Genomic DNA, 55520 nt, shown 5'->3' on the forward strand with positions numbered 1-55520 from the left:
GAATGACTATGCGGGCATCGAAAACGATGCCCGCATAGTCATTAAAATGAAGACGTGCCGCGTGTCACGAGAAGTCGTTCTCGTGACACGCGGCACTGTCATTGGGAAGTTCGGTAGAAGCCCGAAAAGATGTACCGCCTGTTGAGCTTGCAGTGTTCGTCGCGCGAGAGCTGCAGGCAGAGACCACAACGGCCGGCGATAAAGCAAGCCATGTGGTCTTCGGCGATAGTATTGCCACTGACCCTCAACACATGTGCACAGCGCATGTAGCCGCCATGAGCGGCGGTATCTGCGAAGCAGCGCCGGCACGGACCGTGAACCACCCATGCAGCCGGACTCGAGGTTCTCTCCGGAGAAAGCCCGTTCGGATTTCGACACAGACAGTCGGGATCGACGCGGCCGCCCGGCGCGCTCCGCGTCGACTACAGCAGGTCACATACCGCCAAACGGCTTCTCCACGGTCAACTTGTTGGTGACCGAAGTAACTCCGGGAACCCCCCTCGCGATCTCCACGACCCTGCCCACCTGGGAAGCGTCCTCGACCGTACCACTCAGCGTCACCGCGCCGTCCTTGGCGACCACGCTGATGTTGCCGGCGCTGATGTCCTTCTGCTTCGCGATCGCGTTATAAACCTGCCGGCGCAGCGCGCGATTCGCCTTCCGTCCTACGGGCGCGGTTGCCGAACCCGATGCCGCCGTCACAGACGCGCTGGCCGGTGCGCTGCTTTGGGACCATGCGCTCATGCACGTCGCCATGACGGCGAGTCCAACAGCCAGCTTGAAAGTCTGAATGCTCTTCATTGAATACTCCGGTTGTGGATGGCGGAATCAGAAGGTATGGCGAATGCCGATCATGGCCGCCGTGGTCGAGACGCCTGGCGCAACCGGAACCCCATAGATGATCGTCTGGTTCATGGTCCCCTTGTTGTCGACGTAGCCGACTTGCGCGTACGCCCGGGTCCGCTGGGACAGGTTGTATTCCGCACCCACCGCGATTTCGCTCGAGTGATTGTCCGAATGGTTCCGGTCCTTCAGGTAGTAGAAGCCGGAAGTGATCTTGAAGCGCGTATTGAACTGATAGCCGAGACCGGCCGAAATCATTTCGAAGTCCGCAGTATCGCTGTGCGCCGGGTTCTTGCCCACGCCGTACGAGCCGGATAGCGAGAATCCGGCGATCGTGTACATCGCGCCGAAATAGTAGAAGCGGTTATTGGCCTGGCCCGTCGCGGGCACGGCAGGCGCTGCCGGATAGTTCAGCGGATAAGGATTGGTGTCGTGTCCGTTGTAATACACGGCCGCAAGATTCAAACCATAGTTCGAGTACTTGAGCACCGCCGACTCGCGTGTACCGCCCTGAAAGTGGCCGGCCACACCACCCGGCGCGTATTCGAGCGCGAGCGACGCGCCATAGAATTTCGGCGAGTTGTACACCAGCGCATTGCTGTCGTACAGCGCGCCGATCGGGGCATTCGTGCTGGTGCCGGGCCAACCGGCCGCCTGATTGACCCCAAGCCACGCAGTCAGAATACTGCCGAAGTATTGAGCGCCACGGACATCGGTTTCCGACATCGCGTAGATCATCGGAATGATCTGCCGCCCGGCGTCGAACGTGCCGAACGGACCCGATGCGCCGATCGTCGCGAACTGGTTGAAGATCGCGACCGCGCCCGGCGTGTCGGACAGACCGGCCTTGCCGGTCGTCGTGTTGAACGAGCTCTGCAGCTTGAAATTGATCTTGTAGCCGCCGCCGATATCCTCGCTTCCCTTCATGCCCCAGAAGCTGGAATAGATGCCGCCGTCCTTGAGCTGATAGACGTGCCCCAGGTTGCGGGCGGTGGGCTGGAACGTCGCCGCCGAGGTGCTCTGATACAGAAATCCGGTATCAAGCACGCCATAGAGGGTGACTGTCGACTGGGCCTGGGCGGCGCTGACGAACATCAGCAGCGCCGCAGCGCTGCTCAACTTCAACTTCGATTTCATTCTGTCTCCTTTGGTTTTTAGGTTTATCGTTTGAATTCATCCGCGATGTATTCAGGTGGGCGCGAGAGCCGACAGGTAGTAGTTCCCGTACTGCTCGCGCAACTGGTGCTTAAGCACCTTGCCGGTCGCACCGAGCGGGACCGTTTCGAGGAAAATCACGGCGTCCGGCTTCCACCACTTCGCAATCTTGCCGTCGAGGAAGGCGAGCAAGTCGCCTCCGGTGAGCATGCTTCCAGGCTGTCTCACGACCAGCAGCAACGGCCGTTCATCCCACTTCGGATGACGCGCGGCGATACAGGACGCCATCGCCACTTGCGGATGCAGGCACGCGACGTTTTCGATGTCGGCCGAGCTGATCCATTCGCCGCCGGACTTGATGACGTCCTTGCTGCGATCCGTGATCTGCATGAAGCCGTCGGCATCGATCTTCGCCACGTCGCCGGTCGGAAACCAGCCGTCTCGCAGCGGTGACACGTCGTCGCTGCGAAAGTATTGCCGCGCCACCCACTGACCGCGCACCAGCAGGTCGCCGGTCGCCTTGCCGTCCCACGGCAGCTCGTCGCCCTGCGGATCGACGATCTTCATGTCGATGCCGAACACGGAGCGGCCCTGCTTGGCCTGAAGCGCGTAGCGATCATTGCCGGACAGCGCGCACTGATGCGCCTTGAAGCTGCATACCGTGCCGACCGGGCTCAATTCCGTCATGCCCCACGCGTGCAGCACGTCGACGTGATAGCGCTCCTGAAACTGCACGGTCATCGCCGTCGGACACGGCGCACCGCCGATGATCGTACGGCGCATCGACGAGAAAGCGCCGTCGCGTTCGGCGACATGGGAAAGCAGTCCCTGCCAGACCGTCGGCACGCCGGCCGACAGCGTGACCTGTTCCGTCTCGATCAGTTCGTAGAGCGACTGACCGTCGAGCGCCGGCCCCGGAAACACCAGCTTCGCGCCGACCATGCAGGCGATGTAAGGCAGCCCCCACGCATTCACATGGAACATCGGGACCACGGGAAGAATCACATCGCGTGCGGAACAGTTCAGCGAGTCGGGCAGCGCCGCCGCGTACGTGTGCAGCAATGTCGAGCGATGGCTGTAGAGCACGCCCTTCGGATTGCCGGTCGTGCCCGAGGTGTAGCAGAGCGACGACGCACTGTTCTCGTCGAGCAGCGGCCAGTCGAACTCATCGCTCTGAAGATCGATCAGGTCCTCGTAGCACATCAGCATGCTGGACTGGCTACACGTCTGCTGCATGTGCTCGCGATCGGTCATCGCCACGAAAACCTTCGGGCTTTTGACGCGAGACGCAATGCTCTCGATCAAGGGCAGAAAAGTCAGATCGAAAAACACCACGCGGTCTTCCGCGTGCTCGATGATGTAGGCCAGCTGGTCGACGTGCAGCCGGGGATTGAGCGTATGCAACACGGCGCCGGACCCCGACACCGCGAAGTACAACTCCATATGCCGGTAGCCATTCCACGCCAGCGTCCCGACGCGCTCGCCCGGCTCGATGCCGAGCGCCGCGAGGGCATTGGCCATGCGGCGGGCGCGTTGCGCAAGATCCCGATAGCGGTAACGGTGAATGTCTCCTTCGACACGCCGCGAAACGATTTCCTGATCGCCGTGATGGCGATCGGCGTGTACGAGCAGCGAAGCCACCAATAGCGGTTGCTGCATCATCAAACCTTGCATCCTTGTTCTCCTGAATATTCGTGTGGCCCCGCGCTGGGTCCGTCGCTACGGCCCCGCGCCCGTCATTGCGGCGCGTGCCGATCGGCGATGACCACGTGCGCAATCCGTCGCAGCAAGCCTGCCGCGGTTCTACCGGATCGGCGTGTGTAGCGGGTTCATTGACCGCCGGTGCGAAGCCCCGCCGATCAGACCCAAATCGTTGAAAAGCAGTGCGGAACCGTTGTTTAGCGGGCGGCCCGGTCGCGCAGTGCGTCCAAGCGGTCCAGATCGGCGGAGTAGTTGCGCTTGCCGATAAAAAACGCGACCGCGGCAATGAGCGACGCAAACGGAACCAGTTGCAACGCGCCGAGCAGCCCGATCCGGTCGGCGACGACGCCCGTCAGAATCGCGGCGGGCGCGAGGCCGAGCAGATTGTTCGCCAGCGTCAGCGTGGCGAACGCGGACGAATGAATCGACGGCGGCGTGAGATTCGCCACCATGGCGCCCGAGGGACCGCTCGCGCCCGCGCTGCAGAACATGCCGGCGCCGATCAGCACGAGTTGCAGCGGACCCGCCGGCAGGTGAATACCGATCGCGAGCAGCGTGAAGCTCGCGAGGCAGATCGCGATCGCGGTGCCCCACTTTCTTTCCCGTGACTGCTTGCCGAGCCGGTCGGCCAGATTGCCGCACACCACCATGCCGAGGCCCGTCACCAGCACGAACACTGCGGCGCCCATGGCAGCCTTGCCGGTCTGCATCCCGTAGTAGCGGTTCAGGAAGCTCGGCATCCACGCCCACAGCGCAGCAGGCACGAGCAGATGAACACCGCTGCCGAGGTAGGCGCATACGACCGACTTCGTCGAAAAGAGCCCCTTCATCAGCGCGCGAAAACTCATGCGCACACCGAGACCCTGATTACCCATGCTCGCAACCTGGAGCGGCGCAAGACGCTTTTCGGTGACGACGAGCCAGTAAATGATGACCAGCACGATTCCCACGGCCGCCATCGCGCCGAATGCGGGACGCCAGCCCATCTGAGCGGCGACCGCGCCGCCGAGCGCCATGCCCAGCACCGAACCGAACGCGCCGCCCGCCATGAAGGTGCCGGTGAGCGTGGCGCGCAGCCGCACCGGAAAGATGCTCAGGACAACCGCGATGCCGACGCTGCCGTAAGCCGCTTCGCCGATGCCGACGAAGGCGCGCGCAAGCAGCATTTCGCCGTAGTTCGTCGCGATCGCGCAGCCCAGCGTCGCGAGACTCCACATGGCCGCCATCAGGACGATGCTTTTCACGCGGCCCCAGCGGTCAGCCAGTACCGACAGCGGGAACGTGAGCACGCCGACCATCAGCGCGACCACACTGCTGAGCGAACCCAGCCGCGTGTCGGAAAGACCCCAGGCGGCCTTGAGCAGCGGGAACACCGCATTCAACACTTGCCGCGACATGTAGTCGGAAAGCAGCAAGCCGACCGTCAAGGCGAATACCACCCAGGCATAGGGGCGTACATCGGCTTGTGTTGCTGAAACTTCTCCCGTGGTGGGCTCAACGTGCTGCATGAGCATCATTCGTCTCCTTCGCGTCTATCTCGTGTTTATCTGGTTGGCTGCCGTGCTGCCACGCAGCAGACGATGGCCGATTCTGAATATCCAGTCGCCCTCGCGGCGCACCGGCAGGCATCCACTTCGTCGTCATGCGGCTTCGTTGAAACGGTCTTGCCGGTGACAGTCCCGCGCCGGGGTTCACGCGCGAAACGCCTGAAAACTTTCCGGAGCGAAACTCACATCCTGCTCGCACAATACGACCATCGCGCATTACACTTTTATGATCAGGCGCCATCCTTTTAGCGGGCGATGCCACTGCGCGTAAACACCGGTATTCGTTGCCGCGGGCATCTCACGTCGGAAGGCAAAGCGCTCCCATTGGGATCTACGGAGGCAATGCGATGGAAACGATGTTGCGCTCGGTAGCGATGAGCGGCTATTTCGATGTGACGCGGCGGCTCGGACTGAATCCGATCGAACTCATCCAGCAGGTGGGGATCGATCCCGCGGCGCTCGCGAATCCGGATGATCGTGTCCCGGCCGCCGCGTGCTGCTGGCTACTCGAAATCACGGCCGACAAGGCCTCGTGCCCGACGTTCGCGCTGCAGATGGCGGAAACCCGGCAAAAGTTCGGCACCGGCGTAGTCAATGTGTTGCTCGCGCACAAACGCACGCTGCGCGAGGTGCTGCGGGCGGCCGCAGAATTCCGGCACCTGCTCAACGAAGCGCTGGCCGTCTACATCGAAGACTCGGGGGAAACGGTCACCATCCGGGAGGAACTGGCCGTCACCCCGGGTACGCCGACGAAGCAGGCGATCGAACTGGCGATTGGGGTCCTCGCGCGCCACTCCAGCGCGCTGCTCGGCAATTACTGGAAACCGCGCGCCGTGCATTTCACTCATCGGGGGCCGGCTGATCTGACGTTTCATCGACGCTTTTTCGGCTGTCCGCTCGAATTCGGCAGCGACTTCAACGGGCTCGTGTGCGCGGCCGCCGAGCTCGACTACCCGAATCCGGCCGCCGACCTCGAACTGGTTCGGTATGCCGAAAGCCTCGCTACACCGCTGAACGCAGCAGCCGCGGATTCGATCGAGCAGGAAGTGCGCAAGGCGATCTATCTGCTGCTGCCCGTCGAGCAGGCTACGGTCGAGCTGGTGGCTCGGCATTTGCATCTGAGCGTGCGCACCATGCAGCGGCAACTTGGATCGGCCGACACATGCTTCTCGACGCTTGTCGAGGAAGTTCGGCGGGAACTGGCGATACGCTATATGAGCAACGCCCGCTACCCGATCGGGCGGGTCGCAGCGCTGCTCGGCTACACCCAGCAGGGTTCTTTTACGAACTGGTTCACCGCGCAATTCGGTATGACGCCGCGTGATTGGCGTAGTGGCCAGGCGAAATGAACGGACGTTCCGTGGCGTGCTCGAGTGTGCGTGCGCGATGCCTGTCAGGCTGCGGCGCAGGCCGGCGAATGCGCTGACTTTTGCCCTTCCGCGTTGCGCGAACGGGGTACTCTACTCGTCCGATCCGGCTGGGGATGGGAAAAGCGCCTGGCGATTGCACGTCGGCCTTATCGGCCATCAGAGGCTTGCGCGGACCGAGGAGACTACCCCGCTCGATCCGCGCCTTTCGCGGGCGTGCAACACGCCCGCCGGGCTCACGTGTTCAAACGACCTTGCGCAGGAAGCCCTGCGTGCCACCGTTGCGGTTGGGCGCGAAACCGTTGGCAAGCAGAGTCTCTTCCACCGTGTCGTAGAACACGCCGATCTTGCTGATCTCGCGCGCCTCCTGGGCGGTGGCCACCTTGCGGCCAAACTCGCGTGAGATGCGCACCAGCTGCTCGATCTGCTCGACCGTGCTCATCTTTCTCGTACGCGACTGGTTCCAGAGGTTGTCCTCGATGCCGCAGCGCACGTGCAGGCCCATGGCAATGCCCATCATGTTGACCGGCAGCACGTTGCGCATCGAGCTCTCCACCGTCAGCACCGCGCCATCCGGCGTGGCGCGCACGAAGTTGGCCAGGTTGTAGATATTCGGTGCATCCATGCCGCCGCCGATCGCCACCCAGTTCATCACCAGCGGACCCTTGTAGATGCCGCGCCGGATCAGACGCTCGACCGACTCGAAGCTATTGATGTTGTAGCACTGGAACGCGCTCTGAATGCCCGCCGCGTTCAGGCGACGGATGTGTTCCTCCGCCCAGCCCGGCTGCGCCGGCACCGTCATCTCCTTGTACGCGTTGTAGACTTCGGGGTCCGCCATGGAGGTGCCCTTGACGTCGGCATCTTCCCAGTGCTCAACGACGTTCATCTGCGAGGTATTGATCGTCACCGTCACCTGGTCGGGCTTGGGGTCGAGTTCGGCCAGCATGTGGCGCGTGTCGTCGCTCAACCATTTGGCCGCGGCGCCTTCGCTCTCGGGTGCGAAGCTGATCGAGCCACCTACCTGGATGATCATCTCGGGCACGGCATTGCGCACGCCGGCGATCAACTCGTTGAACTTCGACAGACGCTTGCTGCCCTTGCCGTCGAGTTCGCGCACGTGCAGGTGCAGCACCGTGGCGCCGGCGTTGTAGCAATCCACCGCCTTCTGGATCTGCTGGTCCATCGTGACGGGGATGTCCTCGGGAAAGTCGGAGGGCACCCACGACGGCGCGTAAGGCGCGGCGGTGATGATCAAAGGTTGCTGGTTTTCGGTGTAGAGGGAACCGTCGAGAAAGTTCATGGCATGGTCTCCAGGCGCGGGTTGAGGGGAAGGAAACAATCAGGGGGTGCTAATAAAGTCCTGTCGTCAACGGAGCGTCGAGCAACAGAAAACTTCGCACCCTTCCCCCGTAAATGACGGATGTATCAGCTCCGCATCGGGCACGTTCAGGCGCGACGGGAGATTGATCAGTTCGGCGAAGATACGGCAATCCGCCGAAGCGATTTACGTTTTGGCTGCCATATTTTTATGATTTAACGCCACTACGTGTTAACACCCAGTCCAACGTCGAGAGATCTCGAGGCCATACGGCTCTGAAGGCCGAATGCCGGGCTGTGCTGCCCGGTTTTCTGAAGCGTCGCTCGGGCAGGCGTGCGAATTCCGTAGGCAGGAATGCGAGCGGCCCGGGTCTATCCGCAGATAGACCCGCAGAGGACCGCTCCTCTCGCAGGCACTGGTCGATGAGTTGGTTCAGCACTCGTATTCGACCGCCCTCAGGGCCTCCTGCCCGGCGCGGGCAACGTTGATCTCACCCCTGTCGTTCGACTCTTTCATAGCTTAGCTATTCTTAATACTGGAGCGATACTGCCCTATCACTGCAAGTTTTCAACAGCGTGCGAGACGTCGATCGAATGAGCTTATCTGTCGAAACTCAGCGTTCCCTTTGTGCAAGCCAGCGTCGGTACTCTTTTGACCGCGTCTTCGTTCGGATTTGTTCAGCGACTAATGTAAACAGCAGCGAGGCAGTCGACTTTGGTGAAAGACCATCCCCCATTCTTCGCAATTGCAGCTTTGCAAGCGCCATGCTGGCGACATTGTTGAGAGCCTTTTTCTTGAAACTTACCGATGGCAACTCAACAGCTAGTTCTCCATGCAGCCATTTCGCAGGAAGGTCTGGGTCATAGGCGAGTGCCCGGCCAATCCCGACAATAGCGACGCCTGGACGACCGTCTTCAGCTGTAAGGGCGGCCTCCGTCACTGCCCGTCTGCGTATCCCGCCCGTGACCATCACCGGCATTCGAGCAGCCGCGACAATGTCTCGGGCGAAGTCAATGAAATAAGCCTCACGCTCGCGAGTTCTCGCGCTTTCCGGACTGCCCTGCATGGCGGGGCTTTCGTAACTACCGCCCGATATCTCAGCGAGATCAACAGCGTATTCATTAAGCCAGCGCACGACTTTTATTGCGTCGTCCGGCCCAAAGCCAACAAACCAGTGCAAACAACCGCCGAATGGGAAAGGCCCGTGGATAAGCGAATGTGTCTTCGCGCGGCTCTGTCAAGTTAGCGCGCGTGGAGTACCTGTGTGGCCTACGGCTAGTTATCCTTATTAAATAACCTTATCGCCTGCTGCAGTGATAGTCCGATCATGCCATGTGGCGAAACGTTCCTGAAGTACGGCACGATGACATGCCGCGTTCAATCCGATGTCTGGGTAACCCGAAGTGCTGCCGGATCGGGCCCAGGCAAGAGAGAAACGCCTGCGTACGACGCGCCTTGCGAAAGCCGCGCGTCTGGCGTTCGCGTCTGCGGGTTGGCGGGTGGCCGAGGCGCCGTCGGCAGCCACGTGTCCTCGAATGGCTGCGATCTTGAAGCTGCCATTGAACTCATGGCGCAGCGAAGGGCCGCTGTGGGTCCGCCCGACACCCTCGGCGCAATACCGGTCGGATGCTCATTTAGAGGCACTCCGCCCGGCCTGAACATCAAAGAACGCGCGTGCGCACCAGCCCGGCATCCTGGCCGCCCGTCACCGTCAGCACGGGCGGATCGGTCACGATCGACTTGAGTTCGCTTACCGTAGACGAAAGCGCGCGAAGATCGGGGAGCGGACGGTTCAGTGCCGCGTTATTGCGCAGCGCGGTTTCAAGCGACTCGGCCATGTCGAGCAGCCGCGCGTCGCCGCGAAACGGACCGACGAGTTGCAGGCCGAAAGGCATGCCCGCGTGATCGGTACCACAAGGTAGCGACAGGGCCGGGTTCGTGAGCAGCGTGACGACGTAGGTGAGCGCGACCCAGCGGTAATAATTGTCGAGCGGGCGGCCATTGACCTCGGCGAGATGCCAGTGGGACCAGGGAAACGGTGAGATCGACGAGGTAGGCGAGACGATCAGGTCGTAGTCGTCGAACTTCGCCTGGAAGCGGCGGAAAATCTTCGTCTGTTCCGCATGCGCCCACACTGCGTCGCGAAGCGACATCGCCTGCGCCATTTCGTAATTGGCGCGCGTGTTCGGGCCGAGCAGAGATGGGTCGCGCTCGTAGGTCTCCCTGAAACTGGCGAGGAAGTTCTGCGCGCGAATCACGTCGAATGTACGGTCGGCCTCGCCCATGTCGAGATCCACCGGCTCGCACAGCTTGACGTAGCCCGCGATCGCCGCCATCTTCGCGCGGAAGGTCGCGCGCGTCGCGTCGTCGACAGCGCACATGCCGAAGTCTTCGGTATAGCCGATACGCAGCTTGCTGACGTCGAGTGGCGCGCCATGCCCGAATGCTGACCCGGCGATGGGATACCCGAGCGGATCGGCGTGATGCAAGCCGGCCTGGGCGGCCAGTTGCAGCCGGGTGTCCGCGACGTTGCGCCCCATGGGCCCACTCACGTCGATCGGCGTCCAGCCGAGCACCTTGCGGTCGATCGGCACGAGGCCCGGCGAGGGCCGGAATCCCACCACGCCGCAAAGCGCCGCGGGAATACGCAGCGAGCCACCCGTATCCGTGCCCGTGCAGAGCGGCAGCATACCGGTGGCGAGCGCGACGGCCGAGCCGCCCGAAGAGCCGCCAGCGTTCAACAACGGATTGAACGGATTGCCGGTAGCGCCCCAGACCACGTTGCGCGTGTTGGCCCCCGCGCCCATCTCGGGTGTGTTGGTCTTGGCGGTCACGATCGCGCCCGCGGCGCGCAGGCGAGCCACGAACGCGTTATCGCGCGCCGGCACGTGGGCGCGAAAAAGCGGCGAACCGTAGGTGGTCAAAAGGCCTGCCGTTTCCTCCAGATCCTTGACACCGAGCGGCAGCCCGTGCAGCGGGCCGAGCGGCTCGCCGCGCGCAACGGCCGACTCCGCGCGCCGCGCTTCCTCGCGCGCTCGCTCGAAGCAGGTCGCCGCCACGGCGTTGACGGCCGGGTTGATCGCCTCGATCTGAGCGATGCAGGCGTCGAGCAGTTCAACCGGAGAAAGCTCGCGCCGCCCGATGAGTTCACGGGCTGTCACCGCCGACAGGGAAACCAGCGAATTGTCCATATCTTGTGTGTTCCTGGAATAAGCGTTGGCTTAGCTGGGCGTCCCGTTCACGGCGACAGCAACGGCCTACGCGCCGCGGCCAACCGGTTAGTCCCACCTGCGCCCCCAAGCGAGCGCACGCCAGGCGCACCGCCTGGGTCGCTTTAGCCGTGGGCGACCTCCGTCGGCGCCCACTGCGTGACACAGGCGACGATCGCGTTGCGCGTGTTTTCGAGGTGTATCCGACTCTGCTCGCGTACGGACAGCGCATCGCCCGCCCGGAAGGCGTCCAACAGCTGCGCGTGCTCGCGGTTGTTACTCTCCATGAGGTCTTCCTTGACGTGCATCGCCAGCGACACATAGGGACGCGCGACACCCGAGAGGCTCTCGACGATCTCGAACAGGCGTGTTTTCTCCTGACTCCCTATCAGGTGCCGGTGGAATTCCACGTTGAGCAACGCCCATTTTTCGGACGACGGGGTCGCGCGCATGGTTGCGTGACACACCGTGGCCGCCGCGAGATCGGCAGGCGCGAGTTGCCGGCAGGCCCGCTCCGCGAGCATGGGCTCGAGCAGCATGCGCAGTTCGTAAATCTCGCTCACGTCTTCCGCAGTGAGACCGCGTATGACGACGCCCCGGTTCGGGTCGATCGACACCAGCCCCTCGGCACGCAGATCGCGAAACGCCTCGCGCACAGGCGTCGTGCTGACGTCCAGGCGCTTGGCCACCTCTTCCTGTCTGAGACGAGTATTCGGCGGATACACTCCCTTCAGAATCTCCGCCCTCAATGTTCCGAGCACGTATTCCTGGATGGTTCGATAGGGCCTGCTCAACGTCTCCTCCTTTGTGCCGCGTCGCCGTGTTAGTGCATGCCGAGCACTATAACCGACAGTGGCGCACTCGCGACCCGTCAGGCGGATGCCGCTTCGGGATGCCCAGCCGATACGGACGAGTCCGGCCATTGCGCCTGCAGCTGGCTTTCGACCCAGGCCGCGATCTGCAGCGTGCGTAGATCGGCCCCGAACTCGCCGACCACCTGGAACGCAAGCGGCAAGCCATTTGCGGTGCGGCCTGACGGCACGGTCACGGCTGGGCTGCCTGTCAGGCTCCATGGTGCGCAGAAGATCCCGTCGCCTGTGTCCGAGAGCCCTGCGGGTGCCTCACCGGGCGCCGACAGGGTCACGAGCGCGTCGCATCCGGCAAGCAGCGGCTTCGATTCGCGACGCAACCGCGCCTGCAGCGCAATGGCAGCCTCGTACTCAGCGGCAGGCGTTGCCGCGCCAGCCGCAATCAGCGTATGCATGTGCCCACTGACGAGCTCAGGATGCCTGACGGCGGTAGGGCCGATCGAGCGCTGCGCCTCGACGCACGCAATGACCTGCACCGAGTCGACCATAGCCTGCATATCCGCGCCATATTCAAGTTCGACGAGGGTGGCGCCGGCGGTGCGCAGACGCTCGAGCGAGGCCTCGAAGTTCTCCTTCTGTGCCGGCTGCACCCGGTCCCAGAAGGGCGTGCGCAACACGCCCAGTTTGGCTGGAGGATTGGCTGGAAACCATGCAGCCCATGCATCGAGGCTCGCCAACACCTCCGGCCGGTGCTCGACGAAGAGTGCATGCGCGAGCGCCGCACCCTCCACCGTCTGCGCGAAAAAGCCGACATGATCGAGCGAGCCGGACAGCGGATGCACACCGTCGCGGGACACCTTGCCGAAACTGGGCTTGTAGCCGACGACTCCGCAGTAAGCGGCCGGCCGGATGACCGAGCCGACGGTCTGCGTACCGAGCGCAAGCGGCACGATGCCGGCGGCCACGGCGGCCGCTGAGCCGCTCGACGACCCGCCCGGCGTGTGCAGTCGGTTCCACGGATTGACCGTGGGTCCTGGCTCACGCCAGGCGAACTCGGTCGTCACCGTCTTCCCGAAGATCACCCCGCCCGCCTGTCGGATGGACCCGACGATACGCGCGTCCGCCGAAGGCTGGTGTCCGCGATAGACCGGCGACCCGTAGGCGGTCGGCATGTCGCGTGTATCGATCAGATCCTTGATACCGACCGGCAGGCCGGCGAGCGGTCCGTTGACTGCGGCAGCCACGTCATAGGTGTCGGCTCGCGATGTGAACGCGCGGAGCCAGGGCTCGAGCTCGTCAGCACGCGCCTTTGCGGCAGAGAGCCGCGCGCGGGCAGCCTGGACGTCGCCGCGGCTGGCAAGGAGGGTATTCAGCAACGATTGTTTTTGCATTCTGGTGATAGCTTTACCGTTGATTGCGCGAATTGCGCGAGGAATCCGGATCGATTCGAGCGGGCGCCGGCTTTGCGCGAGCGCCCTCTCCCGTCCCCGTGCCTATTTGCGCGCTGCTGCCGCCGCAAACGAATTGTCCACCGCGCCCGCATATGTCACGCTGCCCGGCTTGATGTTGCCGAGGGACTCCTGCAGGGCCAGCGCGTTACGGAACGCCGGCTCGGAAATCTCGGGCGTCGCTGCGTAGATCTCCTGATCGATCAGGCGCTGTACGGCGCTGTCGACCACCTTCGGGTCAAGCGTCGGAAACTCGGTCCGCGCAACAGCCTTCGCCGTGTCGGGCGAGTGCTGGATCAGCGCCTCGGCCTCGCCGATCGATTTCACGAACGCAGCGACCATCTGCGGCTTGGCTTTGATCGTGGACGCGAGCGTGTCCATGCTGGAGAACACATAGCCGCCCGGATAGGCCCTGGGGAACCCGTAGACGATCCGGTAACCCTGTGACAGCCCGGTATCGACCTGCGGCTCGTAAAGCGCCGCCGCTTCGTCGCGCCCCGCGCTGACCGGTGCGAGCTCCGTGCCGATCTGCACGGTGTCGAGCTTCACGTTAGCGAGCTTTCGCTCGCTGACGAGGCGCTGCAGAAGATAGGTACTCGTCGTCGGCGGCAGCGCAGTGGCCACGCTCTTGCCGGCGAGATCGGACACTTCCTTAACCGACGAGTCCGGCGGCGCGATGATCCAGACGGGCACGCCTGCAACCACGTTCGCCACATTGACGAGCGACGCGCCCTTGAGGTTGGCAAGCATCGCCGTCATCGGGTCCTGCAGCGAAAAGTCCGCGTGACCGCCGATCACCGCAGCCACTCCGGCTGCGCCGCCGCCGGCCGTCACTTTCTGCACCGTGAGACCGTTCTTTGCAAACAAACCTTTGTCGAGTGCTACGTAAAGCGGCAGATACTGAATCGACTGAAAGGCCTGATAGACGACTACCGGCTCGGCAGCAACCGCCATGCGGGCCCCGGAAGCGGCGAGCGCCGCCACAAGGCAAGTGCCCAGAAACTTCACCGTTTTCTTTTCCATGTAATCACCTTTGCTTCCGTGAATTGAACAATCCAGCTCAGAATCGATGCCATCAACGTGAGAACGATAATGCCCAGCCAAACCGTATTGAGGTCAAACAAAGAGCCCGCGACGAACACTTCATGACCCACTCCCGCCTGCGAAGCGATGTATTCGCCCACCACCGCGCCGATCAGTGCGAAGCCGATGTTCACGCGCAGCGTCGAGAAGATCCACGGCAGTGCGCCAGGCACGATCAGTTTGCTGAAGATCATGCCCGGCTTCGCCTTGAACGAGCGGAACAGATTCAGCAGGTCCTGATCCACCTCGCGCGCCGCGGCGCACGCGGAAATCATCGCGACCGCGAACGTGGAGATGCCGGCCAGCCAGACCTTCGAGGCCATATCCGAGCCGAACCAGATGACAATCAGCGGACCGAGCGCAATCTTCGGAATGCTGTTCAGAATGACCGACAGACCTTCGGCCACGCCAGAGACCCTCGGCACAAACCAGAGCAGCAGCCCGAGGCCGATACCGAGTCCGCTGCCGACCACGAGACCCATCAGCGTTTCGAAAAGCGTCGCCAGCGTGTCTGGGACGAGTGTGCCCTGCGGCGAAAGGCCCAGCACCGCAGCCCGATAGATTCCCTGGGGCGAGCCGAAAAGGCGGCCGTTGACCCAGCCAAGCGTAACCGCCAATTGCCAGCCAGCCACAATCGCGACGACGATCGTGACGACAATGCCGGTCGTGCCAAGCGTTTTGGAACGCCCACTTGCTGCGCGCTTGCGTGTGACCGTTTGTGAGATCGCGACGTCGCTCATGCCGAGGCTCCCGCGTGCTGGATTGAGTGCCCGCGCAATCCGCTCCAGATGCGCGAATGGTAGGCACGGAACTCGGGCGCTTCGCGCGCCGATACCGCGGTGCGGGGCCCCGAAGTGGAGAGTCGAACGTCGATGTTGTCCTCGATGCACGCCGGCCGTCCGCCGAGGAGAATGACGCGGTCGCTCATCGCGATTGCCTCCTCGATGTCATGCGTCACGAGAATTACGCTCGTGCCGTTTTGCTTGCGCAATTCCATGACGTCGTCCTCCAGCGTCAGGCGGGTTTCGTAGTCGAGCGCCGAAAACGGCTCATCGAGGAGCACGAGCGTCGGATCGACGAGCAGCGTGCGGGTGAGCGCTACGCGCTGGCGCATGCCGCCCGAAAGCGCGTGCGGATGCGCGTCGGCGAAGGAATCGAGGCCGTAGCGCGCCAGCATCTGTCTCGCGCGCTCGATGTCCTCGCGCCGAACCTTGCGGTAAAGCTCGATGCCCAGCACCGCGTTTTCCAGCACCGTGCGCCATGGCAGCAGCAAGTCCTTTTGCAGCATGTAGGCGATGCGCCCCTCGCCGCCATCGGCGCGTCGACCGACTTCCACGCGCCCGGATTGCGGCGTGAGCAGCCCCGAAATGAGATTGAAGAGCGTGCTCTTGCCGGCCCCGCTGCGCCCGACGATCGACACGATTTCGCCACTGCCGACGCTGAAATCCAGCCTGTCGAAAATGGGCACGCTGTCGCCGTCGGCGGTCTGGAACGCATGACTCAGCTCGCAAACCCGCAAGCGATCACTGGGCTTGGCTACAGGCGCCGAGACCTCCGCCCGGTGCGATGAAGAACAATTAGGTGAACTCATGGACATCCTTAGAAGAACGCAATTGCAAGCGTGACGCAGCAAGACCACCCTCCTTCCCGGCCCTCGCCGTTGCGGTCCCCATAGACCGATGCGTCGCCAACACTGAAAACTGTGCATCGCACATAATGCATAATGCACATTCAAAAAAAAGGCGCCAACGAATCAAAAAAAGCGGGACGCCTTGCCGGTCGCAAGGGAGACAACGTGGCGCAGGCAAGCAGTTTCGCGGGAGCAAGGACCTGACAAGGCTCTGTCAGGTTGATGCTGAGGCGGCGGTAGGATGCCGTGATGAAGAAGAGAAAATCCTTTTATCACGGCCACCGCTTTCCCGCCGGCGTCATCAGCTGCGCGGTTCGCTGGTATCTCCGGTTCAGCCTGAGCCTGCGCGACATTGAGGCGTTGTTGCTTGAGCGTGGTGTCGTGGTCACGTACGAAACGATTCGCTGCTGGTGCGACAAGTTCGGCGCTGGATTCGCTCAGTGCGCGAAAGCGGCGCGGCGCAAGCCCGGCAGCACATGGCATCTGGACGACATGTTCGTGACGCTGCGCGGTGAGCCGTATCTATTGTGGCGATCTGTCGATGAGCATGGCGCTGAACGCGACGTGCGGGTGCAGAAGCGGCGCGACAATGCCGCGGCAAAGCACTTCTTCCGGAGGGTGCTGCGTTCAAACCCGGTGCCGCGCAAGATCGTTACCGACCCGCTGCGCAGCTAGCCGGCGGCGAAGGCTGACATTCCCGAGCTTGCACATGTGAAGCACGTTTTCGTCAAAGCGGCTGCACGTGTGAACAACCGTGCCGAGAACAGCCACCCGCCAACCCGCAGACGCGAACGCCAGATGTGCGGCTTTCGCGAGGCGCGTCGTACGCAGGCGTTTCTCTCTTGCTTTGGCCCGGTCCGGCAGCACTTCGCGTTGCCCAGACATCGGATGAACGCGGCATGTCATCGCGCCGTACTTCAGGAGCGTTTCGCCACATGGCATGATTGGACTATCACTGCCGCAGGCGATAAGGTTATCTAATAAGGATAACTAGCCGTAGGGCATACAAGTACTCCACGCGCGTCAACTTGACAGAGCCGATTCTCGACTTTCGCACGTGACGGGATTTCGCCGCGTTGGATTGCTCCGTACGCATGATCGCGTAGAAGCCGGGCTTCCGGGAGGCTAATAGCCATTCCGAATTCGGGTTCGTCTGGCCTGCGTGGCTTCCGTGCGGAAAGTGATGGATCGTAGCGGCCGATAACCAGAGTTTCCCGGCGACCGTTCACCCGGTAGTCGTACCGGAAGCTCACCGCGCCTGAAGGCGTCACTGCCGCATATAGCCCGCGCTGATCGGCAACCTTATAGATCTTCTGAGCCGGCTTCAGCGCTCGCAACTGCATGTCTGTGAGCATAGGGACTCCTCGAACGTATACCGTCGACCGATACCGTCAGACTGATTTGACGGTATCGGACAAGGCCGTCCGAGGAAGAAATGTCGGTACCGTCACCGATATCGACATTTCTTCCTGGCATTGCCCGGATTACAGCAGACCACACCGGACAATAACTCCATGTTTTTAAACATAAAAACATGGAAAACCGGCCCTCCCGGAACGACAGGGAGCAGTTTAAATCACTCCCACTCGATCGTCGCCGGCGGCTTCCCCGAGATGTCATATACCACCCGGTTGATCCCGCGCACTTCATTGATGATCCGATTCGACACATGCCCCAGCAACTCGTGCGGCAGATGCGCCCAATGCGCGGTCATGAAGTCCAGCGTCTGCACCGCACGCAGTGCGACGACATACTCGTAGGTCCGGCCGTCACCCATCACGCCGACGCTCTTCACCGGCAGGAACACCGCGAACGCCTGGCTCGTCAGGTCGTACCACGACTTGCCGGTTTCCTTGTCGATGAACGTACGCAGCGTCTCGATGAAGATCGCGTCCGCGCGGCGCAGCAGGTCCGCGAAATCGCGCCGCACTTCACCCAGAATCCGCACGCCCAGGCCCGGGCCCGGGAACGGATGGCGATAGACCATCGCCGGCGGCAAACCGAGCTTCACGCCGAGTTCGCGCACTTCGTCCTTGAACAGTTCGCGCAGCGGTTCGAGCAGCTTCAGATTCAGCGTCTCGGGCAGGCCGCCGACGTTGTGGTGGCTCTTGATGGTCTGCGCACCCTTCTTGCCCTTGCCGGCCGATTCGATCACGTCCGGATAGATCGTGCCTTGCGCCAGCCACTTCGCGTCGGTCAGCTTGCCGGCTTCGGTCTGGAACACCTCGACGAACTCCGCGCCGATGATCTTGCGTTTCGCTTCCGGATCGGTCACCCCGGCGAGCTTGCGCAGGAACACGTCGCTTGCGTCGACGTGAATCACCTTCACGCCGAGGTGGTCGGCGAAGGTCGCCATCACCTGCTCGGCTTCGTTCAGGCGCAGCAGGCCGTGATCGACGAACACGCAGGTCAGCTGGTCGCCGATCGCGCGATGCAGCAGCGCCGCCGCCACCGACGAGTCCACGCCGCCCGACAGCCCCAGGATCACGTGCTCGTTACCGACCTGCTCGCGAATCTTCGCGACGGCTTCGTCGATGTAGTTGCCCATTTCCCAGTCGGCCCGCGCGCCGCAGATCTGCAGCACGAAGCGTTCGAGCATCGCGCGGCCCTGCACGGTATGCGTGACTTCCGGATGCCATTGCAGGCCATAGAAGCGGCGCTGTTCGTCGGCCATCGCCGCGATCGGGCAGGATTCCGTCGATGCCATCAGCGCGAAGCCCGGCGGCATTTCGAGTACCTTGTCGCCGTGGCTCATCCACACCTTCAGCATGCCGTGACCTTCCGGCGTGGTGAAGTCGCTGATGCCTTCGAGCAGGCTCGTATGATTGCGCGCGCGCACTTCGGCATAACCGAATTCGCGCAGATGGCCGATGTCGACCTTGCCGCCCAGCTGCTCGGCCATCGCCTGCATGCCGTAGCAGATGCCGAGCACCGGCACGCCGAGTTCGAATACCGCTTGCGGCACGCGCGGCGTATCCGTTTCAGTGACCGAACTCGGGCCGCCGGAGAGGATCACGCCCTTCGGCGCGAAGTCGCGAATGAACGACGCATCGACGTCGTACGGGTGAATTTCCGAATACACGTTGGCTTCGCGAACGCGACGTGCAATCAGTTGGGTGACTTGCGAACCGAAGTCGAGGATCAGGATCTTGTCATGCATGGCAGCGGACGGAGTCAAAAGTGAGCAAATACGGAATGCCGCGCACGAAGCGCGGCGTTGAATTCAAAGCGGTCCACGTGGGAACGATCGAGCATGAAACATAACGATGAAGCGTACTGGCGTATGCACCGCCGCGGCCATCGGCCTGCGGCGCGCGCGAATAAACGCGCGAACGGAATCCGGTAGCTTCGGCGGACGGCGTGACGCGCAGCGCGTCAGCCATGAAGCGGCGGCCGGGGTCCGCCAGAGGCATCGGCAGCGGCGTTGCGGGCGTCTTCGCGCGCGGCCCGGGCCGCGCGTTCGGACTCCGTAAGGCCGGCTTCGCCCGTCACAGGATGCACCGGCGTGGTCGAAACGGAACTGACGGGATTCACCGGGATGTCCGGGTTGACGGGCCGTGTGACCGGCATGACAGGTTCGACGACCGGCTCGGCGCGATAGACCGGAAAGCCCGCGCTGACGCGGGGCTCGCGCTCCCGTTCACGGCGTTTTGCGGCTTCTTTTGCCGCCCCAGCCTCGGCTTCCCTGGCAGCCCGCTTTTCGGCGCGGCTGGAAGAGCCTTTGACGACGATCCCCTTCTCGCGCCGGCGCACCGCACCCGACAAACGCACCCCGCCGAGACCGACCACCACCAGCACCACGCCCGCCAGCACCGCGACGATCTGCCCGAAGCCGGTGAGCGCCGGTGTATGCAAACCAAGCAGCCAGACCAGCATCAGCACACCGGTCAGCCAGTTCACATGACCGACGACCTTGGCGACCGCCGACGTCAGCGCCCCGTCGAACGATGCATGCAAGGCCAGCCACGCGAGCCCGATCAGCGCCACGCCAAATCCCTGGCCGACCAGCGCCGGCTGGGTTTGCACCAACTGCAGCGCGTCGTACAACGAAGTCCAGGGCGTCAGCAGAAACAGCAGGCCGAACGCAAGCAACAACAAGGCATCAAGGATGAGTACAACACGCAGCAGTGGCTTCATTGGCGTTTAGTCCACGTGGTAGTTGGGCGCTTCCTTGGTGATCTGCACATCATGCACGTGCGATTCGCGCAGGCCCGCGCCGGTGATCTGCACGAACTCGGCCTTGTCGTTCATCTCCGAGATCGTGCGGCAGCCGCAATAGCCCATGCTCGCGCGCACGCCGCCGATCAGCTGGAACAGGATCGCGTTGACCGAGCCCTTGTAGGCGACGCGGCCTTCGATACCTTCCGGCACCAGCTTGTCGATGTTCGCGGAGTTGTCCTGGAAGTAGCGGTCCGCCGCGCCGTCCTTCATCGCGCCGACCGAACCCATGCCGCGGTACGACTTGTACTGACGGCCCTGATACAGGAACACGTCGCCCGGCGCTTCTTCGGTGCCGGCGAACATGCTGCCCATCATCACGGCGTTCGCGCCCGCTGCCAGTGCCTTGCTGACGTCGCCCGAGAAGCGCACGCCGCCGTCGGCGATGACCGGCACGCCCGTGCCCTTGAGCGCTTCGGACACGTTGGAGATCGCGGTGACCTGCGGCACGCCCACGCCGGCGACGATGCGCGTCGTGCAGATCGAGCCCGGGCCGATACCGACCTTCACGCCGTCCGCGCCGTACTCGACGAGCGCCTTGGCGGCCGCCGCGGTGGCGATGTTGCCGCCGATCACTTCGACGTGCGGGAAGTTCTGCTTGACCCACTTGACGCGCTCGAGCACGCCCTTGCTGTGGCCGTGCGCGGTATCGACGACGATCACGTCGACGCCCGCCTGCACCAGCAGCTCGACGCGCTCTTCGTTGTCCGCGCCGACGCCGACCGCCGCGCCCGCGCGCAGCTTGCCGTGTTCGTCTTTACAGGCGTCCGGGTGTTCGGTCTGCTTGGTGATGTCCTTGACGGTCATCAGGCCGCGCAGTTCGAACGCATCGTTTATCACCAGCACGCGCTCGAGGCGGTGGCTGTGCATCAGCGCCTTCGCTTCGGCGAGCGGCGTGCCTTCCTTGACCGTGACGAGGCGCTCGCGCGGCGTCATGATGGTGCGCACCGGCTCATCCAGACGCTCTTCGAAGCGCAGGTCGCGGTTCGTGACGATGCCGATCAGCTGCGCGCCTTCGACGACCGGGAAGCCCGAAATGCCATGCTGCTGCGACAGTGCGATCACGTCGCGCACTTTCATCTGCGGCGGCACCGTGATCGGATCGCGCACGACGCCCGACTCAAAACGCTTGACCTTGGCAACTTCACGCGCCTGCTCGGCCGGCGTGAGGTTCTTGTGGATGATGCCCACGCCACCCATTTGCGCCATCGCGATGGCGAGGCGTGCTTCGGTGACGGTGTCCATGGCGGCGGACACGAGCGGCATATTCAGGGAGATGTTGCGGGTCAGCCGGGTCTTGAGGCTGGTGTCGCGCGGCAGAACATCGGAGAAAGCCGGGACGAGGAGCACGTCATCGAACGTGAGTGCTGTTTGGATCAGACGCATGGCAAATCCTATAGGCGCAAAAGCGAATTATACGCGATACCTCCCCGGTTTTCACTGCACGAACAGCAGCTTAGCGAATTTCGGGCGGTTTTTTTCATGACTTCCGGCCACTCGATTTCGCTTCGCTGTTCGCGCCGGGTTCGATCGGGTTTCGTTTGCGCGTTCGGAGGCAACGGAACGCGGGCGGCCCGACCGGGGACCTTTTCGCCGGGTGCAGGGCGGTGGCAGCGTGCGCCGCGCGCCCCGCCGAAGCCCTGCAACGCCGCGGGAAACGACGGCTCGGCACACCGAAACCGCCGAAAAACCGCCCCAATGCAGAATCGAACAAGACGCGCGGCCCGGCGAACGGCTATCCTGCGGACCATTCCAGTTTTCTTGCAAGGGGCGGTCGATGCAACGCGGTGTGGCATATGGGGTAATGGCCGGGGCCTTATGGGGCATGGTTTTTCTGGTGCCGCGCGTGCTGCCCGACTTTTCGCCGCTGCTGCTGAGCGCCGGGCGCTACACGATGTACGGCATCGTCTCGCTGGCCGCCGCGCTGCCGATGGCGCGCTCGCTCGTCAAACGGCTGACCCGCGAGGACCTCGGCGCGCTGGTGAAACTGGCGCTGGCCGGCAATCTGATCTATTACCTGCTGCTGACGGCGGCCGTGCATCTGATCGGCATCGCGCCGGCGTCGCTGATCGTCGGCGTGCTGCCGGTCACGGTCACACTGCTCGGGCGGCGCGATCACGGCGCGGTGCCGCTCGCCCGTCTCGCGTGGCCGCTGGCGGTGGTGATGGCGGGCATCGTCTGCATCAACATCGACGTGTTCACGGTGGCCGACAGCACGCCGGTGAGCATCGCCACGAAGCTGCTCGGGCTCGCCTGCGCGGTCGGCGCGCTGGGCTGCTGGACTTGGTTCGCAGTCGAAAATGCCCGCTATCTGCAGCGCCAGACGCATTTCAGCGGCAATGAATGGTCCGTGCTATGGGGCGTGGTGACGGGTGCACTCGGCGCGGGGCTGTGGCTCGTGATCGCGGTGCTGCCGTCGGGCGGCCCGCAGGGCGAACTGGCCGACGCGCGCTGGCACACGTTCTGGATGCTGAATCTCGGCCTCGCAATCGGCGCGTCGTGGCTCGGCAACGGGCTGTGGAATGCCGCGTCGAAGCGGCTGCCGTTGACGCTGTCCGGCCAGATGATCGTGTTCGAGACGCTCTTCGCGCTGCTCTATGCGTTCATTTACGACCAGCGCCTGCCGCGTCCGCTGGAGCTGGCGGCGATCCTGCTGCTGGTGGCGGGAGTGTGCTGGTCGGTGCGCCAGCATGCGGACGATGATTCGTCGGGGCTCGCGCCCATCAAGGAAAAGGCGCAGGTTTCCGCGCCTTGAGGACAGCACGACGATTCGCAACGTTTTTTTGCGCGAGCGCGCCGCCTAACGCGAATCCCGATTCTGCCAACGGCGCCCTTCGATCGATCCCGCCTTGCGGGTCTTCTCGACGCGGCGTTGACGCGACAGCTTCGGATCGACCAGCAGCGGACGATAGATCTCGACGCGATCATGGTCGGCGAGCACCGTGTCGAGCGGCTTGAGCTTGCCGAACACCCCCACCTTCTGCGTATTCAGATCGATGCCCGGAAAGCGCTGCAGGATGCCGCTCGCGTCGAGCGCCTGTCGCAGGGTGGCGCCTTCGGGCAAGTCCACGGCGATCAGCGCCTGCCCGTCGGGCGACGCGTAGCAGACTTCAATCGACAGGCGCGCGCTCATGCCTTACCGTAGCGCTGATCGGCGCGCTTCACGAATGACTCGACGAACGTGTTCGCGATGTGATTGAACACCGGCCCAATGATCTTCTCGAGAATGATGTTGGTGAATTCGTAGTGCAGCGCGAATTCGATCTTGCAGGCATCCGCGCGCAGCGGCGTGAAACGCCAGAAACCGGTGAACTTGCGAAACGGGCCGTCCGCGAACTCCATATCGATGCGCGTGGGCCGCTCCATGCTGTTGCGCGTGGCGAAGTGCTGCTTGATGCCCTTGAAGTTGATGTCGATCTTCGCCTCCATGCTGGTTTCGTCCCGGCGGCGGATTTCGACACCCCCGCACCAAGGCAGGAAGTTGGGGTAGTCGGCGACATCGGTGACGAGGTCGAACATCTGTTCCGCCGAATGGCGGATCAACACGGTTTTCTGGACATCTGCCATAAATTGAACAGCGCGTGGCAAGGGTGGACAAGCGGGTTGAAAAGCGCCGCGGGCTTTCCTTGCCCCGCTTTGCTAAAATCGTGATTTTAAACGAGTTGGGCACTTTCCATTCATGAGCATCATCGACAACAGAAAAGCCTTCTACGACTACTCGGTCGAAGAACGCTATGAGGCAGGGCTCGTGCTCGAAGGATGGGAGGTCAAGGCGCTGCGCGCCGGGCGCGGCCAGATCAAGGAAGGTTACGTCGTTATCAAGAATAACGAACTGTTCCTGATCGGCACGCACATCAGCCCGCTGCCCGAAGCCTCGACCCATATCAACCCCGACCCGGTCCGCACGCGCAAGCTGCTGCTGCATAGCGAAGAGATCAGCAAACTGATCGGCAAGGTCGAGCAGCGCGGCTACACGCTCGTGCCGCTGAACTTCCACTACAAGGGCGGCCGCGTCAAATGTGAGATCGGTCTCGCCAAGGGCAAGAAGCAGCACGACAAGCGCGAAACCGAGAAGAAGCGCGATTGGGAACGCGAGAAGGCGCGGTTGATGCGCTCGCCGACCTGATCGACGATACGTTTCAGGTCGCGCCACACCGCAAGCGCTCGGCGCTCAATGAAAAATGGCCCGCACGATCTGCGGGCCATCTGTTTTTCGCGGCGGACAAATCGGCCCACCGCCTGTCTCAGCGCGCCTCGGTCACGCCCTTGTCCTTGCCTTTGCTCACGATCGTCAACGCCGACGCGATCATCGAACTCATATCCGCGAGATTGCCCGGCACGATCAGCGTGGTGCCCTGCTTCGCCAGATTGCCGAACGCGTTTACGTACTGTTCGGCTACCTTCAGATTCACCGCTTCCATGCCGCCGGTCGACTGGATCGCGGCCGCGATCTTCTGGATCGCCTGCGAATTGGCCTCGGCCACCGCCAGAATCGCCGACGCCTGGCCCTGCGCCTGGTTGATCGCCGCCTGCCGCTCGCCCTCCGACTTCTGGATCGCCGCTTCGCGCCCGCCGGACGCGATATTGATCTGCTCCTGCTTGCGCCCTTCCGACGCCGCGATCAGCGCGCGCTTCTCGCGCTCGGCGGTGATCTGTGCCTGCATCGCGTGCAGGATTTCCTTGGGCGGCGTCAGGTCCTTGATCTCGTAGCGCAGCACCTTCACGCCCCAGTTCGACGCCGCCTCATCGAGCGACGATACGATGCTGTGGTTGATGAAATCGCGCTCCTCGAAAGTCTTGTCGAGTTCCAGCTTGCCGATCACCGAGCGCAGCGTGGTCTGCGACAGCTGCGTGATCGCGAACACGAAGTTGCTCGAACCGTACGATGCCTTCATCGGATCGGTGACCTGAAAGTACAGCACGCCGTCCACCTGCAACTGCGTGTTGTCGCGCGTGATGCAGACCTGGCTCGGCACTTCGAGCGGAATTTCCTTGAGAATGTGCTTGTACGCGATGCGGTCGACGAACGGGAAAGCGAAGCTCAGGCCCGGCGTCAGCGTACTGTGATAACGGCCGAGACGCTCCAGCACCCACGCGTGCTGCTGCGGCACGATCTTGATGGTTTGTGCCGCGAGCACGATCACGATAATCAGCAGCACGGCCCCGACGATGGTTGAATCCATATTGGCTCTCCGGTCCCTCTGGTTCGAATAGTTGTACGTGTTTGACGCAAACGCGGCTGAAAGCACGGCTGCAAGCGCAGAGCGCAAGCCTGCCAGGCACTCAGGCCGTGCTTGCCTTGGTCTTCGGCTGCCGGCTCGCCACGACCACGAGACAACTGCCGCGCAATTCCGTGATTTCGTAGACCTGCGCATCTTCTGGCTCGCCCGCGGCCAGCTCGACGTCCCACGCCGCGCCGCGATAATTCGCGCGCGCCCGGCGCTCGCGCCACGCCGGCACGCTCAGCGTCTGACCAATGTCGAGATTGACGTCCGGGTTACGCGACGCGTGCGCGCGCTTGCGACGGCCAAAGCGCGAGCGTCTGAGCAGCACGACCGCCGCCAGCGCGACCACGGCGGCCACCGCGAACTGCACGTCGGCGGCAGCGCCGGCAATGTGCGCGAGTGCCGCCGCCACGAAGCCCACCGCGATCATCAACAGATAGAAGGTGCCGCTCGTCAACTCCAGCACGACCAGCACGCCCGCCCCGATCCACCAGAACAATCCACCTGGCACCACGTCGACCTCCGCAAAGCAAAACACCCCGGATCTACCGGGGTGTTTATAGCACGAAGCGCCTGCGTTTTAACGGGCGATGCGGTGCGCTTCAACTCACGCTTGAGGTACCGCATCTCACGTTATGCATGCCGCCTGGGTTCTTCACCATCAAACGGCATGCCGCGCGCTTTACTTGCTCGCCGACTTCGCCAGTTGCTGCCACGTCTCGATGATCGTGTCCGGGTTCAGCGAGATCGACGCGATGCCTTCGTCCGTGAGCCATTGCGCGAAGTCCGGATGATCCGACGGGCCCTGGCCGCAGATACCGACGTACTTGTTCAGACGCAGGCAGGTTTCGATTGCACGCTTGAGCATGAACTTGACCGCCGGATCGCGTTCATCGAAGTCGACCGCCAGCAGCTCCATGCCGGAGTCGCGGTCGAGGCCGAGCGTGAGCTGCGTCAGGTCGTTCGAACCGATCGAGAAGCCGTCGAAGAATTGCAGGAATTCTTCGGCGAGAATCGCGTTCGACGGTACTTCGCACATCATGATCAGGCGCAGGCCCTTCTCGCCGCGCTTCAGGCCGAACTTCTCCAGCAGCCCGACCACGCGCTCCGCCTGCTTCAGCGTACGCACGAACGGCACCATGATCTCGACGTTGTCGAGGCCCATCTCTTCACGCACCCGCTTCAGCGCGATGCATTCCATCTGGAACGCTTCGGCGAAGTCTTCGGCGATGTAGCGCGATGCGCCACGGAAACCCAGCATCGGGTTTTCTTCGTCCGGCTCGTAACGCGAACCGCCGATCAGCTTCTTGTACTCGTTCGACTTGAAGTCCGACAGACGAACGATGACGGGCTTCGGATAGAACGCCGCGGCGATCGTCGCGATCCCTTCGGTCAGCTTGTCGACGTAGAACGCGCGCGGCGATGCATGACCGCGAGCGACGCTCTCAACCGCCTTCTTCAGGTCCTGATCGATGTTCGGGTATTCGAGAATCGCCTTCGGGTGAACGCCGATGTTGTTGTTGATGATGAACTCGAGCCGCGCGAGACCCACGCCTGCGTTCGGCAATTGCGAGAAGTCGAACGCGAGTTGCGGGTTGCCGACGTTCATCATGATCTTCACCGGAATCGGCGGCAGTTCGCCGCGCTGCACTTCGGTGATTTCGGTTTCGAGCAGGCCGTCGTAGATCTTGCCTTCGTCGCCTTCCGAGCACGACACGGTGACGAGCGCGCCTTCCTTCAGCACGTCGGTCGCGTCGCCGCAGCCGACCACCGCCGGCACGCCCAGCTCACGCGCGATGATCGCCGCGTGGCAGGTCCGGCCGCCACGGTTCGTGACGATCGCCGATGCGCGCTTCATCACCGGCTCCCAGTTCGGGTCGGTCATGTCGGCGACCAGCACGTCGCCCGGCTGCACACGGTCCATTTCCGACGGATCGTGGATCACGCGCACCGGACCCGCGCCGATCTTCTGGCCGATCGCGCGGCCGGTGGCCAGCACGTTCGACTGGCCCTTCAGCTTGAAGCGCTGCTCGGCCTTGCCCGATGCCTGGCTCTTCACCGTTTCCGGACGCGCCTGCAGGATGAAGATCTTGCCGTCGCGGCCGTCCTTGCCCCACTCGATGTCCATCGGACGCTCGTAGTGCTTTTCGATGATGACCGCGTACTTCGCCAGTTCGATCACGTCTTCGTCGGTGATCGAGAAGCGGTTGCGCTGCTCGTGCGGGACGTCGACGGTCTTTACACGGCCCTGCTCGCCGGCCTTCGTGAATTCCATCTTGATCAGCTTCGAGCCGATCGAGCGGCGGATGATCGGGTACTTGCCCTGCGCGAGCGTGGTCTTGAAGACGTAGAACTCGTCCGGATTCACCGCGCCTTGCACGACGGTTTCACCGAGGCCATAGCTCGACGTGATGAAAACAGCGTCCTTGAAGCCCGATTCGGTGTCCAGCGTGAACATCACGCCGGCCGCGCCGACATCCGAGCGCACCATGCGCTGCACGCCCGCCGACAAGGCGACTTCAGCATGCGTGAAGCCCTTGTGGACGCGATAGGAAATAGCGCGGTCGTTGTACAGCGACGCGAACACGTGCTTCATGCGATCGAGCACGTCGTCGATGCCGACCACGTTGAGGTAGCTTTCCTGCTGGCCCGCGAACGATGCGTCCGGCAAGTCTTCGGCCGTAGCCGACGAGCGCACGGCAAACGACAGCTCTTCAGGCGAGCTGTTCTGCAGCGTGTCGAAACCCGCACGGATATCGGCCTCGAGCTGCGGCTGCAGCGGCGCGTCGACGATCCATTGACGGATTTCCTTGCCCGCTTCGGCGAGCGCCTTCACGTCGTCGACGTCGAGCGTTTCGAGACGTTTGGCGATGCGGTCGGTCAGATTGTTGTGATGCAGGAAGTCGCGGAACGCCAGCGCCGTGGTGGCGAAACCGGTCGGCACTCGCACGCCGGCTTCGGCGAGCTGACTGATCATCTCGCCCAACGACGCGTTCTTGCCGCCGACGATTTCCACGTCGGTCATCCGCAACTGCTCGAACGGAACTACATACGCCTTGTCCTTTGCGACGGTAACTGCGTTAGTCATACAAGCCCCTAAGTGTGAAAGAAATTCACGGCTGTGCAAGTGGGCTTGAACACGGAACGCCCATTGGGAGCGTGAGCCGTGTCTTGCACAACCTGTTGGAGAAACAATCGCGGCAAGGGCCGACGGTGGCCGCTACGCCAGAAGCGCGACGAAAGGAGCGAATGGCCGAATTTACCGGTCGATCCACCGCATTGAGCACCAGTTACCGAACAAAAGCGCCGCGTTGAGCGGCCGTTCGCGGTAAGTTAGACGCCAATCGCCTGCAATTGCTTATCCAACAGGTTGCCGCTATTCTACCGTGCCGACTCCTAAAATGTGGCAGTCGGACGAGAATTGCGCCTCGAATCGCGCCCCGGACCGGCCGACGGGCTTTTGCGAGGCTCCTCCGCCATCCGGGTGCGGTTGTGTGGTGCCCACGGCGCGCTGCATCGACGCCGCTGCCCTCGACGGTTAGCCGCCGGGCAGCGTGCTCACCGCAGCGATGTTTGATTCGAGCGCTTTTTGCCGCTCACGTTCCCCAGCTCCACTGATGCCGCCCACCGTATTCATCGTCTCCGACGGTACCGGGATTACTGCCGAAACCTTCGCGCATTCGATCCTGTCCCAGTTCGACCAGAAATTCCGCCTGGTTCGCGTGCCCTTCGTCGACTCGACGGAAAAAGCCTACGCGACGCTCGAAAAGATCAACGAAGCGATCGTGCAGGACGGTCGCCGCCCGATCGTCTTCACCACGCTGGTGGACAGCGCGTCGAATCAGATCGTCAAAGGCTCGAATGCGCTCGTGCTGGACATGTTTCAGACCTTCGTCGAGCCGCTCGAACAGGAGCTGGAGCTGAAGTCGAGTCACGCGATGGGCCGCGGCCACCAGAACGCGGACACCGAGGAGTACAAGAACCGGATCGAGGCGATCAACTTCTCGCTCGCCCACGACGACGGCCAGTCGAACCGCAATCTCGCCGACGCCGACGTGATCCTGGTTGGCGTGTCGCGCAGCGGCAAAACGCCGACGAGCCTCTATCTGGCGATGCAGTACGGCGTCAAGGCGGCCAACTATCCGCTGATTCCGGAAGACTTCGAACGCGGCAAGCTGCCGACGCCACTGCTCGCGCATCGGCAGAAGATGTTTGGTTTGTCGATCGATCCGCAGCGTTTGTCTGAAATTCGTAACGAGCGTCGTCCGGGCAGCAAGTACGCGGCGCCGGAGAATTGCCGCTACGAAATCAACGAAGCCGAAGCGATGATGCGGCGTGAGGGGATCAAGTGGCTGTCGTCGACGCACAAGTCGATCGAGGAGATCGCCACGACGATCCTGCAGGAGATCAAGCTGGACCGGCCGGCTTATTGAGCACCGGTTGAGGTTGCAATGACGCGGGCTGCGTGTGGTGCGCAGCCGCGTCAGCGAGGGCTACACGGCGTAGCGTAGCGGCGTAGCATGTGCAAGCCGCCCTGCGAAACACCCCCCGGCGCAGTGCGCGCCGCGTTCAGTTCTGTCACAGCCGCCCGCGCTGCTGACGACACTGCTCGAACACGCAGACGGCCGCCGCAGCCGCCACGTTCAGCGACTCCATCCCGCCCGGCTGCGGAATCGTCACCCGCAACGAAACCGCATCGCGCCAGATTGGCGACACACCCGCCCCTTCGTTGCCGAACACCCACGCGAGCGGCCCGCTCAGATCGCAATCGTAAATCGCCTCGGCGCCGTGCGAATCGGTGATGACGATCGGCACCGCCAGGCGCTCGATCAACGCCTGCGCGTCGACATCCTCGTGAATCTGCAACAGGAAGTGCGCGCCCATGCCCGAGCGCAGCACCTTCGACGACCACGCGTACGCCGTCCCTGGCGCACAGAACACCTGCTGAATCCCGGCTGCGGCCGCGCTGCGCAGAATCGAGCCGACGTTGCCCGCGTCCTGCACGCCGTCGAGCACGAGGCAGGTTTGCGCGACGGTCTCGGGCAGCGGCGTATCGAGCTTCTCGACCAGCAGCAGAATCCCGACACCGTGCACGACATTCGACAACTGCCCGAACAGCGCGTCCGGCAAGGTCACGACGCGATGATCTTCGATGCGCGACACGATCGCCTGCGCCTCGTCGTGACGCAGCGCGCCATCGGTGACGACGCACATTTCCGGCTGCCCGGCGACGTCGAGATACGCGCTCGCGAGATGGAATCCTTCGAGCAGCGCGTGGCCGCTGCGGCGCTGTTGATGCGTCGAGCCGGCCAATGCCTTCAGGCGTTTGTAGAGCGGATTGTCCCGCGAGGTGATGGCTTTCACAGGCAGCGAAGACGGTGAGAATGGGAGAAGAACGAGCGGCGCGCGAGCAAGCGCGCGTCGCTCAGAGGGTATTCAGATGCCGCTGCGTTCGCCGAAGGCGTCGTCGTCGAGCATCGCGTCGCTCAGCGCGCCCGGCACGATGACGACTTGCGCTGCCGGCAACGGCACGCCCGTGCCGAATCGCAGATGCGCTTCGCGCACCGGCGCGAACGAGCGCCGATGGTGCTCGCACGGCCCATGCTCGCGCAGCGCCGCGAGGTGCTGCGGCGTGCCATAACCGGCATGCGCATTGAAACCGTATACCGGATGGCGCTGATGCAGTTCGAGCAGCATCCGGTCGCGCGTGACTTTGGCAAGAATCGACGCCGCCGAAATGCTCTTCACGAGCGCATCGCCGCCAATCACCGCTTCGCTGCGAATGCTCAGCGTCGGACAACGATTGCCGTCGACCTTGACGAGCGTGGGCACGACCGGGAGGCCTTCCACGGCGCGCTTCATCGCCAGCATCGTGGCGTGCAGGATGTTCAGCGAGTCGATTTCTTCGACCGTCGCCGACGCGATGCAGTACGCGAGCGCGCGCTCGACGATCTTGTCGTACAGCTCGTCGCGTTTCTTCGCGCTGAGCGCTTTCGAATCGTCGAGCCCGCGAATCATCGGCCTGGCCGGATCGAAAATCACCGCAGCCGCGACGACGGGGCCAGCCAGCGGACCGCGCCCTGCTTCGTCGACGCCGCAGACGATGTCGTCGGCCGTCTCGAAGTTCAGGCCGACCTGCGCTGCCGCTCCTGCGACGGACGCAGCCTTACGGCGGGGTGCGCGTGTGATGGTCACAGCCGCCCCGTGCGCTTTTCGATGACGCTCGCCACGACTTCCGCCGCACGCTGCGCGGTGTTCTGCTTCAGCACGTGATGCATCTCCGTGAAGATTTCCGTCAGCGTGCGCCGGTTGGCTTCGTCGCGCAACTGTTTCAGTGTGGCTTCGGCGAGCGCCTGCGGCGTCGCGAAGTGCTGCAGGATTTCCGGCACTACGAAGCGTCCGGCCAGAATGTTCGGCAGGCCAACGTACGGCAGATAGCCTTGGCGGCGCATGATCTGGCCGGTCAGCCAGGGCACCTTGTACGAAATGACCATCGGCTTCTTCAGCAGCGCGGCTTCGAGCGTCACCGTGCCGCTCTTCACGAGGATCGCGTCGGCGGCGGTCATGGCGAGTTGCGACTGACCGTCGGTAATCGTCAGCGCGAGGCCCGGATGCGCATCGACCAGCGGTCGCAGCATGTCTCGCAAGGTCGGCGTGGCCGCCGGCATCACGAAACGCAGACCGGGCTCCTGGTGCTGCATCATTTCCATCGCGGCGAAAAAAGTCGGGCCGATCAGATCGATTTCCGAGCGCCGGCTGCCTGGCAGCACCGCGATGATCGGGCCGCTTTCCGCGAGGCCCAGCGCACGGCGCGCGCCGAGCGTGTCGGGTTCGAGCGGAATGTCGTCGGCAAGCGGATGGCCCACGTACGAGGCCGCGACACCCGCCTTTTCCAGCAGTGCCGTCTCGAACGGGAACACGCACAGCATATGATCGACCGCTTTGGCGATCTTCTTGATGCGCCCGCCGCGCCACGCCCAGATCGACGGGCAGACGAAGTGAACGGTCGGAATGCCCGCGTCGCGCAGCGCGTGCTCGAGGCCGAAATTGAAATCGGGCGCATCCACGCCGACGAACACCGACGGCGGCTCGGCCAGCAACTGGCGCTTCAACTCGTTGCGAATGCCGAGAATCTCGGGGATGTGCCGCAGCGCCTCGACATAGCCGCGCACCGTGAGCTTTTCCATTGGCCAATGGGCGTCGAAGCCCGTGGCGATCATGCGCGGACCGCCGATCCCGTAGTACTGGGTGCCGGCGGGCAGACGGCTCGCGAGACCGTCGAGCAGCGACGCCGCCAACAGGTCGCCGGACGGCTCGCCGGCCACCATCGCGACGCGTAGCGGACTGGGTTGTAATGCCATCGGTTAGCGGATGATGCCGCGTTGCGACGCTTCGACAAACGCGAGCAGCGTCTGCACCGGCGCGTCGCCGTCACCGCCGGCGGATGCGAGTTCGCGCAATTGCACCTTCGCCTCTTCCAGCGACAGACCGTTCTTGTACAGCACACGATATGCCGTACGCAGCGCCGAAATCGCATCCGGCGAGAAGCCGCGGCGGCGCAGGCCTTCGACGTTGATGCCGTGCGGCTCGGCCTTGTTGCCGGCGGCGATCACGAACGGCGGGATGTCCTGCACCAGCGCCGATGCGCCGCCCAGCATCGAATGCGCGCCGATACGCACGAACTGGTGCACGCCCGACATGCCGCCGATGATCGCGTGGTCGCCGATCGTCACGTGGCCGGCCATCTGCGCGTTGCTCGACAGAATGACGCTGCTGCCGACGTGGCAATCGTGCCCGATGTGCACGTAGGCCATGATCCAGTTGTCGTCGCCGAGCGTGGTGACGCCGGCGTCCTGCGTCGTGCCGGTGTGGATCGTCGTGAACTCGCGGATCGTGTTGCGGTTGCCGATCACGAGCCGGGTCGGCTCGTCCTTGTACTTCATGTCTTGCGGACGGCCGCCGACCGATGCGTAGTGGCCGATCCGGTTGTCTTCGCCGATCGTCGTGTAGCCTTCGATCACGCTATGCGAACCGACCGTGCTCCGTGCGCCGATCGTCACATGTGCGCCGATCACGGCGTACGGACCGACTTCGACGGATTCGTCGAGTTGTGCGCCCGGTTCGACGATCGCAGTGGGATGAATCCTGCTCATGCGTCCTCGCTTCTGATTCTGTTGCGTTGTGTGGATGGGCTTCTGGCGGGACCGGCCGCGCCGGTGTCAGAACACCCGCCGCCCGCGCCCTCGCTGCCTTGACGCTCGCTTAAGCGTCTTTGTCCGTGTGCCGCACCGCGCACATCAGGTCGGCTTCCGCCGCCACGACGCCATCCACTTCGGCACGCGCCTTGAACTTCCAGATGCCGCGCATATGACGCTCAAACGTGCAGTTCAGGATCAGCTGATCGCCCGGCTCCACCACGCGCTTGAAGCGCGCATTGTCGATACCCACGAACAGATACAGCGTGTTCGACGGATCGCTCGGCTCTTCCGAAAACGTCAGCAACGCTGCGGTTTGCGCGAGCGCTTCGAGAATCAGCACGCCGGGCATCACCGGGCGGGTCGGGAAGTGCCCCTGGAAATACGGCTCGTTGATCGACACGTTCTTCAACGCTTTGATGCACTTGTGCGGCTCGAGTTCGAGCACCCGGTCGACCAGCAGGATCGGGTAACGATGGGGCAGCAGCGTGAGAATCTTATGAATGTCGAGATTGATTTTTTCGGTGCTCATGGTGTTTCTGCTCACGCATTGACTGCGCGATGATGACTGCGGATGCTGGTGCAGGTGGGTTGAAAACGCGTGCTGCAGGCGCCCGCCATGATCCGGCGGCCGTGCCACCCGGTCACGGCAACCGACTTTGCTTCGTGATGCTTGCCCGCTATTTTACGCGGTGCCGGCAAGCTTACGCGAGGCCGACGAACCGCCCTGATATCTCAAGGCTTATCTCAAGCCTTCTCGCCTGCGGAATTGCTTGCCGCGTTGCCCGCCGCATGGGGCTCCGCGTTGCCCGAACCGTCGGCCGCGGCGCTTTCGAGCGCCCGGATACGATCGCGAAGCTTATCGATATTGCGCAGCAGGGCCGCGCTTTTGTTCCAGTCCGCATGGTTCACGGCCGGGAACGCGCTGGTGTATATACCGGGCTTCAGGAGAGACTTCGACACGCCCGACTTCGCGGTGACGATTACATAATCGGCCAGCGTGACGTGCCCGGCAATGCCAACCGCCCCGCCGATCATGCAATGACGGCCGATCGTCGTGCTGCCCGCGATGCCCGCGCAACCGGCGATCACCGTGTACGCGCCGACCTTGCAGTTGTGGCCGATCTGCACGAGGTTGTCGATCTTCACGCATTCTTCGATGATCGTATCGGCCATCGCGCCACGGTCGATCGTGGTGTTCGCGCCGATTTCGACATCCGCCGCGATCGACACGCCGCCGACCTGCGGAATCTTGACCCAGCTACCGGTACGCGCGTCGCCCTCGCCGACGAAATCCGGCGCAAAGCCGAACCCGTCCGAGCCGATCACCGCGCCCGCGTGCACGATCACGCGCTCACCGAGTTCGCAGCCGTGGTACACGGCGACATTCGGGTACAGGTGCGAATCCGCGCCAATGCGCGTGCCCCGGCCGATCACGACATTGGCGCCCAGCCGGACGTTTTCGCCGATCACGGCGCCCGCTTCCACCGTGACGTGCGGGCCGATCACCGCGCTTGCTGCCACCTGCGCCGACGGATCGATGGTGGCGCTCGGATGCACGCCGGGCGCGGCCTTCGGCGCGGCGAGGTCGATGAAGGTTTGCGCCATGCGCGCAAAGTAAGCGTACGGGTTCGGCGTGACGATGAAGTTACGGCCCTCACGCGAAGCCAGCTTCGCGAGGTCGTCGGCGTTGATCAACACCGCGCCCGCGCGGGTGCTTTCAACCTGCGACAGGTACTTCGGATTGGCGAGGAACGCCAGTTGGTTCGGGCCTGCCTGGTCGAGCGGCGCCAGACTGCCGACGCACTGCGAACCGTTTCCGACTACCGTACCGCCGAACCGCTGGACGATGTCCTCGAGCGTAAATGCCATGCCTGTCCTGTCTCCTGCTGTTCAATCCAACCTGTTATTGCGTCCGCGCGCGGCGGCGTGCCGGTGTGGGCGTGTGTACACGGCCACACACCGGGCGACCCTCAGTTGCCCGACGCCGCCAGCGCCTTGAGCACCTGGTCGGTGATATCGATGCGCGGGCTCACGTACACCGCCTCCTGCACGATCAGATCGTAGTGCTGTGCCTCGGCGATCTGCTTGATGACCTTGTTGGCGCGGTCGAGCACCGCCGCCAGTTCCTCGTTGCGGCGCTGATTCAGATCTTCGCGAAATTCGCGTTGCTTGCGCTGGAAGTCCGTGTCCAGTTGCGACAGATCGCGCTGTTTCTGCGCACGATCGGCGGCCGACATCGACGCGCCGTTCTTGTCGAGCGAATCCGACATCGACTTCAGCTTCTGCGCCATGTCGGCGAGATCCTTGTCACGCTTCGCGAATTCGGCCTCGAGCTTGACCTGGGCGGCTTTCGCCGCCGCCGATTCGCGCAGGATGCGGTCGGAATTCACCGCGGCGATCTTCGCCTCCTGCGCGTGCGCTACCCCGACGCCCAAGGTCATTGCCAGCGCCATCGCGCACGCTACACGTTTCGAAAACATACCGGTTAGCAAAGTCATCCTCTCGATACTGTAGTTTGGCTGGCCGCCTGCGGCCGTGATCAGAACGCCGTCCCGATCTGGAACTGGAATTTCTGATACTGGTCGCCGGTGTGCTTCGTCAGCGGGAAGCCCAGGCTGAGCTTGAGCGGGCCGATCGGCGAAATCCACGCGAGACCGACACCGTAACCGTAACGCAGGCCGTTCGCGCCAACGCTGTTGCCTTCCGTGCCCCAGACGTTACCGGCGTCGAGGAAGGTGAACACGCGCAGCGTGCGGTCATAACCCGTACCCGGCAGCGGGAACGTCAACTCGACGTTACCCACCAGCAGCTTCGAGCCGCCGATCGGGTCGCCCGTCTTCGCGTCGCGCGGACCCAGCGAACTCGGCTCGTAGCCACGCACCGAACCGATACCGCCCGCGTAGTAGTTCTTGAAAATCGGATAAGGCTTGCCACCCAGGCCGTTACCGTAGCCACCCTGGAAGTTGAAGCCCAGCACGAACCCACGCGCGAACGAATAATAGTACTGCGCGTTGATGTCGGCCTTGTAGTACTGCGTGCCGCCGATCGGCGTGCCGTATTCGGCGTTCGCCTGCGTGAAGTAGCCGCGGCTCGGCACCAGCGCACTGTCACGCGCGTCGCGCGACCAGCCAACCGTGATCGGCACGTTGTTCGACACGCGGCCGAACTCATGCACGTAGTCGATGTAGCTTTGCGGCGTGTTCGAGTCGATGTCCAGCTGGTTCTGCTCAAGACCCGCGCCGAAATACACCGTGTCGACTTCGGAGAACGGAATACCGAACTTCAGGTCGCCACCGATCGTGACGATCTTGAAGCTCGAATCCGTCGAGTAGTACAGCGGCTGGTACGTGCGGTAGTAGACGTCGGTAATACGCTTGATGCCGTCGACCGTGAAGTACGGATCAACCTGCGTGACCGTCAACGTGCGGTACGTCTTCGCGGTATTGATGTTCACCGCGAGACTCGTGCCCGAGCCGAACACGTTGTCCTGGGACACACCGGCCGACAGCACCACCTTGTCGGTCGACGAGAAACCCGCGCCCAGCGTAATCGCGCCGGTCGGCTTTTCGGCCACCTTGACGTCCACATCGACCTGGTCCGGCGTGCCCTCGACCGGCACCGTGGTCACGTCGACGTCGGTGAAGTAGCCCAGACGGTTGATCCGGTCTTTCGACAGCGCGAGGCGGTTCGAGTCGAACCACGAGCTTTCGAGCTGACGCATTTCACGGCGCACTACTTCGTCGCGGGTGCGCGTGTTGCCGACCACATTGATGCGGCGCACGTAGACGCGCCGGCTCGGGTCCACCTGCAGCGTCAGGTCGACCTTGTGGTTGGTCTGATCGATCTGCGGCTGCGCGTTGACGGTCGCGAACGCATAGCCGTATTCGCCGAGCTTGTCGACGATCGCCTTCGTGGTGGCCTGCAACTTTTCAGCCGAGAAACGGTCGCCCGGTTTGATCTTGATCAGCCTGGTCAGCTCCGCTTCGCGATCGAGCAGATTGCCGGCCAGCTTGATGTTCGAAATCGTGTACGGCTCGCCTTCGTGCAGCGTGACCGTCAGATACATGTCCTTCTTGTCCGGCGTGATCGACACCTGGGTCGACTCGATGTTGAACTCGAGATAGCCGCGATTCAGGTAATACGAGCGGACGTTTTCGAGGTCGCCGGTGAGCTTGTCTTTCGCGTACAGGTCGTTCTTCGTGTACCACGAGAACCAGTTCGGCGTGGACAGCTGCATTTCGTCGCGCAGCGTACCCGTGCTGAACGCCTTGTTGCCGATGAAGTTGATCTGGCGGATCTTCGCGCTCGGACCTTCGGCGACCGAGAACAGCACCGACACGCGATTGCGGTCGATCGGCGTCACGGTGGTGGTCACTTCGGCGGCGTAATAACCGCGCGTCAGGTACTGGCGTTTCAGTTCCTGCTCGGCGCGATCGACCAACGCCTTGTCGTAGTAACGGCCTTGCGACAAACCGACCGCGCGCAACGCCTTGGTCAGGTTTTCCTTGTCGAATTCATGAATGCCGGCGAAGTCGATCGTGCCGATGGCCGGACGTTCCAGCACTTGCACGATGACGACGTTGCCTTCGGTCGCGATCTTGACGTCGTTGAAGAAGCCCGTGGCATACAGCGCGCGAATCGCTTCGGACGCCTTGTCGTCGCTAAACGTGTCGCCTTGCTTGATCGGCAGATACGCGAACACGGTACCGGGTTCGACGCGTTGCAATCCCTCAATGCGGATGTCTTGCACCACGAAGGGCGACGTTGCGTGAGCAACCAGCCCATGCGCGGCGAAGGCCGCGGCTATAACCGTTTTTGGAACAAAGCGATGAGGTTTAAACAACGTGCTTCCCCAGTGTATATAGCTGCATCAGGTCAGGCGGTCGCCATCGTGAACGCCGCCGGACACTTTAAAAATGGATTAAACGAGCCAGATCGTTGAACAGCGCGATCGCCGACAATGCGACGATGCAGGCGAGACCCGCCCTCTGAAAAACGAGTTGCCAGCGATCGGAGACAACTTTACCGGTCACAGCTTCAACCAAATAATATAACAGATGACCCCCGTCCAATACCGGAATTGGTAGCAGGTTCAGTACGCCAAGGCTAATACTGACAAGGGCCAGGAACGACAGGAATGCAGAAGGACCCAGACGTGCGCTCTTTCCTGCGTAGTCGGCGATCGTCACCGGACCGGAAAGATTTTTCAGCGATGCTTCGCCGACGATCATCCTGCCGAACATGCGCACCGAATAAACCGCCAGATCCCACGTACGGCGCGCGCCCAGTTGCACACTCTCGATCGGCCCGTAGCGCACGTCGATCGACGGCACCTGGGTCGCCAGTTCGGCGCCGATGCGGCCGATCTGCTGACCGGTCGCGGGATCGCGCTGCGATTGCGGCACGATGCTGATGTCTTCGAGCTTGCCCGCCGCCTGAGCGCCCCGGCCGCCGCGCTCCACCTGCAACGTCACCGGCTGGCCGGCGTGCGATTTTACATAAGCGATGAAGGTCGTGGCATTGTCGGTCGGCGTGCCATTGATGGCGCGCAAACGATCGCCCGCGACGAGGCCCGCTCGCTGCGCCGCGCTGCCCGGCTGCACGCCGGCCACGATCAGCTTGCCGCCGCCCGGCTCGAATCCGAGGCGCGACATGAAGTCGTCGTCGACGTCTTTCTCGCTGATACCGCGCAAGTCGAGCGGGAAATCGGAGACGCCGTGCGCGTCTTTCGCGCTCAGCACGATGTGCTTCTGATCGAATGCCGCGCCCAGCAATTTCCAGCGCAGATCCGACCATGAGCGCACCGGGTCCGAATCGTCGGCCGTGCCGGTCCGCACTGCGACAATGGTCTCGCCACCCTCGAATCCGGCCACGGCCGCCGGTGTATTCGGTGCGGGCGCCGCGACCACCGCCGCCGGCTCCGTCACGCCACTGGCGAATACGAGCGCGAACAGGACGATGGCCAGCAGGAAGTTCGCGACCGGGCCGGCCGCGACGATCGCAAAGCGCCGCCACACCGACTGCCGGTTGAACGCATGCGGCAACTCGTCGGCGGGAATCGGCGCGGTGCCGGTTTCACGCTCGTCGAGCATCTTCACGTAGCCGCCGAGCGGCAACGCGGCAATGGTCCATTCGGTGCCCGTCTCCGGGCTCACCCACTGGAACAGCGGTTTGCCGAAGCCGATCGAAAAGCGCAGCACCTTCACGCCGCACAGACGCGCGACACTGTAATGCCCGTACTCGTGGACGACCACGAGTACGCCAATCGCGACCGCGAAGGCGAGCAGTTCGATCAGCAGATTCATAAGCGCCTCACTGGACGGCGCGTTCCGTACGACGGGCGCCGTCGGGCAGACGCGCGATGAATTCGGCAGCGGCGCGACGCGCGGCGGCATCCGCTTCGATCACGTCTTCGAGCGCGTGCGCGCTGCGGTTCGGCAAAGCGTTGAGCACCGAGTCGACCACCCGCGCGATCGTCATGAAACCGATCCGGCGCGACAGGAACGCCTCCACTGCGATTTCGTTCGCGGCGTTCAGGGCCGCGCTCGCGATACCGCCCTCGGCCAGCGCCTTCATCGCCAGCGCGAGACACGGGAAGCGCGCGTAGTCCGGCTTCTCGAACGACAGCGAGGCGATCTCTGCGAGATCGAGCTGGGCGACGCCCGAATCCACGCGATCCGGGAACGCCAGCGCGTGTGCGATCGGCGTGCGCATGTCGGGATTGCCGAGCTGTGCGAGCACCGAGCCGTCGGCGTACGAAACCAGCGAGTGGATCACGCTTTGCGGGTGAATCAGTACGTCGATACGCTCGCCCGGCAAACCGAACAGCCAGTGCGCCTCGATCACTTCGAGGCCCTTGTTCATCATCGTCGCGGAGTCGACCGAAATCTTACGGCCCATGACCCAGTTCGGATGTTTGCAGGCTTCGTCCGGCGTGACGTCGACGAGCGTGGCCGGTTCGCGGGTGCGGAACGGGCCGCCCGACGCGGTCAGGATGATCTTGGAGACGCCGCCGTGCAGCGCGGCTTCGCGCGGCAGGCATTGGAAAATCGCGTTGTGTTCGCTGTCGACCGGCAGCAGCACCGCGCCGTTGTCGCGCACCGCGTCCATGAAGATCGCACCGGACATCACCAGCGCTTCCTTGTTGGCGAGCAGGATGCGTTTGCCGGCGCGTGCGGCCGCGAGGCTCGGCGCGAGGCCGGCTGCGCCGACGATCGCGGCCACCACCGTATCGCAGCCGTCACTCTTCGATACGTCGACGAGCGCTTGCGGCCCGTACGTGACCTCGGTCTTGCTACCCGCATCGCGCAGTTTCGCCGCGACGCGCGCGGCGGTGTCGGCGTCGCCGACCACCGCGACTACGGGTTTGAAGCGCAGGCATTGCTCGACGAGCTTGTCGCCGTTGCGATGCGCGGAGAGCGCATAAACCGAAAAGCGCTCGGGATGACGCGCGACGACGTCGAGCGTGCTGTCTCCAATCGAGCCCGTGGAACCGAGCAATGTCAGACGTTTTTGCATATCTCTTTCTCTAGCCGAGCAGCAGCATGGCAAGCGGCAGCACCGGCAATAATGCGTCGATGCGGTCGAGCACGCCGCCGTGCCCCGGCAACAGGCCGCTTGAATCTTTCACCCCGGCCTGGCGTTTCATCATCGATTCGAACAGGTCGCCCACCACGCTGAAGGCCACCAGCAAGGTCAGTGCGAGCAGTGTGCGCACGGCGCCCCATTGCGCCAGCAGCGCAGAATACAGGGTCGGCTCGAACGCGTGCAAAAAGACCGCCGCCGCGGCGACGATCATCACCACCAGCCAGCCGCCGATCGCGCCCTCCCAAGTCTTGCCCGGACTGATGGCAGGCGCCAGCTTGTGTTTTCCGAACGCTTTTCCGGAGAAGTATGCGCCGATATCGGCCAGCCATACCAATAGGAGCAGCGACAGCACGAAGGGTACGCCCTGCATGCGCGCGGCGACGAGAGCATGCCAGCACGCGACGAATACCACAATGCCGGCAAGAAACAGAAAGATACGCCATGCGCCCTGCGCGAGCGTTGGCTTGCGCAGTAGCACGAACGGCCCGGCGATGACCCAGAAGATGGCCGCCGCCTTGAAGAGCGACCGGCCCTCCACGACGCCCGTGCCGAGCCGCGTGCTCGCGACCAGCGCGACCGCCGCCACCAGCGCGTAGATGACCGGACCGGCGCCGCCCAGCTTGAGCAGGCGCGCCCACTCCCATGCGGCGAACACGACGACGAAAGCGATCAGCGCACCGAACGCGCCAACCGGCGCGAACAGCGTGACCGGCAGGAACACGGCCAGCAGGATGATCGCCGTGATGACACGGGTTTTTAGCATGGAAGCGAATCGACGTTTTGCGATTGCGGCTCGAGTTGAGCACTGGTGCGGCCGAAGCGGCGTTCACGCTCCGCGTACGAAGCGATCGCGTGGCCAAGCGCGTCGGCATCGAAATCCGGCCAGAAGGTGTCGGTGAAGTAGAACTCGGTGTACGCGAGCTGCCACAGCAGGAAGTTGCTGACGCGGCGCTCGCCGCCGGTACGGATGAACAGGTCCGGCTCCGGCGCATAAGCCATGGACAGGTGCTCCGCGAACGAATCCTCGTTGACCTCGACTGCCTTGCCCGCTGCCGCCGACTGCTCGGCGAGCTTGCGGGTGGCCTGCATGATGTCCCAGCGGCCGCCGTAATTCGCGGCGATCGTCAGCGTGAGACGGGTATTGCGTGCGGTTTTGGTTTCCGCTCGCTTGATCAGGTCGCGGATGCGCGTATCGAAACGGTCCAGATCGCCGACCACGCGCAAACGGATGCCGTTTGCGTGCAGCTTGCCGATCTCGCGCTCCAGCGCGGTGACGAACAGGCGCATCAGGAACGACACTTCCTCGTTCGGACGGCGCCAGTTCTCGGAACTGAAGGCAAACAGCGTCAGGTATTCGACGCCTTGCCGGGCGCACGCCTCGACGGCCGCACGCACCGCGTCGACGCCGCGCGTATGGCCCGCCACGCGCGGCAAGCGCCGCTGGGTGGCCCAACGGCCGTTGCCATCCATGATGATCGCGATATGTCGCGGCACCGCGGCGACATCAGGCACGCGCACGGTTGAGCTGGTATAGGTCATGGCCGTTGGACAGTGACTGCAAATAAAGAAGTGAAAATCGTGAAGGTGCTGAGTGGCTCCCCGCCCGGCTTTCGAGCCGAGCCCCCCGAGGGACCGGGAAAACGTCGGGCAACCCGCGTTTTCCCAAGAGCCGGCCGATCTCAGACCGTCATGATCTCGGCTTCTTTCGTCACGACGAGCTTGTCGATTTCAGCGACGAACTTGTCTGTCAGCTTCTGAACGTCGTCGCCTGCGCGACGCTCGTCGTCTTCCGAAATTTCCTTGTCTTTCACGAGCTTCTTCAATTGCTCGTTAGCGTCGCGACGCAGGTTGCGGACCGCAACCTTGGCCGTTTCCGCTTCGCTCTTGACCACCTTGGTCAGTTCGCGGCGGCGTTCTTCGGTCAGCGCGGGCATCGGCACGCGGATCACGTCGCCTTGCGTGGCCGGGTTCAAACCGAGGTCCGACTCGCGGATCGCCTTTTCGACGACCTGGACCATCTTCTTTTCCCACGGCTGCACGCCGATCGTGCGTGCGTCGATCAGCGTCAGGTTCGCGACCTGCGAAATCGGCACCGGCGAACCGTAGTAATCGCACTGGATGTGATCGAGCAGGCCCGTGTGCGCACGGCCCGTGCGGATCTTCGACAGGTCGTTCTTGAACGCGTCGATGGAGCGCTGCATTTTTTGTTCAGCGCCCTTCCTGATATCAGCCACAGACATTTTTAAACCTCCGAACCTTCAAAACGGTGCGAGCCGGCCTGCGCGCGCGATAGGCGGCGACCTGGGGCCCGCGTCAAAGCCCACGTTATGTGAACGAGAGTTTACACGTGGACGAGCGTGCCTTCGTCCTCGCCTTGCACGATGCGCTTGAGCGCCCCCGCCTTGACGATCGAAAAAACGCGGATCGGCAGCTTCTGGTCGCGGCACAGCGCGAACGCCGTGGCGTCCATCACCTGCAGATTGCGGCCGATTGCTTCGTCGAAGCTGATCGTCGTGTAGCGGGTCGCGCTCGGATCTTTCTTGGGATCGGCCGAATAGACGCCGTCCACCTTGGTTGCTTTCAGCACGACTTCCGCGCCGATTTCCGAGCCGCGCAGTGCGGCGGCCGTGTCGGTCGTGAAAAACGGATTGCCGGTGCCGGCCGCGAAAATCACGACTTTGCCTTCTTCGAGCTGGCGAATCGCGCGGGGCCGGATGTACGGCTCGACCACCTGGTCCATACGCAGCGCCGATTGCACGCGCGCTTCGATACCGGCGTGGCGCATCGCGTCCTGCAGCGCCAGCGCGTTCATCATCGTGGCCAGCATGCCCATGTAGTCAGCCGTGGCGCGATCCATACCGGCCGCACCGCCCGCGACGCCGCGGAAAATATTGCCGCCGCCGATCACCACGGCCAGCTGCGTTCCGAGACGGACCACTTCGGCCACGTCCGCCACCATTCGTTCGATGGTCGCGCGATTGATGCCGAAGGCATCGTCGCCCATCAGAGCTTCACCGGAGAGTTTGAGCAGGACGCGTTTGTAGGCAGTGGGCATAGGGGTATCCAGATCGCGCAGAACAGGGCAACAACAAGGGACTAATGTAGGGGTGAAATGCTGATTCGGGCAAGCGCCGCCAAATTGACGAACCTTCAGGTCCGCCCGCGGCTGCGCTGCGAGGGTCAACCCGCGCGCAGCCTTGCGGCGCTGCCGACCGCGGCAAAGTCTTGCTCCGCCGCGGGTCCAACAATACTACTGTGAAGCTTCGGTGAGACTTATTGTTGCTTTGCAGCAGCGACTTGCGCGGCCACTTCTGCTGCGAAGTCGTCCTGCTTCTTCTCGATACCTTCGCCGACCACGAACAGCGCGAACTTCTGCACGCTCGCGTTGCCAGCCTTCAGCATCTGTTCGATCGTCTGCTTGTCGTTCTTAACGAACGCCTGGTTCAGCAGCGACACTTCCTTCAGGTACTTCTGCACGCTGCCGTCGACCATCTTGGCGACGATTTCAGCCGGCTTGCCCGATTCGGCGGCTTTCTGTTCAGCGATGCTGCGTTCCTTGGCGATCAGCTCCGCCGGCACGTCGTCCGACGACAGCGAAACCGGCTTCATTGCGGCAATGTGCATCGCCACGTCCTTGCCGACCTGCTCGTCCGCGCCGGTGTACTCGACCAGCACGCCGATACGCGTGCCGTGCAGGTACGCTGCCAGCTTGTTAGCCGTATCGAAGCGCACGAAACGGCGGATCGACAGGTTTTCGCCGATCTTGCCGACCAGTGCGAGGCGCACCGCGTCGACGGTCGAGCCGTCCAGCGGCAGTGCCGACAGAGCAGCGACGTCAGCCGGGTTTTGCGTAGCGACCAGTTCGGCGATCTGCTTCGAGAAAGCCAGGAAGTCGTCGTTCTTCGAAACGAAGTCGGTTTCGCAGTTCAGTTCGACCAGCGAACCTGCATTGCCGCCGATAAACGATGCAACCACGCCTTCAGCCGTCACGCGCGACGCTGCCTTGCTGGCCTTGTTGCCCAGCTTCACGCGCAGCAGCTCTTCAGCGCGCGCCATGTCGCCGTCGGCTTCCGTCAACGCCTTCTTGCATTCCATCATCGGCGCGTCGGTCTTTGCGCGCAGTTCTGCAACCATGCTTGCGGTAATTGCCGCCATCATTTGCTCCTTGAGTTCCGTCTGTCACACACCGCCCGCACTTCGATACCGGCGGCAAGAATTCGTTTCAGCGTTCCACGTAATTTTTTACGAACAACGCGTTGGGCACCGCCTGCAGCGCCCCACTACAATGTCGCGGCTTAAAAAAAGGGGGCCTGTAGAAAGCCCCCTTTTTTGCCGGACACGGGGCAGCTTTACGCTTCCGAGTTGACCTCGACGAACTCGTCGCCGTTGTCGCCGCGTGCAGCCTGCACCACTTCGTTGACCGCGTTCGCACGGCCTTCGAGGATCGCGTCGGCCACGCCAGCCGTGTACAGAGCGACCGCCTTCGAGGCGTCGTCGTTACCCGGGATCACGTAGTCGATGCCTTCCGGCGAGTGGTTCGTGTCGACCACTGCGATGACCGGAATACCGAGCTTGTTCGCTTCGGTGACGGCAATCTTGTGGTAGCCGACGTCGACCACGAAGATCGCGTCCGGAATGCCGCCCATGTCTTTCACGCCGCCGATCGACTTCTGCAGCTTGGCCATTTCGCGTTCGAACAGCAGCGCTTCTTTCTTGCTCATGCGTTCGGTTTCGCCTGCTTCCAGCGCCGCTTCCATGTCCTTCAGGCGCTTGATCGAAACCTTCAGCGTCTTGAAGTTGGTCAGCATGCCGCCGAGCCAGCGTGCGTTGACGAACGGCATACCAGCGCGCTGCGCTTCTTCAGCGATCGTGTCGCGCGATTGACGCTTCGTGCCGACGAACAGGATCGTGCCGCGGTTCGCTGCCAGTTGACGCGCGTACTTCAGCGCGTCGTTGTACATCGGCAGCGTCTTTTCGAGGTTGATGATGTGAATCTTGTTGCGATGGCCGAAAATGAAGGGGGCCATCTTCGGGTTCCAGAAGCGCGTTTGGTGACCGAAGTGGACACCGGCTTCCAGCATTTGACGCATGGTAACTGCCATGAAAATCTCCGCGAGGGTTGGGTCTTAAGCCGGCTGCCGTATCGGCCGCGCCCGCCTTCTTCTTTGGCTGGAACGCGACGGACACCCTGGGTGCGCCGGCTTGCGAGTTTGCTGCCTGGTACCGCCTTACCTCATAGCGCAGGCAACCGGCGTTATGAGAAGCCTCCCTGCCTTTGCTCCCTATGAGACACTCATACTGAGCAATTAAAGAGGACATGGATCGACTTAGCCAAAGATTATAGCACGCGCCTATGAACTGACTCAACCCGCCTGGTCGCTCCCCTTTGCCGCGGCCGGGTTGCACCGCGAGTTTGCCATCGCCGCAACGCGTGCGGCGCGGACGCGGGCGTCTCCTCAGTACGGCGTGGCGCTCGTCAAAGTCCCGGCAGTTTGCCCGGACCACTATCCGCAGACCCGCCAGACTGCTGCTCGGGCAGCCGGCAAAAGCGCCCGTCAAACGCGCCAGCCCCGCCGCAAAAGCCTGCGGCAGCGAGAATATGGTGCGATAATCTCGCAATAAATCGCATTTCAGGCCCGACTCATGGCTATTACGCTCAAAAACGAACACGATATCGCGCAGATGCGCGTCGCCTGCAAACTTGCGAGCGAAGTGCTCGACTACATTACCCCGTTCGTCAAGGCCGGCGTCACGACCGGCGAACTCGACCGTCTGTGTCACGAATACATGCTGAAGGAACAGGGCACGGTTCCGGCGCCGCTGAATTATCAGCCGCCCGGCTACCCGCCCTACCCGAAAGCCACCTGCATTTCCGTCAACGACGTGATCTGCCACGGCATCCCCGGCGACAAGACCCTGAAGAACGGCGATGCGCTGAACATCGACATCACCGTCATCAAGGAAGGCTATTTCGGCGACACGAGCCGCATGTTCATCGTCGGCGAAGGCTCGATTCTGGCCAAACGGCTCGTGCAGACCACCTTCGAATGCATGTGGCTCGGCATCGACCAGGTGCGCCCCGGCGCGCATCTCGGCGACATCGGCCATGCGATCCAGAAGCATGCGGAAGGCCAGGGCTACAGCGTGGTGCGCGAATATTGCGGCCACGGCATCGGCACGGTATTCCACGAAGACCCGCAAATCCTGCACTACGGCCGCCCCGGTACCGGGCTCGAACTGCAGGCCGGCATGATCTTCACGATCGAGCCGATGATCAACGCCGGCCGCCGCGACATCCGCACCATGCCGGACCAGTGGACCGTCAAGACCAAGGACCGCAGCCTGTCGGCGCAGTGGGAACACACGGTGCTCGTCACGGAAACCGGTTACGACGTCCTGACCGTTTCCGCGGGCACGCCGGCGCGTCCGCCGATCGTCGCCGCCACCGCCTGACCGACCTCCGACCTTACCGTCCACCTGCCAATGAGTAGTGTTCCAGTCGTCGCCCCATCCCATGCCACGTCGCTGAAGGCGGACTACAAAGTGGCCAAAGCCCAATTGCTGGAACGCTTCAGAACGGCCACCAACGTGGATGCGTTGATGGCCGCCCTCGCGCGCACGACGGACGACTCCTTGTGCGCCGCCTGGGACACGTGCGAACTGCCGGACGAACTGGCGCTGCTGGCCGTCGGCGGCTACGGGCGGGGTGAGCTGGCGCCGCACTCCGACATCGACATCCTCGTGCTGCTGCCGGATGCGCCGATCGAGCATCTGGAAGCGCGCATCGAGCGTTTTATCAGCCTCGCGTGGGATTTGGGGCTGGAACTCGGCAGCAGCGTGCGCAGCGTGTCGCAATGTCTCGAAGAAGCCGCCAACGACGTCACCGTGCGCACCTCGCTGCTGGAAGCGCGGCGTATCACGGGCAGCGCCGCGCTGTTCGACGACTTTGCAAAGCGCTACCGCGCGGCGCTCGACCCGAAAGCCTTCTTTCAGGCGAAAGTGCTGGAAATGCGCCAGCGCCACGCCAAGTTTCAGGACACGCCGTACGCGCTCGAACCCAACATCAAGGAAAGCCCGGGCGGCCTGCGCGACCTCCAGCTGATTCTCTGGATCACCCAGGCGGCCGGTTTCGGCAGCAGCTGGCGCGAACTCGAGGCGCGCGAGCTGATCACCGAGCGCGAAGCGCGCGAACTGCGCCACAACGAAGGTTTCCTGAAGTCGCTGCGCGCGCGGTTGCATGTGACCGCCGGGCGTCGTCAGGACATCATGGTGTTCGACCTGCAGACGCCCGTGGCCGAGAGCTTCGGCTACAAGCCGACCGTCACCAAGCGCGCCAGCGAACAGCTGATGCGCCGCTACTACTGGGCCGCCAAGGCCGTCACGCAGCTCGCCACGATCCTGATCCAGAACATCGAGGCGCAACTCTTTCCCAGCACGAGCGGCATTACGCGCGTGCTGTCGGCGCGCTTCGTCGAAAAGCAGGGGATGCTGGAAATCGCCAGCGACGACGTGTTCCAGCGCGAGCCGAACGCGATCCTCGAAGCCTTCCTGCTGTACGAGCAGACGCCGGGCGTCAAAGGCCTGTCGGCACGCACGCTGCGCGCGATCTACAACGCGCGCGATGTGATGGACCAGCACTGGCGGCGCGATCCGGAAAACCGGCGCCTGTTCATGGACATCCTGAAGCAGCCGGCGGGCATCACGCACGCTTTGCGGCTGATGAACCAGACGAGCGTGCTCGGGCGCTACCTGCTGAATTTCCGGCGCATCGTTGGGCAGATGCAGCACGACCTGTATCACGTCTACACCGTCGACCAGCACATCCTGATGGTGCTGCGCAATCTGCGCCGCTTTGCCGTAGCCGAACACGCGCACGAGTATCCATTCTGCAGCCAGTTGATCGCCAACCTCGAACGGCCGTGGGTACTGTACGTGGCGGCGCTGTTTCACGATATCGCCAAGGGCCGCGGCGGCGATCATTCCACGCTGGGCATGGTCGACGCGCGGCGCTTTTGCCGCCATCACGGCATCGAAGGCGAGGACGGCGACCTGGTCGTCTGGCTGGTGCAGCAGCATCTGACGATGAGCCAGGTCGCGCAGAAGCAGGATACGAGCGATCCGGAAGTTATCAAGCGCTTTGCCGAACTCGTCGGCACCGAGCGCCGCCTCACCGCACTTTATCTGCTGACCGTGGCCGACATTCGCGGCACCAGCCCGAAAGTCTGGAACACGTGGAAAGGCAAGCTGCTCGAAGATCTGTACCGCGCCACGCTGGCTGTCCTCGGCGGCGCGCGGCCGGACGCGCATTCGGAACTGAAGTCCCGCCAGGAAGAGGCGCTCGCGCTGCTGCGTCTCGAAACCGTGCCGGAAGGCGCGCAAAAGGCGCTCTGGGACAAGCTCGACATCGGCTACTTCCTGCGCCACGACGCGGCGGACATCGCGTGGCAAACGCGCGTGCTGTATCGCCATGTCGAAGCGCCGACGCCGATCGTGCGGGCTCGCCCGTCGCCGATAGGCGAAGCGTTGCAGGTGCTCGTGTACGTGAAGGATCAGCCCGATCTGTTCGCAGGGATTTGCGCGTATTTCGACCGCAACGGCCTGTCGGTGCTGGATGCGCGGGTCAGCACGACCCGCCACGGCTATGCGCTTGATAATTTCCTCGTCGCGCATACCGAAGAAGACGTGCATTATCGCGATATTGCCAATCTGGTCGAACAGGAACTGACCGCACGCCTCACCGGCCACGGAACCCTTTTGCCGGGGCCGTCGAAAGGCCGTTTGTCGCGGCTGTCGCGGACCTTCCCTGTCACGCCGCGCGTCGATCTTCGGGCCGACGAGCGCGGCCAATACTACATCCTGTCCGTGTCGGCGAACGACCGGCCAGGCCTTCTTTATTCGATCGCGCGCGTGCTGGCTGAGCACCGGGTCGGCGTCGCGTCGGCGCGGATCAATACGCTCGGCGAACGCGTCGAAGACGTGTTCCTGCTGGATGGACACGGTCTGTCGGACAACCGCCTGCAAATTCAGGTCGAGACCGAACTGCTGCGCGCGATTGCAGTGTGAGATTTCATGCGAGTCAAATTAACAGCCAAGCACCCGCGGCCGGCTTCGTCCGAACGCGCCCCTGTCCGTACCGGTAGCACGTCGGCACGTAAGCCGACGCGTCCGGCGGCACCGAAGCCATCGATGGCGGGTTCCAGCGGGGCGCGGGGTGAAGGCGCTGGCGCAGCGGGTGGCGGCAAGCGGCCCGTGGGTGGTAAGCCGACGGGTGGCGGTGCGCGTGGGCCGCGTGCGGAAGGGTCGTTTGCGCGCTCGCGGGACGCGGGTGCCGAAGGTGCGCCGCGCAGGACGACATCGGATCGGCCGCCGCGCCGTGAAGGCGCAGGGGGTGATCGCGGTGAACGCGCACCCCGCCGCTTTGAAGGTGCAGGTGATCGTGGTGAACGCGCGCCTCGCCGTTTCGAAGGTGCTGGTGATCGTGGTGAACGCGCGCCTCGCCGTTTCGAAGGTGCGGGTGACCGCGGTGAACGCGCACCGCGCCGTTTCGAAGGTGCTGGTGATCGTGGTGAACGCGCGCCTCGCCGCTTCGAAGGTGCAGGTGACCGTGGTGAACGCGCACCCCGCCGCTTCGAAGGTGCTGGTGATCGTGGCGAACGCGCACCTCGCCGTTTCGAAGGTGCAGGTGACCGCGGCGAACGCGCACCCCGCCGCTTCGAAGGCGCCGGTGACCGCAGCGAACGTGCACCCCGGCGCTCCGAAGGCACGGGTGATCGCGGCGAACGCGCCCCGCGCAATTTTGGCGACCGGCCCCCGCGCCGTGACGACGGCGAACGCCGTCCGTTCAGCGGTTCGCGCCCGGGCGCAGACCGACCGTCGAATGCTGGCCCGCGCGCCGAACGTCCGGAGCGCCGCGAGCGTGACGCATCCGATCGCCCCCGTTTCGGCAACGACCGTGGCGCTCCGCAAGAGCGCCGCAACAGCGACCGGAGCGACCGGGGACCGCGTAGCGACAGCGCGCCGCGTCGCTTCGAAGGCGAGCGCGGCTCATCCGGACGCAGCTTCGCCAGCCCCGTAAAAAGCGGCTACGCTGACCGCTCGGACCGTCCGGCACGCGCACCGCGCGATGACCGCAACGACCGCGGCGACCGCACCGAGCGGGCGCCGGCCAAACGCGAATTCAGCGACCGCCCGCCGCGCAATGGTGAGCGCAGCGAACGCCCGGCACGCAGCGTCGACAAAACCCTGCCGTCCGCGCCCCGCCGTTTCGGCGACGACCGCCCTGCACGCGCCGACAAGCCACGCGGCCCGGCGTCAGCGGCACGCGCCGAGCGCCGTGACGCCGAGAGCGGCGCCGATGCGGCCCCGCGCACCCCGCGTCGCGATTACGAAGACGCGCCGGGCATGCTGCGTCTGTCGAAACTGATGTCCGAACTCGGCCTGTGCTCGCGCCGCGAAGCCGACGAGTGGATCGAAAAAGGCTGGGTGCTGGTGGATGGCGAGCGCGTCGACACGCTCGGCACCAAGGTTCGTCCGGATCAGCGCATCGAGATCGACCCCGCCGCCGAAGCCGCGCAAGCGAGCCAGGTGACGGTGCTGATTCACAAGCCTGTCGGTCTGGTCTCGGGCCAGGCGGAAGACGGCTATCAGCCGGCCATCACGCTGGTCACGCCGGAGAATCGCTGGGACGGCGACCATTCGGAGATCCACTTCTCGGTCGCGCATCTGCGCCAGCTCGCGCCTGCCGGCCGCCTCGACATCGACTCGACAGGCCTGCTGGTGTTGACGCAGGACGGCCGCGTCGCCAAGCAGTTGATCGGCGGCCATTCGGAGATCGACAAGGAGTATCTGGTGCGCGTGGCTTACGGCGAGCACACTGTCGACGTCGAAAGCCACTTCCCGCCCGAAAGCCTCGAACTGCTGCGCCACGGCCTGTCGCTCGACGACGTGCCGCTGAAACCGGCGCAGGTGGAGTGGCAAAACGGCGAGCAGTTGCGTTTCGTGCTGCGCGAAGGCAAGAAGCGCCAGATTCGCCGGATGTGCGAACTGGTCGGCCTCGAAGTGATCGGCCTGAAGCGCGTGCGGATGGGTCGCGTGATGCTTGGCGCGCTGCCGCCGGGACAGTGGCGCTATCTGTCGGCGGACGAGTCGTTCTGATGATGCCGCGAGCGCCTGTCTGAGCGAGGAGCGAAGAGTCAGGACCGGCGCGATCCCAATAAAAAACCCACGCAGATGCGTGGGTTTTTTATTGCCGGCGCCGATGCGGCTCACCGCGGCCGCAGTGCGTTGCGCGCACCCACCGCGCAACGCACATCGCCACCACGTCAATCGTCGCTATTCGGATCCATATCCGGGAACAGCACTTCGGTGAAACCGAACTTCGCGAAATCGTTGATCCGCATCGGATACAGCTTGCCGATCAGGTGATCGCATTCATGCTGCACGACGCGCGCGTGAAAGCCCTCTGCCACCCGGTCGATCGGCTTACCGTACTGATCGAAGCCGTGATACTTGATCATCGAAAAGCGGCTCACCGCGCCGCGCAGGCCCGGCACCGACAAACAGCCTTCCCAGCCTTCCTCCATATCGAGCGAGACAGGCGTGATGGTCGGATTGATCAGCACCGTTTCCGGCACCGGCGGCGCATCCGGATAACGCTCGTTCTTGCCGAAGCCGAAGATCACCACCTGCAGATTGACGCCGATCTGCGGCGCGGCGAGGCCCGCGCCGTCTGCGTCATGCATGGTCTCGAACATGTCCTTGACGAGTTCATGCAGTTCGGGCGTGTCGAAGTGATCGACCGGATCGGCAATACGCAGCAGACGCGGATCGCCCATCTTGAGAATTTCGCGGATCATAACTGCCCCTCCAGGAGCTGATGCATACCATCTTCGTCGAGTACGGGGATGCCGAGTTCCTCGGCTTTCGCCAACTTGCTGCCGGCGTCGGCTCCCGCGACCACATAATCCGTTTTCTTCGACACGGACCCCGCCACTTTAGCGCCGGCGGCTTCGAGCATTTCCTTCGCCGTTTCGCGCGACAGGTTCGGCAGCGTGCCGGTCAACACCACGGTCTTGCCGGCCAGCACGCCTTGCGGCGCCTTCGGCGCGGGCGGACCTTCCGCCCATGTGACCTTGCCCGGCGCGCGCAGTTGCTCGATCACCGTGCGGTTGTGCTCTTCAGCGAAGAACTGATGCAGCGACTCGGCGACCACCGGCCCCACGTCGTTGACTTCCAGCAGCGCCTCGACCGACGCGTCCATGATCGGCGTCAGCGAACCGAAATGTTTGGCCAGATCTTTCGCCGTCGATTCGCCCACATGACGGATGCCGAGCGCGTAAATAAAGCGCGCCAGCGTGGTGTGCTTGGCCTTTTCAAGCGAATCGAGCAGGTTCTGCGCGGACTTGTCGGCGAAGCGGTCGAGTTCCGCGAGCGTCGCGAAGCCGAGGTTGAACAGATCGGCCGGCGTGCGCACCAGATTCTGTTCGACCAGTTGATCGATGATTTTTTCGCCGAGCCCGTCGATATCGAGCGCGCGCCGCTGCGCGAAGTGCCACAGCGCCTGCTTGCGCTGCGCCGGACAAAAAAGCCCGCCGGTACAGCGTGCAATCGCCTCGTCGGGCAGCCGCTCGATGTTCGAGCCGCACACCGGGCACTGGGTCGGCATCACGAACTCGCGGGCGTCGGCCGGGCGGCGCTCGAGCAGCGCGCTCACCACTTCGGGAATCACGTCGCCGGCGCGCCGCACGATCACCGTGTCGCCGATGCGGATGTCCTTGCGGCGCACTTCGTCTTCGTTATGCAGTGTGGCATTGGTGACCGTCGCGCCGCCGACGAACACCGGCTCGAGGCGCGCCACCGGCGTGATCGCGCCGGTGCGGCCGACCTGCACGTCGATCGCGACGAGCCGGGTCAACGCTTCCTGCGCGGGAAACTTGTGCGCGAGCGCAAAACGCGGCGCGCGCGACACGAAGCCGAGCGCGTCCTGCTCGTCGCGCCGGTTGACCTTGTAGACCACGCCATCGATATCGTACGGCAGCGTGTCGCGCTTCTCGCCGACCGCGTGGAAGAAACCCAGCAAGCCGTCCGCGCCCTGCACCACCGCCCGCTCGCCGTTCACCGGCAAGCCGAGCTCCTTGTACCAGTCGAGCAGTTCGCTATGCGTGGCCGGCATTTCGATCCCGTCGAGCACGCCGATGCCATAGGCGAAAAACGACAGCGGCCGCTGCGCGGTGATCTTCGAATCGAGCTGCCGCAAACTGCCCGCCGCCGCGTTACGCGGATTGGCGAATTCCTTCTGCTCGGCCGCGCGCTGGCGCTCGTTCAGGCGTTCGAAATCGCGTTTGAACATCAGCACTTCGCCACGTACGTCGAGCACGTGCGGCACGCGCTTGCCTTTGAGCTTGAGCGGAATGGAGCGGATCGTGCGGACGTTTTCGGTAACGTTCTCGCCGGTGGTGCCATCGCCGCGTGTGGACGCCTGCACGAACACGCCGTCGACGTAACGCAACGAGATGGCGAGGCCGTCGAATTTCAACTCTGCCGCGTAATCGACCGGGACCGGCGGCTCGCTCGCGTTCTTGCCGAGCGCGTCGCCGACGCGTTTGTCGAACGCGACGATGTCTTCATCGGCGAAACCGTTGTTCAGCGACAGCATGGGCTGGTCGTGCACGACCTGCTCGAAGCCGCTCGCCGCCTCGCCGCCCACGCGCTGGGTGGGCGAATCCGGCACGATCAGATCCGGATGCTCCGTCTCGATGCGCTCCAGTTCCTTGAACAGCTTGTCGTATTCGGCGTCGGGAAGCTCCGGCTGGTCGAGCACGTAGTACGCGTAGTTCGCGCGTTCGAGTTCTGCGCGCAGCCATACGGCGCGCTCGGCCGGAGCGCTGGTTGCTGAGGGGGAGACGGAAGTTCTGGCCATGCTCTCTGACGGTTCTTGATGAAATTCGGACATTCGATTATCGCAGGAAGCGTGCCCCTTTACATCGGCCGAATGGGCTGCATACGGGGCTTGTTTTAGCGTGGCGGCGGGATGATAGCGGGGGTTCACTGCGGGGTTGACTGCGGGTTCGCTGGGCGCCGGTTCCGGCAGGCTCTCGCGCGCTGCGTCGCGCCACGCGGACGCCGCGCGCCAAAACACCACCGCCCCCCCAACGGGGGGCCGGGGGGGGAGTGGGTTTTT

46 protein-coding genes and 3 pseudogenes are annotated in these 55520 nt (G+C 63.5%); 8 read left to right on the forward strand and 41 right to left on the reverse strand.

The annotated features are described in order from the left end of the window. Positions 1 to 432: 432 nt before the first annotated feature. From PQQ53_RS32540 to PQQ53_RS32555, 4 genes are all read right to left on the reverse strand, one after another. Positions 433 to 801: a BON domain-containing protein gene (locus PQQ53_RS32540; protein WP_408149085.1), complete on the reverse strand. Its 369-nt coding sequence runs from the start codon at positions 799 to 801 to the stop codon at positions 433 to 435. A 27-nt stretch (positions 802 to 828) separates the two neighbouring features. Further along, a complete protein-coding gene (locus tag PQQ53_RS32545) occupies positions 829 to 1980 on the reverse strand; it encodes a porin (protein ID WP_408149087.1) in 1152 nt (383 codons plus the stop codon). A 51-nt stretch (positions 1981 to 2031) separates the two neighbouring features. Further along, entirely contained in the window at positions 2032 to 3672 is a 1641-nt protein-coding gene (locus PQQ53_RS32550; RefSeq protein WP_408328684.1) for a 3-(methylthio)propionyl-CoA ligase, read from the reverse strand. Positions 3673 to 3896: 224 nt separating this feature from the next. Further along, positions 3897 to 5213: an MFS transporter gene (locus PQQ53_RS32555; RefSeq protein WP_408157137.1), complete on the reverse strand. Its 1317-nt coding sequence runs from the start codon at positions 5211 to 5213 to the stop codon at positions 3897 to 3899. A 380-nt stretch (positions 5214 to 5593) separates the two neighbouring features. On the opposite strand from PQQ53_RS32555, the gene PQQ53_RS32560 reads away from it, so the two are divergent. After that, the gene (locus PQQ53_RS32560; RefSeq protein ID WP_408149093.1) at positions 5594 to 6595 is read left to right on the forward strand and encodes an AraC family transcriptional regulator; all 1002 of its coding nucleotides are present in this window, start codon (positions 5594 to 5596) and stop codon (positions 6593 to 6595) included. 262 nt (positions 6596 to 6857) lie between these two features. Here the strand turns inward: PQQ53_RS32560 and PQQ53_RS32565 are convergent, their stop codons facing one another. From PQQ53_RS32565 to PQQ53_RS32600, 9 genes and pseudogenes are all read right to left on the reverse strand, one after another. Continuing rightward, complete coding sequence (locus PQQ53_RS32565) at positions 6858 to 7916, reverse strand: beta-keto acid cleavage family enzyme (RefSeq protein WP_121317756.1); 1059 nt, start codon at positions 7914 to 7916, stop codon at positions 6858 to 6860. Between the two features lie 631 nt (positions 7917 to 8547). After that, positions 8548 to 9114, reverse strand: a complete 567-nt coding sequence (locus tag PQQ53_RS32570) for a beta/alpha barrel domain-containing protein (RefSeq protein WP_408328687.1) — start codon at positions 9112 to 9114, stop codon at positions 8548 to 8550. Between the two features lie 108 nt (positions 9115 to 9222). After that, a pseudogene (locus PQQ53_RS35085) lies at positions 9223 to 9436 on the reverse strand (IS6 family transposase); the annotation flags it as partial. A 159-nt stretch (positions 9437 to 9595) separates the two neighbouring features. Continuing rightward, positions 9596 to 11125 (reverse strand): amidase, encoded by a 1530-nt coding sequence (locus tag PQQ53_RS32575; RefSeq protein WP_408328690.1) that lies wholly within the window; start codon positions 11123 to 11125, stop codon positions 9596 to 9598. Between the two features lie 143 nt (positions 11126 to 11268). After that, positions 11269 to 11904: a GntR family transcriptional regulator gene (locus PQQ53_RS32580; RefSeq protein WP_408328693.1), complete on the reverse strand. Its 636-nt coding sequence runs from the start codon at positions 11902 to 11904 to the stop codon at positions 11269 to 11271. A 110-nt stretch (positions 11905 to 12014) separates the two neighbouring features. After that, positions 12015 to 13343 (reverse strand): amidase, encoded by a 1329-nt coding sequence (locus PQQ53_RS32585; protein ID WP_408149101.1) that lies wholly within the window; start codon positions 13341 to 13343, stop codon positions 12015 to 12017. A 102-nt stretch (positions 13344 to 13445) separates the two neighbouring features. Continuing rightward, on the reverse strand, positions 13446 to 14423 hold the full coding sequence (locus PQQ53_RS32590) for an ABC transporter substrate-binding protein (RefSeq protein WP_408328696.1): 978 nt from the start codon (positions 14421 to 14423) through the stop codon (positions 13446 to 13448). After that, positions 14405 to 15223 (reverse strand): ABC transporter permease, encoded by an 819-nt coding sequence (locus PQQ53_RS32595; protein WP_408149105.1) that lies wholly within the window; start codon positions 15221 to 15223, stop codon positions 14405 to 14407. The genes PQQ53_RS32590 and PQQ53_RS32595 overlap by 19 nt, the downstream gene beginning before the upstream one ends. Then, a complete protein-coding gene (locus PQQ53_RS32600) occupies positions 15220 to 16122 on the reverse strand; it encodes an ABC transporter ATP-binding protein (protein WP_408328699.1) in 903 nt (300 codons plus the stop codon). The genes PQQ53_RS32595 and PQQ53_RS32600 overlap by 4 nt, the downstream gene beginning before the upstream one ends. A 240-nt stretch (positions 16123 to 16362) precedes the next feature. On the opposite strand from PQQ53_RS32600, the pseudogene PQQ53_RS32605 reads away from it, so the two are divergent. Then, positions 16363 to 17094, forward strand: a pseudogene (locus tag PQQ53_RS32605) (IS6 family transposase). 38 nt (positions 17095 to 17132) lie between these two features. Here PQQ53_RS32605 and PQQ53_RS32610 read toward each other — a convergent pair. From PQQ53_RS32610 to guaB, 5 genes and pseudogenes are all read right to left on the reverse strand, one after another. Continuing rightward, positions 17133 to 17468, reverse strand: a pseudogene (locus PQQ53_RS32610) (Arm DNA-binding domain-containing protein); the annotation flags it as partial. 221 nt (positions 17469 to 17689) lie between these two features. After that, positions 17690 to 19273 carry a glutamine-hydrolyzing GMP synthase gene (gene guaA, locus PQQ53_RS32615; protein WP_042323159.1) on the reverse strand — a complete coding sequence of 528 codons (1584 nt, stop codon included), beginning with the start codon at positions 19271 to 19273 and terminating at the stop codon, positions 17690 to 17692. Next, complete coding sequence (locus PQQ53_RS32620; protein WP_408149116.1) at positions 19266 to 19496, reverse strand: hypothetical protein; 231 nt, start codon at positions 19494 to 19496, stop codon at positions 19266 to 19268. Before PQQ53_RS32620 ends, guaA begins: the two co-directional genes overlap by 8 nt. Continuing rightward, positions 19489 to 20250, reverse strand: a complete 762-nt coding sequence (locus tag PQQ53_RS32625; RefSeq protein ID WP_408328702.1) for a hypothetical protein — start codon at positions 20248 to 20250, stop codon at positions 19489 to 19491. Before PQQ53_RS32625 ends, PQQ53_RS32620 begins: the two co-directional genes overlap by 8 nt. A 6-nt stretch (positions 20251 to 20256) precedes the next feature. Then, a complete protein-coding gene (gene guaB, locus PQQ53_RS32630; RefSeq protein ID WP_175160715.1) occupies positions 20257 to 21717 on the reverse strand; it encodes an IMP dehydrogenase in 1461 nt (486 codons plus the stop codon). Positions 21718 to 22108: 391 nt separating this feature from the next. Here guaB and PQQ53_RS32635 point away from each other — a divergent pair, with 391 nt between their 5' ends. Further along, positions 22109 to 23086, forward strand: a complete 978-nt coding sequence (locus tag PQQ53_RS32635) for a DMT family transporter (RefSeq protein ID WP_408149121.1) — start codon at positions 22109 to 22111, stop codon at positions 23084 to 23086. Positions 23087 to 23131: 45 nt separating this feature from the next. On the opposite strand, the gene PQQ53_RS32640 is transcribed toward PQQ53_RS32635, so the two are convergent. Together PQQ53_RS32640 and PQQ53_RS32645 are read right to left on the reverse strand one after the other, a co-directional pair. Continuing rightward, the gene (locus PQQ53_RS32640) at positions 23132 to 23464 is read right to left on the reverse strand and encodes an RnfH family protein (protein WP_408328705.1); all 333 of its coding nucleotides are present in this window, start codon (positions 23462 to 23464) and stop codon (positions 23132 to 23134) included. Then, positions 23461 to 23898, reverse strand: a complete 438-nt coding sequence (locus tag PQQ53_RS32645; RefSeq protein ID WP_408328707.1) for a type II toxin-antitoxin system RatA family toxin — start codon at positions 23896 to 23898, stop codon at positions 23461 to 23463. The genes PQQ53_RS32640 and PQQ53_RS32645 overlap by 4 nt, the downstream gene beginning before the upstream one ends. A gap of 112 nt (positions 23899 to 24010) precedes the next feature. Here PQQ53_RS32645 and smpB point away from each other — a divergent pair, with 112 nt between their 5' ends. Further along, on the forward strand, positions 24011 to 24457 hold the full coding sequence (gene smpB, locus PQQ53_RS32650) for an SsrA-binding protein SmpB (RefSeq protein WP_012433428.1): 447 nt from the start codon (positions 24011 to 24013) through the stop codon (positions 24455 to 24457). A gap of 118 nt (positions 24458 to 24575) precedes the next feature. On the opposite strand, the gene PQQ53_RS32655 is transcribed toward smpB, so the two are convergent. The 3 genes from PQQ53_RS32655 to ppsA all read right to left on the reverse strand — a co-directional run bounded on the left by PQQ53_RS32655 (position 24576) and on the right by ppsA (position 28644). Next, entirely contained in the window at positions 24576 to 25514 is a 939-nt protein-coding gene (locus PQQ53_RS32655; RefSeq protein WP_408149123.1) for an SPFH domain-containing protein, read from the reverse strand. A gap of 100 nt (positions 25515 to 25614) precedes the next feature. Beyond that, positions 25615 to 26070: an NfeD family protein gene (locus tag PQQ53_RS32660; protein WP_408157121.1), complete on the reverse strand. Its 456-nt coding sequence runs from the start codon at positions 26068 to 26070 to the stop codon at positions 25615 to 25617. 168 nt (positions 26071 to 26238) lie between these two features. Beyond that, complete coding sequence (ppsA, locus tag PQQ53_RS32665) at positions 26239 to 28644, reverse strand: phosphoenolpyruvate synthase (RefSeq protein ID WP_408149127.1); 2406 nt, start codon at positions 28642 to 28644, stop codon at positions 26239 to 26241. A 529-nt stretch (positions 28645 to 29173) separates the two neighbouring features. On the opposite strand from ppsA, the gene ppsR reads away from it, so the two are divergent. Then, positions 29174 to 29989, forward strand: coding sequence for a posphoenolpyruvate synthetase regulatory kinase/phosphorylase PpsR (gene ppsR / locus PQQ53_RS32670; RefSeq protein WP_408149129.1), 816 nt, complete (start codon positions 29174 to 29176; stop codon positions 29987 to 29989). 145 nt (positions 29990 to 30134) lie between these two features. Here the strand turns inward: ppsR and PQQ53_RS32675 are convergent, their stop codons facing one another. The 16 genes from PQQ53_RS32675 to rpsB form a co-directional block, all read right to left on the reverse strand. Continuing rightward, a complete protein-coding gene (locus tag PQQ53_RS32675) occupies positions 30135 to 30920 on the reverse strand; it encodes a TrmH family RNA methyltransferase (protein WP_408149131.1) in 786 nt (261 codons plus the stop codon). 72 nt (positions 30921 to 30992) lie between these two features. Further along, positions 30993 to 31751, reverse strand: a complete 759-nt coding sequence (gene rnhB / locus PQQ53_RS32680) for a ribonuclease HII (RefSeq protein WP_408157119.1) — start codon at positions 31749 to 31751, stop codon at positions 30993 to 30995. Then, positions 31748 to 32917, reverse strand: coding sequence for a lipid-A-disaccharide synthase (gene lpxB / locus PQQ53_RS32685; protein ID WP_408157117.1), 1170 nt, complete (start codon positions 32915 to 32917; stop codon positions 31748 to 31750). Before lpxB ends, rnhB begins: the two co-directional genes overlap by 4 nt. A gap of 3 nt (positions 32918 to 32920) precedes the next feature. Then, positions 32921 to 33709 (reverse strand): acyl-ACP--UDP-N-acetylglucosamine O-acyltransferase, encoded by a 789-nt coding sequence (gene lpxA, locus PQQ53_RS32690; RefSeq protein ID WP_408328711.1) that lies wholly within the window; start codon positions 33707 to 33709, stop codon positions 32921 to 32923. A gap of 109 nt (positions 33710 to 33818) precedes the next feature. Then, on the reverse strand, positions 33819 to 34283 hold the full coding sequence (gene fabZ, locus PQQ53_RS32695; protein WP_012433437.1) for a 3-hydroxyacyl-ACP dehydratase FabZ: 465 nt from the start codon (positions 34281 to 34283) through the stop codon (positions 33819 to 33821). A 215-nt stretch (positions 34284 to 34498) separates the two neighbouring features. After that, positions 34499 to 35623, reverse strand: coding sequence for a UDP-3-O-(3-hydroxymyristoyl)glucosamine N-acyltransferase (gene lpxD / locus PQQ53_RS32700; RefSeq protein WP_408328714.1), 1125 nt, complete (start codon positions 35621 to 35623; stop codon positions 34499 to 34501). 101 nt (positions 35624 to 35724) lie between these two features. Further along, positions 35725 to 36246 (reverse strand): OmpH/Skp family outer membrane protein, encoded by a 522-nt coding sequence (locus PQQ53_RS32705; RefSeq protein WP_174772087.1) that lies wholly within the window; start codon positions 36244 to 36246, stop codon positions 35725 to 35727. Between the two features lie 47 nt (positions 36247 to 36293). Further along, on the reverse strand, positions 36294 to 38597 hold the full coding sequence (gene bamA, locus PQQ53_RS32710) for an outer membrane protein assembly factor BamA (protein WP_408149140.1): 2304 nt from the start codon (positions 38595 to 38597) through the stop codon (positions 36294 to 36296). 67 nt (positions 38598 to 38664) lie between these two features. Continuing rightward, entirely contained in the window at positions 38665 to 40059 is a 1395-nt protein-coding gene (gene rseP / locus PQQ53_RS32715; RefSeq protein ID WP_408328717.1) for an RIP metalloprotease RseP, read from the reverse strand. Positions 40060 to 40066: 7 nt separating this feature from the next. After that, a complete protein-coding gene (locus tag PQQ53_RS32720; RefSeq protein WP_408149144.1) occupies positions 40067 to 41272 on the reverse strand; it encodes a 1-deoxy-D-xylulose-5-phosphate reductoisomerase in 1206 nt (401 codons plus the stop codon). Positions 41273 to 41282: 10 nt separating this feature from the next. Continuing rightward, positions 41283 to 42104: a phosphatidate cytidylyltransferase gene (locus tag PQQ53_RS32725; protein ID WP_408149146.1), complete on the reverse strand. Its 822-nt coding sequence runs from the start codon at positions 42102 to 42104 to the stop codon at positions 41283 to 41285. Then, on the reverse strand, positions 42098 to 42880 hold the full coding sequence (uppS, locus tag PQQ53_RS32730) for a polyprenyl diphosphate synthase (RefSeq protein ID WP_121317546.1): 783 nt from the start codon (positions 42878 to 42880) through the stop codon (positions 42098 to 42100). Before uppS ends, PQQ53_RS32725 begins: the two co-directional genes overlap by 7 nt. Before the next feature lie 140 nt (positions 42881 to 43020). Further along, a complete protein-coding gene (frr, locus tag PQQ53_RS32735; RefSeq protein ID WP_012433445.1) occupies positions 43021 to 43581 on the reverse strand; it encodes a ribosome recycling factor in 561 nt (186 codons plus the stop codon). A 101-nt stretch (positions 43582 to 43682) separates the two neighbouring features. Beyond that, positions 43683 to 44396 (reverse strand): UMP kinase, encoded by a 714-nt coding sequence (gene pyrH / locus PQQ53_RS32740; protein ID WP_168665297.1) that lies wholly within the window; start codon positions 44394 to 44396, stop codon positions 43683 to 43685. Between the two features lie 218 nt (positions 44397 to 44614). Further along, positions 44615 to 45496 (reverse strand): translation elongation factor Ts, encoded by an 882-nt coding sequence (tsf, locus tag PQQ53_RS32745; protein ID WP_408328720.1) that lies wholly within the window; start codon positions 45494 to 45496, stop codon positions 44615 to 44617. 194 nt (positions 45497 to 45690) lie between these two features. After that, positions 45691 to 46443, reverse strand: a complete 753-nt coding sequence (rpsB, locus tag PQQ53_RS32750) for a 30S ribosomal protein S2 (RefSeq protein ID WP_042323115.1) — start codon at positions 46441 to 46443, stop codon at positions 45691 to 45693. Between the two features lie 541 nt (positions 46444 to 46984). Here rpsB and map point away from each other — a divergent pair. Genes map through PQQ53_RS32765 form a run of 3 tightly spaced genes read left to right on the forward strand, consistent with a single transcriptional unit; the run spans position 46985 to position 52495 of the window. Further along, the gene (gene map, locus PQQ53_RS32755; protein WP_175160744.1) at positions 46985 to 47794 is read left to right on the forward strand and encodes a type I methionyl aminopeptidase; all 810 of its coding nucleotides are present in this window, start codon (positions 46985 to 46987) and stop codon (positions 47792 to 47794) included. A 30-nt stretch (positions 47795 to 47824) separates the two neighbouring features. Next, complete coding sequence (locus PQQ53_RS32760) at positions 47825 to 50404, forward strand: [protein-PII] uridylyltransferase (RefSeq protein ID WP_408328723.1); 2580 nt, start codon at positions 47825 to 47827, stop codon at positions 50402 to 50404. A gap of 6 nt (positions 50405 to 50410) precedes the next feature. Beyond that, entirely contained in the window at positions 50411 to 52495 is a 2085-nt protein-coding gene (locus tag PQQ53_RS32765; protein WP_408328726.1) for a pseudouridine synthase, read from the forward strand. Positions 52496 to 52662: 167 nt separating this feature from the next. Here PQQ53_RS32765 and def read toward each other — a convergent pair whose 3' ends face one another. After that, positions 52663 to 53196 (reverse strand): peptide deformylase, encoded by a 534-nt coding sequence (gene def / locus PQQ53_RS32770; RefSeq protein ID WP_408157104.1) that lies wholly within the window; start codon positions 53194 to 53196, stop codon positions 52663 to 52665. Beyond that, positions 53193 to 55259 carry an NAD-dependent DNA ligase LigA gene (gene ligA / locus PQQ53_RS32775; protein ID WP_408149157.1) on the reverse strand — a complete coding sequence of 689 codons (2067 nt, stop codon included), beginning with the start codon at positions 55257 to 55259 and terminating at the stop codon, positions 53193 to 53195. The genes def and ligA overlap by 4 nt, the downstream gene beginning before the upstream one ends. Positions 55260 to 55520 lie beyond the last annotated feature (261 nt).

Origin of the sequence: Paraburkholderia strydomiana (genome assembly GCF_046030495.1) — a bacterium.
Classification (GTDB): domain Bacteria; phylum Pseudomonadota; class Gammaproteobacteria; order Burkholderiales; family Burkholderiaceae; genus Paraburkholderia; species Paraburkholderia strydomiana_A.

What these genes read in the sequence shown, in the direction of transcription:
- PQQ53_RS32590 (WP_408328696.1), bottom strand. Translation starts at nt 14,423, where the DNA reads ATGGAAAAGAAAACGGTGAAGTTTCTGGGCACTTGCCTTGTGGCGGCG.
- tsf (WP_408328720.1), bottom strand. Translation starts at nt 45,496, where the DNA reads ATGGCGGCAATTACCGCAAGCATGGTTGCAGAACTGCGCGCAAAGACC.
- PQQ53_RS32565 (WP_121317756.1), bottom strand. Translation starts at nt 7,916, where the DNA reads ATGAACTTTCTCGACGGTTCCCTCTACACCGAAAACCAGCAACCTTTG.
- rpsB (WP_042323115.1), bottom strand. Translation starts at nt 46,443, where the DNA reads ATGGCAGTTACCATGCGTCAAATGCTGGAAGCCGGTGTCCACTTCGGT.
- def (WP_408157104.1), bottom strand. Translation starts at nt 53,196, where the DNA reads ATGATCCGCGAAATTCTCAAGATGGGCGATCCGCGTCTGCTGCGTATT.
- pyrH (WP_168665297.1), bottom strand. Translation starts at nt 44,396, where the DNA reads ATGCCCACTGCCTACAAACGCGTCCTGCTCAAACTCTCCGGTGAAGCT.
- PQQ53_RS32655 (WP_408149123.1), bottom strand. Translation starts at nt 25,514, where the DNA reads ATGGATTCAACCATCGTCGGGGCCGTGCTGCTGATTATCGTGATCGTG.
- PQQ53_RS32540 (WP_408149085.1), bottom strand. Translation starts at nt 801, where the DNA reads ATGAAGAGCATTCAGACTTTCAAGCTGGCTGTTGGACTCGCCGTCATG.
- smpB (WP_012433428.1), top strand. Translation starts at nt 24,011, where the DNA reads ATGAGCATCATCGACAACAGAAAAGCCTTCTACGACTACTCGGTCGAA.
- PQQ53_RS32550 (WP_408328684.1), bottom strand. Translation starts at nt 3,672, where the DNA reads ATGCAAGGTTTGATGATGCAGCAACCGCTATTGGTGGCTTCGCTGCTC.
- rseP (WP_408328717.1), bottom strand. Translation starts at nt 40,059, where the DNA reads ATGAATCTGCTGATCGAACTGCTCGCCTTCGCGGTCGCGATTGGCGTA.
- lpxD (WP_408328714.1), bottom strand. Translation starts at nt 35,623, where the DNA reads ATGGCATTTACGCTCGAGGACATCGTCCAGCGGTTCGGCGGTACGGTA.
- PQQ53_RS32765 (WP_408328726.1), top strand. Translation starts at nt 50,411, where the DNA reads ATGCGAGTCAAATTAACAGCCAAGCACCCGCGGCCGGCTTCGTCCGAA.
- ppsA (WP_408149127.1), bottom strand. Translation starts at nt 28,644, where the DNA reads ATGACTAACGCAGTTACCGTCGCAAAGGACAAGGCGTATGTAGTTCCG.
- PQQ53_RS32635 (WP_408149121.1), top strand. Translation starts at nt 22,109, where the DNA reads ATGCAACGCGGTGTGGCATATGGGGTAATGGCCGGGGCCTTATGGGGC.
- PQQ53_RS32555 (WP_408157137.1), bottom strand. Translation starts at nt 5,213, where the DNA reads ATGCTCATGCAGCACGTTGAGCCCACCACGGGAGAAGTTTCAGCAACA.
- PQQ53_RS32575 (WP_408328690.1), bottom strand. Translation starts at nt 11,125, where the DNA reads ATGGACAATTCGCTGGTTTCCCTGTCGGCGGTGACAGCCCGTGAACTC.
- map (WP_175160744.1), top strand. Translation starts at nt 46,985, where the DNA reads ATGGCTATTACGCTCAAAAACGAACACGATATCGCGCAGATGCGCGTC.
- PQQ53_RS32560 (WP_408149093.1), top strand. Translation starts at nt 5,594, where the DNA reads ATGGAAACGATGTTGCGCTCGGTAGCGATGAGCGGCTATTTCGATGTG.
- frr (WP_012433445.1), bottom strand. Translation starts at nt 43,581, where the DNA reads ATGTCTGTGGCTGATATCAGGAAGGGCGCTGAACAAAAAATGCAGCGC.
- PQQ53_RS32640 (WP_408328705.1), bottom strand. Translation starts at nt 23,464, where the DNA reads ATGAGCGCGCGCCTGTCGATTGAAGTCTGCTACGCGTCGCCCGACGGG.
- ppsR (WP_408149129.1), top strand. Translation starts at nt 29,174, where the DNA reads ATGCCGCCCACCGTATTCATCGTCTCCGACGGTACCGGGATTACTGCC.
- PQQ53_RS32545 (WP_408149087.1), bottom strand. Translation starts at nt 1,980, where the DNA reads ATGAAATCGAAGTTGAAGTTGAGCAGCGCTGCGGCGCTGCTGATGTTC.
- PQQ53_RS32720 (WP_408149144.1), bottom strand. Translation starts at nt 41,272, where the DNA reads ATGCAAAAACGTCTGACATTGCTCGGTTCCACGGGCTCGATTGGAGAC.
- PQQ53_RS32645 (WP_408328707.1), bottom strand. Translation starts at nt 23,898, where the DNA reads ATGGCAGATGTCCAGAAAACCGTGTTGATCCGCCATTCGGCGGAACAG.
- PQQ53_RS32760 (WP_408328723.1), top strand. Translation starts at nt 47,825, where the DNA reads ATGAGTAGTGTTCCAGTCGTCGCCCCATCCCATGCCACGTCGCTGAAG.
- guaB (WP_175160715.1), bottom strand. Translation starts at nt 21,717, where the DNA reads ATGCGTCTGATCCAAACAGCACTCACGTTCGATGACGTGCTCCTCGTC.
- PQQ53_RS32725 (WP_408149146.1), bottom strand. Translation starts at nt 42,104, where the DNA reads ATGCTAAAAACCCGTGTCATCACGGCGATCATCCTGCTGGCCGTGTTC.
- guaA (WP_042323159.1), bottom strand. Translation starts at nt 19,273, where the DNA reads ATGCATGACAAGATCCTGATCCTCGACTTCGGTTCGCAAGTCACCCAA.
- fabZ (WP_012433437.1), bottom strand. Translation starts at nt 34,283, where the DNA reads ATGAGCACCGAAAAAATCAATCTCGACATTCATAAGATTCTCACGCTG.
- PQQ53_RS32585 (WP_408149101.1), bottom strand. Translation starts at nt 13,343, where the DNA reads ATGCAAAAACAATCGTTGCTGAATACCCTCCTTGCCAGCCGCGGCGAC.
- PQQ53_RS32625 (WP_408328702.1), bottom strand. Translation starts at nt 20,250, where the DNA reads ATGAAGCCACTGCTGCGTGTTGTACTCATCCTTGATGCCTTGTTGTTG.
- ligA (WP_408149157.1), bottom strand. Translation starts at nt 55,259, where the DNA reads ATGGCCAGAACTTCCGTCTCCCCCTCAGCAACCAGCGCTCCGGCCGAG.
- uppS (WP_121317546.1), bottom strand. Translation starts at nt 42,880, where the DNA reads ATGACCTATACCAGCTCAACCGTGCGCGTGCCTGATGTCGCCGCGGTG.
- PQQ53_RS32620 (WP_408149116.1), bottom strand. Translation starts at nt 19,496, where the DNA reads ATGGCTGACGCGCTGCGCGTCACGCCGTCCGCCGAAGCTACCGGATTC.
- lpxA (WP_408328711.1), bottom strand. Translation starts at nt 33,709, where the DNA reads ATGAGCAGGATTCATCCCACTGCGATCGTCGAACCGGGCGCACAACTC.
- lpxB (WP_408157117.1), bottom strand. Translation starts at nt 32,917, where the DNA reads ATGGCATTACAACCCAGTCCGCTACGCGTCGCGATGGTGGCCGGCGAG.
- PQQ53_RS32595 (WP_408149105.1), bottom strand. Translation starts at nt 15,223, where the DNA reads ATGAGCGACGTCGCGATCTCACAAACGGTCACACGCAAGCGCGCAGCA.